Annotated in this window: 46 protein-coding genes, 1 tRNA gene and 1 riboswitch (1 of these 48 running past the window's edge); of the genes, 20 read left to right on the top strand and 27 right to left on the bottom strand. The window is 73.0% G+C overall.

All coding sequences use genetic code 11. The features are described 5' to 3' along the window. Positions 1-230 carry the 5' end (the start) of a CGNR zinc finger domain-containing protein gene (locus ACWCSV_RS09785; RefSeq protein WP_451140286.1) on the bottom strand. It extends 295 nt beyond the left edge of the window, so only the first 230 of its 525 coding nucleotides appear in the window; its start codon is at positions 228-230; its stop codon lies beyond the left edge, outside the window. Positions 231-546: 316 nt separating this feature from the next. On the opposite strand from ACWCSV_RS09785, the gene ACWCSV_RS09780 reads away from it, so the two are divergent. The 6 genes from ACWCSV_RS09780 (at position 547) to ACWCSV_RS09755 (ending at position 8,608) form a co-directional block, all read left to right on the top strand. After that, the gene (locus ACWCSV_RS09780; protein ID WP_451140284.1) at positions 547-1,086 is read left to right on the top strand and encodes an HPP family protein; all 540 of its coding nucleotides are present in this window, start codon (positions 547-549) and stop codon (positions 1,084-1,086) included. 161 nt (positions 1,087-1,247) lie between these two features. Further along, complete coding sequence (locus ACWCSV_RS09775) at positions 1,248-2,165, top strand: DUF2797 domain-containing protein (protein WP_451140511.1); 918 nt, start codon at positions 1,248-1,250, stop codon at positions 2,163-2,165. Between the two features lie 211 nt (positions 2,166-2,376). Beyond that, on the top strand, positions 2,377-3,126 hold the full coding sequence (locus ACWCSV_RS09770; protein ID WP_451140282.1) for a response regulator transcription factor: 750 nt from the start codon (positions 2,377-2,379) through the stop codon (positions 3,124-3,126). Between the two features lie 5 nt (positions 3,127-3,131). Next, a complete protein-coding gene (locus ACWCSV_RS09765; RefSeq protein WP_451140280.1) occupies positions 3,132-4,820 on the top strand; it encodes a HAMP domain-containing sensor histidine kinase in 1,689 nt (562 codons plus the stop codon). Between the two features lie 87 nt (positions 4,821-4,907). Then, entirely contained in the window at positions 4,908-6,380 is a 1,473-nt protein-coding gene (locus ACWCSV_RS09760; RefSeq protein ID WP_451140278.1) for a glycosyltransferase, read from the top strand. Further along, positions 6,377-8,608 carry a glycosyltransferase family 39 protein gene (locus tag ACWCSV_RS09755; RefSeq protein ID WP_451140276.1) on the top strand — a complete coding sequence of 744 codons (2,232 nt, stop codon included), beginning with the start codon at positions 6,377-6,379 and terminating at the stop codon, positions 8,606-8,608. The genes ACWCSV_RS09760 and ACWCSV_RS09755 overlap by 4 nt, the downstream gene beginning before the upstream one ends. 120 nt (positions 8,609-8,728) lie before the next feature. On the opposite strand, the gene ACWCSV_RS09750 is transcribed toward ACWCSV_RS09755, so the two are convergent. Then, positions 8,729-9,898 carry a serine hydrolase domain-containing protein gene (locus ACWCSV_RS09750; RefSeq protein WP_451140274.1) on the bottom strand — a complete coding sequence of 390 codons (1,170 nt, stop codon included), beginning with the start codon at positions 9,896-9,898 and terminating at the stop codon, positions 8,729-8,731. A 286-nt stretch (positions 9,899-10,184) separates the two neighbouring features. Between ACWCSV_RS09750 and ACWCSV_RS09745 the strand changes: the two genes are divergently transcribed. Together ACWCSV_RS09745 and ACWCSV_RS09740 are read left to right on the top strand one after the other, a co-directional pair. After that, a complete protein-coding gene (locus ACWCSV_RS09745) occupies positions 10,185-11,774 on the top strand; it encodes an MFS transporter (protein ID WP_451140272.1) in 1,590 nt (529 codons plus the stop codon). 78 nt (positions 11,775-11,852) lie between these two features. After that, on the top strand, positions 11,853-12,653 hold the full coding sequence (locus tag ACWCSV_RS09740; protein WP_451140270.1) for a TetR/AcrR family transcriptional regulator: 801 nt from the start codon (positions 11,853-11,855) through the stop codon (positions 12,651-12,653). Positions 12,654-12,668: 15 nt separating this feature from the next. Here ACWCSV_RS09740 and ACWCSV_RS09735 read toward each other — a convergent pair whose 3' ends face one another. The 5 genes from ACWCSV_RS09735 to ACWCSV_RS09715 form a co-directional block, all read right to left on the bottom strand. Continuing rightward, the gene (locus ACWCSV_RS09735; protein ID WP_451140509.1) at positions 12,669-13,646 is read right to left on the bottom strand and encodes an NAD(P)-dependent oxidoreductase; all 978 of its coding nucleotides are present in this window, start codon (positions 13,644-13,646) and stop codon (positions 12,669-12,671) included. Positions 13,647-13,706: 60 nt separating this feature from the next. Continuing rightward, positions 13,707-14,183, bottom strand: coding sequence for a PPOX class F420-dependent oxidoreductase (locus tag ACWCSV_RS09730; protein WP_451140268.1), 477 nt, complete (start codon positions 14,181-14,183; stop codon positions 13,707-13,709). A gap of 132 nt (positions 14,184-14,315) precedes the next feature. Continuing rightward, entirely contained in the window at positions 14,316-15,131 is an 816-nt protein-coding gene (locus tag ACWCSV_RS09725) for a YceI family protein (RefSeq protein WP_451140266.1), read from the bottom strand. A gap of 196 nt (positions 15,132-15,327) precedes the next feature. After that, a complete protein-coding gene (locus tag ACWCSV_RS09720) occupies positions 15,328-17,808 on the bottom strand; it encodes an MFS transporter (RefSeq protein WP_451140264.1) in 2,481 nt (826 codons plus the stop codon). 23 nt (positions 17,809-17,831) lie between these two features. Next, complete coding sequence (locus ACWCSV_RS09715; RefSeq protein ID WP_451140262.1) at positions 17,832-18,413, bottom strand: MarR family winged helix-turn-helix transcriptional regulator; 582 nt, start codon at positions 18,411-18,413, stop codon at positions 17,832-17,834. A 313-nt stretch (positions 18,414-18,726) separates the two neighbouring features. Here ACWCSV_RS09715 and ACWCSV_RS09710 point away from each other — a divergent pair, with 313 nt between their 5' ends. Next, positions 18,727-18,942 carry a hypothetical protein gene (locus ACWCSV_RS09710; RefSeq protein WP_266706397.1) on the top strand — a complete coding sequence of 72 codons (216 nt, stop codon included), beginning with the start codon at positions 18,727-18,729 and terminating at the stop codon, positions 18,940-18,942. 248 nt (positions 18,943-19,190) lie between these two features. Here ACWCSV_RS09710 and ACWCSV_RS09705 read toward each other — a convergent pair whose 3' ends face one another. The 8 genes from ACWCSV_RS09705 to ACWCSV_RS09670 all read right to left on the bottom strand — a co-directional run bounded on the left by ACWCSV_RS09705 (position 19,191) and on the right by ACWCSV_RS09670 (position 24,275). Then, a complete protein-coding gene (locus ACWCSV_RS09705; RefSeq protein WP_266706395.1) occupies positions 19,191-20,045 on the bottom strand; it encodes an RNA polymerase sigma factor SigF in 855 nt (284 codons plus the stop codon). A gap of 234 nt (positions 20,046-20,279) precedes the next feature. Further along, entirely contained in the window at positions 20,280-21,158 is an 879-nt protein-coding gene (locus tag ACWCSV_RS09700; protein ID WP_390963994.1) for an RNA polymerase sigma factor SigF, read from the bottom strand. A 369-nt stretch (positions 21,159-21,527) separates the two neighbouring features. Next, positions 21,528-21,821, bottom strand: a complete 294-nt coding sequence (locus ACWCSV_RS09695; protein ID WP_451140260.1) for a Dabb family protein — start codon at positions 21,819-21,821, stop codon at positions 21,528-21,530. Between the two features lie 12 nt (positions 21,822-21,833). Then, positions 21,834-21,998 carry a hypothetical protein gene (locus tag ACWCSV_RS09690; RefSeq protein ID WP_266706389.1) on the bottom strand — a complete coding sequence of 55 codons (165 nt, stop codon included), beginning with the start codon at positions 21,996-21,998 and terminating at the stop codon, positions 21,834-21,836. Positions 21,999-22,556: 558 nt separating this feature from the next. Further along, positions 22,557-22,641 (bottom strand) — tRNA-Ser (locus ACWCSV_RS09685). 45 nt (positions 22,642-22,686) lie between these two features. After that, on the bottom strand, positions 22,687-23,115 hold the full coding sequence (gene tadA, locus ACWCSV_RS09680) for a tRNA adenosine(34) deaminase TadA (RefSeq protein ID WP_451140507.1): 429 nt from the start codon (positions 23,113-23,115) through the stop codon (positions 22,687-22,689). Between the two features lie 111 nt (positions 23,116-23,226). Next, the gene (locus ACWCSV_RS09675; protein ID WP_451140258.1) at positions 23,227-23,802 is read right to left on the bottom strand and encodes a tRNA adenosine deaminase-associated protein; all 576 of its coding nucleotides are present in this window, start codon (positions 23,800-23,802) and stop codon (positions 23,227-23,229) included. A gap of 218 nt (positions 23,803-24,020) precedes the next feature. Continuing rightward, positions 24,021-24,275: a hypothetical protein gene (locus ACWCSV_RS09670; RefSeq protein WP_451140256.1), complete on the bottom strand. Its 255-nt coding sequence runs from the start codon at positions 24,273-24,275 to the stop codon at positions 24,021-24,023. Between the two features lie 150 nt (positions 24,276-24,425). Here ACWCSV_RS09670 and upp point away from each other — a divergent pair, with 150 nt between their 5' ends. After that, positions 24,426-25,061, top strand: a complete 636-nt coding sequence (gene upp, locus ACWCSV_RS09665) for a uracil phosphoribosyltransferase (protein ID WP_390963987.1) — start codon at positions 24,426-24,428, stop codon at positions 25,059-25,061. 96 nt (positions 25,062-25,157) lie between these two features. Here upp and ACWCSV_RS09660 read toward each other — a convergent pair whose 3' ends face one another. From ACWCSV_RS09660 to ACWCSV_RS09640, 5 genes are all read right to left on the bottom strand, one after another. Further along, positions 25,158-25,757, bottom strand: coding sequence for a LytR C-terminal domain-containing protein (locus tag ACWCSV_RS09660; RefSeq protein ID WP_451140505.1), 600 nt, complete (start codon positions 25,755-25,757; stop codon positions 25,158-25,160). Positions 25,758-25,935: 178 nt separating this feature from the next. Further along, the gene (locus tag ACWCSV_RS09655) at positions 25,936-26,232 is read right to left on the bottom strand and encodes a type II toxin-antitoxin system VapB family antitoxin (RefSeq protein WP_266706381.1); all 297 of its coding nucleotides are present in this window, start codon (positions 26,230-26,232) and stop codon (positions 25,936-25,938) included. Positions 26,233-26,563: 331 nt separating this feature from the next. Beyond that, complete coding sequence (locus ACWCSV_RS09650; protein ID WP_451140254.1) at positions 26,564-28,114, bottom strand: M20/M25/M40 family metallo-hydrolase; 1,551 nt, start codon at positions 28,112-28,114, stop codon at positions 26,564-26,566. After that, a complete protein-coding gene (locus tag ACWCSV_RS09645; protein ID WP_451140503.1) occupies positions 28,111-28,782 on the bottom strand; it encodes an HhH-GPD-type base excision DNA repair protein in 672 nt (223 codons plus the stop codon). Before ACWCSV_RS09645 ends, ACWCSV_RS09650 begins: the two co-directional genes overlap by 4 nt. A 108-nt stretch (positions 28,783-28,890) precedes the next feature. Next, a complete protein-coding gene (locus ACWCSV_RS09640) occupies positions 28,891-29,310 on the bottom strand; it encodes a YciI family protein (protein WP_451140252.1) in 420 nt (139 codons plus the stop codon). Between the two features lie 272 nt (positions 29,311-29,582). Between ACWCSV_RS09640 and cbiE the strand changes: the two genes are divergently transcribed. Together cbiE and cobM are read left to right on the top strand one after the other, a co-directional pair. Then, positions 29,583-30,806 (top strand): precorrin-6y C5,15-methyltransferase (decarboxylating) subunit CbiE, encoded by a 1,224-nt coding sequence (gene cbiE / locus ACWCSV_RS09635; protein WP_451140501.1) that lies wholly within the window; start codon positions 29,583-29,585, stop codon positions 30,804-30,806. Continuing rightward, positions 30,803-31,552, top strand: a complete 750-nt coding sequence (gene cobM, locus ACWCSV_RS09630; protein WP_451140250.1) for a precorrin-4 C(11)-methyltransferase — start codon at positions 30,803-30,805, stop codon at positions 31,550-31,552. Before cbiE ends, cobM begins: the two co-directional genes overlap by 4 nt. Positions 31,553-31,567: 15 nt before the next feature. Here the strand turns inward: cobM and ACWCSV_RS09625 are convergent, their stop codons facing one another. Then, positions 31,568-32,686, bottom strand: a complete 1,119-nt coding sequence (locus ACWCSV_RS09625) for a cobalt-precorrin-5B (C(1))-methyltransferase (protein WP_451140248.1) — start codon at positions 32,684-32,686, stop codon at positions 31,568-31,570. A 49-nt stretch (positions 32,687-32,735) separates the two neighbouring features. Here ACWCSV_RS09625 and ACWCSV_RS09620 point away from each other — a divergent pair, with 49 nt between their 5' ends. Continuing rightward, positions 32,736-33,548, top strand: a complete 813-nt coding sequence (locus ACWCSV_RS09620) for a cobalt-precorrin-6A reductase (RefSeq protein WP_451140246.1) — start codon at positions 32,736-32,738, stop codon at positions 33,546-33,548. 15 nt (positions 33,549-33,563) lie between these two features. Here the strand turns inward: ACWCSV_RS09620 and cobJ are convergent, their stop codons facing one another. The 3 genes from cobJ to cobG form a co-directional block, all read right to left on the bottom strand. After that, positions 33,564-35,009, bottom strand: a complete 1,446-nt coding sequence (gene cobJ / locus ACWCSV_RS09615; protein WP_451140499.1) for a precorrin-3B C(17)-methyltransferase — start codon at positions 35,007-35,009, stop codon at positions 33,564-33,566. A 119-nt stretch (positions 35,010-35,128) separates the two neighbouring features. Continuing rightward, positions 35,129-35,755 carry a precorrin-8X methylmutase gene (locus ACWCSV_RS09610; RefSeq protein WP_451140244.1) on the bottom strand — a complete coding sequence of 209 codons (627 nt, stop codon included), beginning with the start codon at positions 35,753-35,755 and terminating at the stop codon, positions 35,129-35,131. A 108-nt stretch (positions 35,756-35,863) separates the two neighbouring features. Then, complete coding sequence (gene cobG, locus ACWCSV_RS09605; protein WP_451140497.1) at positions 35,864-37,186, bottom strand: precorrin-3B synthase; 1,323 nt, start codon at positions 37,184-37,186, stop codon at positions 35,864-35,866. Between the two features lie 93 nt (positions 37,187-37,279). Then, positions 37,280-37,427, top strand: a riboswitch (cobalamin riboswitch). Positions 37,428-37,459: 32 nt separating this feature from the next. Between cobG and cobN the strand changes: the two genes are divergently transcribed. Continuing rightward, positions 37,460-41,068, top strand: coding sequence for a cobaltochelatase subunit CobN (cobN, locus tag ACWCSV_RS09600; RefSeq protein WP_451140242.1), 3,609 nt, complete (start codon positions 37,460-37,462; stop codon positions 41,066-41,068). A gap of 21 nt (positions 41,069-41,089) precedes the next feature. Here cobN and ACWCSV_RS09595 read toward each other — a convergent pair whose 3' ends face one another. Beyond that, positions 41,090-41,875, bottom strand: a complete 786-nt coding sequence (locus ACWCSV_RS09595) for a VOC family protein (protein WP_451140240.1) — start codon at positions 41,873-41,875, stop codon at positions 41,090-41,092. A 312-nt stretch (positions 41,876-42,187) separates the two neighbouring features. Between ACWCSV_RS09595 and ACWCSV_RS09590 the strand changes: the two genes are divergently transcribed. Both ACWCSV_RS09590 and ACWCSV_RS09585 read left to right on the top strand, forming a co-directional pair. Next, positions 42,188-43,300, top strand: coding sequence for a hypothetical protein (locus ACWCSV_RS09590; RefSeq protein ID WP_451140238.1), 1,113 nt, complete (start codon positions 42,188-42,190; stop codon positions 43,298-43,300). A gap of 241 nt (positions 43,301-43,541) precedes the next feature. Beyond that, positions 43,542-45,065: an alpha/beta hydrolase gene (locus ACWCSV_RS09585; RefSeq protein WP_451140236.1), complete on the top strand. Its 1,524-nt coding sequence runs from the start codon at positions 43,542-43,544 to the stop codon at positions 45,063-45,065. A gap of 18 nt (positions 45,066-45,083) precedes the next feature. On the opposite strand, the gene ACWCSV_RS09580 is transcribed toward ACWCSV_RS09585, so the two are convergent. Further along, positions 45,084-45,611, bottom strand: a complete 528-nt coding sequence (locus tag ACWCSV_RS09580; protein WP_451140234.1) for a peptidylprolyl isomerase — start codon at positions 45,609-45,611, stop codon at positions 45,084-45,086. A 230-nt stretch (positions 45,612-45,841) separates the two neighbouring features. Between ACWCSV_RS09580 and ACWCSV_RS09575 the strand changes: the two genes are divergently transcribed. After that, complete coding sequence (locus tag ACWCSV_RS09575) at positions 45,842-47,329, top strand: glycoside hydrolase family 76 protein (RefSeq protein WP_451140232.1); 1,488 nt, start codon at positions 45,842-45,844, stop codon at positions 47,327-47,329. A gap of 123 nt (positions 47,330-47,452) precedes the next feature. Then, positions 47,453-47,665: a DUF4287 domain-containing protein gene (locus ACWCSV_RS09570; protein ID WP_451140230.1), complete on the top strand. Its 213-nt coding sequence runs from the start codon at positions 47,453-47,455 to the stop codon at positions 47,663-47,665. Positions 47,666-47,781: 116 nt separating this feature from the next. Here the strand turns inward: ACWCSV_RS09570 and ACWCSV_RS09565 are convergent, their stop codons facing one another. Next, positions 47,782-48,519: a hypothetical protein gene (locus tag ACWCSV_RS09565; protein WP_451140228.1), complete on the bottom strand. Its 738-nt coding sequence runs from the start codon at positions 48,517-48,519 to the stop codon at positions 47,782-47,784. 472 nt (positions 48,520-48,991) lie between these two features. Between ACWCSV_RS09565 and ACWCSV_RS09560 the strand changes: the two genes are divergently transcribed. After that, the gene (locus ACWCSV_RS09560; protein ID WP_451140226.1) at positions 48,992-55,876 is read left to right on the top strand and encodes a glycoside hydrolase domain-containing protein; all 6,885 of its coding nucleotides are present in this window, start codon (positions 48,992-48,994) and stop codon (positions 55,874-55,876) included. A gap of 306 nt (positions 55,877-56,182) precedes the next feature. Next, positions 56,183-57,526, top strand: coding sequence for a ricin-type beta-trefoil lectin domain protein (locus tag ACWCSV_RS09555; protein WP_451140224.1), 1,344 nt, complete (start codon positions 56,183-56,185; stop codon positions 57,524-57,526). Positions 57,527-57,671: the final 145 nt, after the last annotated feature.

Here is a 57,671-nt window from a genome sequence, read left to right as displayed (position 1 = left end):
GGCGCCTGGGAGGGCGCGGTGCGGTCGATCAGTGCGTCGAGGAGGTCGCGGACCGCGCTCCGGGTGGTGAGGGCGGAGGTGACGTCGTCGGTTCCGATCCCGATCGGCTCGGCGGCGGACATGGCCAGTCGCGACCGGTGGACCGCGATCCAGTGGGCCAGCCCCTGGGGCGTGCTGACCTCGTCGACCAGGATGCCCGACTCGTAATGCCATGAACTGGTGAATTCCACCGCCAAAGGTTCACTCGGGCGGATTTCCAGCGTGTCCCTGCCGCGGGTGGTCATGTTCGATGCTCCCTCTCGTACGCCGCACCGGTTCATCTGGTCGACAACTGCTCTGTTCCTCATCGCCGTTCATCGTCGCCGAACGGCTGTCGGGCCATCGAGGGCGGTGGTGGGCGGCCGGGATGTACCGGACATTCTCCGGCTCTTCCGGGATCCGGTGAGCAGGCGGATGGCTCTGTGCGTCCAGGAGCTAATGGCATAGCCATTAGCATTGTCCCGCAGTGACGCGGCGACGCGACCACAGGGAAGGCCGGACCGAGCGATGACGCAGACGCAACCCCACGAGACGCGACCCCGCGAGACGCCCGGGCGTCGGCGCCGGCGCGCGACGGGGGCTCCTCCGCGCCCCGGACCGAAGGTGATCCTCGTCGCGACCGCCACCAGCGTCGCGGCGCTCGTCCTCCTGGTCGCCCTCGGGACCTGGACCCATCAGGTGCTCCTCATCCCGCCGCTCGCGGCGAGCATGGCGCTGATCGTCGGGGCGAGTTCGACCCCCCTGGGCCAGCCGCGCAGTGTCGTCGGCGGGCAACTGGTCTCCGCGGTGACGGGGTTCCTCGTGCTCGCCGCGCTCGGGCAGGGCGTCTGGTCCTCGGCGGTGGCGGGCGGGCTGGCGCTGGGGGCGATGATGCTCCTGCGGGTGGCGCATTCCCCGGCCGCCGCGACCGCCGTCATCGTCGCGTCGACAGGTCCCTCCTTCGGCCCGTTCCTCGGCCTGCTCGCCGCGGCGTCGGTGCTTCTCGTCCTGGTGGGCCTCGTCGGCAACTGGATCAACAAGCAGGCGTATCCCGTGTATTGGTGGTGACCGGGACGGCCCCGGCCCGGCCGTGCCGCGTGCCGCGCGCGGGGTGTCTCTCCGCCTCGCGATGCACCGCATCCGACGCCGTGCGCTGATCCACCAGGGAGTGCGGGACAGCCCTTAGGGTTGATCCCTCGCGGACGGTGACGGTCTCGGGGGTGTGCGACGTGGGTTGGCGGTGCACCGGGCTGCGGTGGCCCGGGGACGCCCCGGAGCTGGGCTGGGAGAACGGCCGGGACCGGCGCGGGAGCGTCCTCGCGTACGGGAGCGAGCTCGGGTTCCGGGCCCTCGGGGAGCGGAGCTGCGTGGGGGCCCGGGGGAACGTCTGCCCGCTGGGGGCGTCCGTGCCGGGCCGGAGTGCGGGGGCCCGGTGCGCGGAGTGCGCGCGGCTGGACCGGGCGCACTCGGTGGCGGCGGACACCATCGCGGACGACCCGCGTACGTACCGGGTCTACCTCGCCTGGTTCGGGCCCGGGATGGTCAAGGTCGGGATCACCGGCGAGGAGCGGGGCGCCGCACGGCTGCGGGAGCAGGGCGCCGTGGCCTTCAGCTGGCTGGGCCGGGGGCCGTTGATGGCGGCACGGCGGACCGAGGAGGTGCTGCGCGCCGCGCTCGGGGTGCCGGACCGGATTCCGTACGCACGTAAGCGGGCGGTGCGCGGAGTGCTGCCGGACGCCCGGGAGCGCGCCGGCGAGGTGGCCGAGCTGTACGGGCGGGCGGCAGCACTCGAAGGGCGCGGCTGGCCGGAGTCGCTGGAGCGGCTGCCGTACGGGGCGGTGGACCACGCCGCGCTGTTCGGGCTGCCGAACCTGGCGGGCGGCGCGGGCGTCGGGGCGGTACGGGAGCTGGTCGCGGGCGGCGGGGTGGCCGGGCGGCTGGTGGCGGCCGCGGGACCGGATCTGCACCTGGCGACCGGTGAAGGCGGTGCGGTGGTGGTGCTCGATACCCGGCTGATGACCGGCTGGGAGCTCGTCCGGGCAGCCGGGCCCACGACCAGCGAAGAGGACGGCGGCGGCCGGGGTCCGGCGGTGACCGTTCCGGTCGACGACCTGGGGCGCGGCGGGGTGCAGGACGGGCTTTTCTGAGCGTGCGGCTTTTCTGAGCGTGCGGCTTTTCTGAGCGTGCGGGACGGACGCCTTTTGAGGGTGCAGGACGGTCTGTTCCGACCGGTTCTGGCCCTGCGTGGTTCGGTCTTGGTGCGTCTTGGTGTCTTCATGACCAGAGCCTGACTCGTTTCTCAGGCTTTTCACAGAAACGGGCAAGCTCCCTCTCAGAGCCGTCTCACAGGGTGGGGGGATGACGACGACCTCGCCCCAGGGGCGTACCGAACTGCTCAGGGCCGACCGCACCTCCGGCAACCCCGTCCGCGTACTGGTCGTGGACGACGAGCCGCCGCTCGCCGAGCTGCTCTCGATGGCCCTGAGGTACGAGGGGTGGGACGTGCGCAGCGCCGGTGACGGTGCCGGTGCGCTGCGCACCGCCCGGGACTTCCGCCCCGACGCGGTGGTGCTCGACGTGATGCTGCCGGACATGGACGGGCTGGCGGTGCTCAGCAGGCTGCGCCGCGACCACGCCGACGTGCCGGTGCTCTTCCTGACCGCCCGGGACGCGGTGGAGGACCGGATCGCCGGGCTCACGGCGGGCGGCGACGACTACGTCACCAAGCCGTTCAGCCTGGAGGAGGTCGTGGCGCGGCTGCGCGGGCTGATCCGCCGCTCCGGTACGCACACCAGCGCCCGCAGCGAGTCCACACTGGTCGTCGGCGACCTGCTGCTCGACGAGGACAGCCACGAGGTGAGCCGGGGCGGGACCTCGATCCACCTCACCGCCACCGAGTTCGAGCTGTTGCGCTTCCTGATGCGCAACCCACGCCGGGTGCTCAGCAAGGCGCAGATCCTGGACCGGGTGTGGAACTACGACTTCGGCGGCCAGGCCAACGTCGTCGAGCTGTACATCTCCTACCTGCGCAAGAAGATCGACGCGGGCCGCACGCCGATGATCCACACCCGCCGGGGCGCGGGATATCTCATCAAGCCCGGCGAGTAGCGGGGATGCGCGGGCGCACGCGTCGGCAGCCGGGTACCCGGCGCGGTGCCGGCGGCGGTACCGGCCGCACCCGGACGGGCGGCCGGCCCTGGACGCTGCGGACCCGGCTGGTGGTCTCCGCCGTCTCGCTCATCGCCGTCGTCGCGGCGGTGATCGGTTCGGTGACCGCGATCGCCTTCCACAGCTACATGTACGGGAAGCTCGACGACCAGCTGGACTCCGTCGCGGTCCGGGCCGGGCTCGGCCCCGGGGCCGGTGAACCGGGGCCCGGCGGTGGCCCCGGCGGCGGCGGTCCGCTCGACTTCATCGGCAACGGCGGCCAGCCCATCGGTACGGTCGGCGCGGTCGTCGCGGAGGACGGAACGGTCCTCGACTCGAAAGTCCTCGCCGACCTCGGCAAGGACACCATGCCCAGCTCCACGCCGCTGACCGCTGCCCAGTCCAAGGCCCTGGAGTCCTCCGGGGCGGCAGGCGACTCAGCCACCCACGACGTCGAACTCCCCGGACTCGGCTCCTACCGCGTCGAGTCCGCCTCCGCGAAGGGCGGTGTCACCTTCCTCGTCGGCATCCCGAGCGAGGAGGTGAGCAACGACATCACCGCGCTCATCCTGGTGGAGGTGTGCGTCACCGGCGCGGGGCTCATCGCCGCCGGAATCGCGGGCGCCACCATGGTCGGGGTGGCGCTGCGCCCGCTGCGCCGGGTCGCGGCGACAGCGACCCGCGTCTCCGAACTCCCCTTGCACAGCGGTGAGGTGGCCCCGCTGGTACGGGTCCCCGAGGCGGAGGCCGATCCCCGCACCGAGGTCGGGCAGGTCGGCGCCGCGCTCAACAGGATGCTCGGGCACGTCGGTTCGGCCCTGGCCGTCCGGCAGGAGAGCGAGACGCGGGTCCGGCAGTTCGTCGCCGACGCCAGCCACGAGCTGCGCACCCCGCTCGCCTCGATCCGCGGGTACGCCGAACTGACCCGGCGCGGGCGCGAGTCCATCGGGCCCGACACCCAACACGCTCTGGGGCGGATCGAGTCCGAGGCCGAGCGGATGACCGGGATGGTGGAGGACCTGCTGCTGCTGGCCCGGCTCGACGCGGGCCGCCCGCTCGACCACCGGCCCACCGACCTCTCGCCGCTCGTGGTGGACGCGGTGAGCGACGCCCGTGCGGCGGACCGCGCCCGCTCGGCCGAGGGCGGTCACCTCTGGCGGCTGGAGCTGCCGGACGCCCCGGCGACGGTACGGGCCGACGCGACCCGTATCCATCAGGTGCTGGTCAACCTGCTCGGCAACGCGCGCACCCACACCCCGCCCGGCACCACCGTCACCGCCCGCGTGCGCGCCGCCGCGCCGGGTGTCCCCTGGGTGACGCTGGAGGTACGGGACGACGGGCCGGGGATCCCGGCCGCGCTGTTGCCGCACGTCTTCGAGCGGTTCGCCCGGGGTGACGCCTCGCGCTCGCGCCACGCGGGTTCCACCGGGCTGGGGCTCGCCATCGTGCAGGCGGTCACGGCCGCGCACGGAGGGGAGGTCGTGGTGCGCTCGGTGCCCGGCGAGACGGTGTTCTCCGTCCGGCTGCCGGCCTGTGCGGAACCGGGCGGGGAAGGCGGCTCGGGGCCAGGTGCGGAAGTCGGTGCGCAAGCCCTTTCGAAGAGCCCCCGGACACCCGCCGTTCATGTCAACTCCCGCACTGTGCAGGACACGTGACAAGATGTCAGGCCAGCTCGCGAACTCACAGCCTGGCCACAGCCGCAGCACATCGTCGTGACAGCGCGGCCCGCGAATGTCGTGACCATGCGAACCGACAACCCCTGGAGCGCCGGCACCAGTGCCCTGCCGGCCCGGCAGCATCTCCCGGCCGGGACGGTGGACGCGCACGGAGCGCCCGTACTCGTACTCGACGTGGTCGTGCCCGTGTACAACGAGGAGAAGGACCTCGAAACCTGTGTCCGGCGGCTGCACGAGCACCTGACCCGGACCTTCCCCTACCGCTTCCGCATCACGATCGCGGACAACGCGAGCACCGACACCACCCCGCAGGTGGCGTCCCGGCTCGAAGCGCTGCTGCCGGAGGTGGTCGCGTACCGGCTGGAGCAGAAGGGGCGCGGACGCGCCCTGCGCACGGTGTGGTCGCGGTCCGGTGCGCCGGTCCTCGCCTACATGGACGTCGACCTCTCGACCGACCTGAACGCGCTGCTGCCGCTGGTCGCGCCGCTGATCTCCGGCCACTCGGACCTGGCGATCGGGTCCCGGCTGGCGCGCAGCGCGCGGGTGGTGCGCGGGTCGAAGCGCGAGTTCGTGTCGCGCTCCTACAACCTGATCCTGCGCTCCTCGCTCTCCGCCCGGTTCAGTGACGCGCAGTGCGGGTTCAAGGCGATCCGGCGCGAGGTGGCCGAACGGCTGCTGCCGATGGTCGAGGACACCGGCTGGTTCTTCGACACCGAGATGCTGGTGCTCGCCGAGCGGGCCGGGCTGCGCATCCACGAGGTGCCGGTCGACTGGATCGACGATCCGGACTCCACGGTGCACATCGTGCGGACCGCCACCGATGACCTGAAGGGCGTCTGGCGGGTGGGGCGGGCCCTCGCCGTCGGCGCGCTGCCGCTCGACCGGCTGGCCCGGCCGTTCGGCGACGACCCCCGGGACCGCACGGTGCCCGGCGTACCGCGCGGCCTGGCCCGGCAGCTGGTCGGGTTCTGCGTGGTCGGGGCGCTCTCGACCGCCGTCTACCTCGCGCTCTACTCGCTCTTCCGGCTGGGCGTCGGCCCGCAACTCGCCAACGCCGGGGCCCTGCTGGTCTCCGCCGTCGCCAACACGGCGGCGAACCGGCGGCTCACCTTCGGGGTACGCGGCCGGGGCGGCGCGGTCCGCCACCAGGCGCAGGGGCTCGTGGTCTTCGCCATCGGCCTCGCGCTCACCAGTGGTTCCCTCGCGGCACTGGGCACCACGGCAACGTCCACCTCGCACTCCACGGAGGTCGCCGTGCTGATCGCGGCCAACCTGGCGGCGACCGTGCTGCGCTTCCTGCTCCTGCGCGCCTGGGTCTTTCCGGAGCGGCGCGGCGACAGGCCCGCCCCGGTGCCGGCCGCCGCCGACCCGTCCACCGCGCGCCCCGCCGGACACCCGGCCTCCGCCGGACACCCGGCATCCTTCGACGCCTTCGGTACCGCCCCGCACGCCGACCCGTTCGTGGGCGCCCGTACGGCTCCGATCACGGCTCCCGGCACCGACCCGTACGCCGACGACGAACTGAGGAACGCCCGATGACCGCCTCCCTCCACCCCGACGCGTACCCCGCGCCGCCGCCGCCGGTGCCGCCCGCCGTGCCGGGCGCAACCCACCGGGCTGCCCCCTCCGCCGGGACCGGCCGGGCCGGACGGATCTGGCGCGGCCGGCCCGAGGATCCGTCCTGGGCGCGGCCCGCCTTCCTCGGCCTGCTGCTGGTGGTCGCGCTCGCCTACCTCTGGAACCTGAGCGCCTCCGGGTACGCCAACTCCTTCTACTCCGCCGCCGTCCAGGCGGGCAGCGAGAGCTGGAAGGCGTTCTTCTTCGGCTCCTCGGACGCGGCCAACGCGATCACCGTGGACAAGCCGCCTGCCGCCCTCTGGCCGATGGCGCTCTCGGTGCGGATCCTCGGCCTCGGCTCCTGGGCGATCCTGCTGCCCGAGGTGCTGATGGGCGTCGCCACCGCCGGGGTGCTGTACGCGGCGGTGCGCCGCCGCTTCAGCGCGGTGGCGGGTCTCCTCACGGTGGGCGCGTTCGCGCTGACCCCGGTCGCCGCGCTGATGTTCCGCTTCAACAACCCGGACGCGCTCCTCGCACTGCTGATGACCGTCACCGTGTACTGCGTGCTCCGCGCGGTGGAGAACGGCCGCACCAGGTGGCTGGTGTGGGCGGGCGTGGCGGTCGGCCTCGCCTTCCTGGCGAAGACCCTCCAGGCGTTCCTGATCCTGCCGCCGCTCGCCGTGCTCTACGCGGTTGTCGCGCCCGTCCCCGTACGGAAGCGGTTCGGTCAACTCGCCCTCTCCGCCGTGACGATGGTCGTCGCGGGCGGCTGGTGGGTGGCGATCGTCGAGCTCTGGCCCGCCGCCTCCCGCCCGTACATCGGCGGCTCGCAGAACAACTCCTTCCTGGAACTGACCTTCGGCTACAACGGACTCGGCCGCATCAGCGGCGACGAGACCGGCAGCGTCGGTGGCGGCGGCGGACAGGGCGGCGGCTGGGGCGAGACCGGCATCGGCCGCATGTTCAACTCCGAGATCGGCAGCCAGATCTCGTGGCTGCTGCCCGCCGCGCTGATCCTCCTCGTGGCCGGGCTCCGGCTCACCCGCAGGGCGCCGCGCACCGACACGCGCCGGGCCGCGTTCCTCGCGTGGGGCGGCTCGCTGCTGATGACCGCGGTGGTCTTCAGCTTCATGGCCGGCATCTTCCACCAGTACTACACGGTGGCCCTCGCCCCCTACCTCGCGGCGCTCGTCGGCATCGGTGCCGTCGCGCTCTGGGAGGAGCGGGCCGCCTGGTGGGCGAGCGCGGTGCTCGGCGGCACCGTCGCGACCACGGCGGTCTGGGCGTACGTGCTCCTCGGCCGCACCCCGGACTACCTGCCGTGGCTGCGCTGGGCGGTGCTGCTCCTCGGCCTGATCAGCGCCGTGTGGCTGGTGTTCGCGGGGCGGGTGGGCCGGCCGCTCGGGCTCGTGGTGGCGGTGGTCGCGATCGTCGCGTCGCTGGCCGGCCCGGCCGCGTACACGGTGAGCACGCTGAACACCGGACACCAGGGCTCCATCGTGACGGCCGGCCCCGCCGGCGCCGGCACGATGGGTGGTGGCGGCGGCCCCCGCGGTGGCGGTGGCGGCATGCGGCCTCCGGGCGGCATGACCGGCGGCCAGGGCAACGGCGGTCAGGCCAACGGTCAGAGCCAGAACGGTCGGAGCCAGAACGGCCAGGGCCCCGGCGGTGGCACTCCTCCCACCGGCACCCCTCCCACCGGTACGGCTCCGAACGGCACGGCCCCGAACGGTACGGCGGGCCAGATGCCCGGCCCGGGCACCAACGGCCGGACCGGCACCAACGGCCAGAACTTCGGCGGGATGCCGGGCGGCGGCATGGGCGAAGGGGGCGGCGGCTCCATGGGCGGACTGCTCAACGGCGCCACGGTCTCCGACGCGGCGAGGAAGCTCCTGGAGAAGAACGCCGACGACTACACCTGGGTCGCCGCGGCCATCGGCTCGCAGAACTCCGCCAGTTACCAGCTCGCCACCGAGGACCCGGTGATGGCGGTCGGCGGCTTCAACGGGAGCGACCCGTCCCCGACCCTGGCCCAGTTCAAGAAGTACGTGGCCGACGGGAAGATCCACTACTTCATCGGCGGCGGGATGGGCATGGGCGGCGGTGACAGCGGCACGTCCTCGAAGATCTCGTCCTGGGTCGAGTCCACCTACAAGGAGGTGACCGTCGGGAGCGCCACCTTCTACGATCTGACGCAGCCCAAGAGCTGACGTCGGTCCACGGCAACGGCACCACCTCATGACCACCCGTCCCCACGGGCAGGCGGGCCCGGCAGCCCCACGGCTGTCCGGGCCCGCCTCGGTCGTGTCCGGGGTGCGCGCGGCCCCCGCTCAGTCCTCCGCCGCGCCGAGCCCCGCCGCGTACGTCCAGAAGTCCCGCATCAGCTCCGGCGGCTTCGGCCCGCCCAGTTCGACCTGGGTCAGCAGCACGGTGACCAGCCCGGTGGAGGGGACGAGGTGCCCGGCGGTGCCCGTGCCGCCGACCCAGCCGTACCGCCCGCGTACGTTCCACGGGTCCCGGGTCTCCACGTCGACCGACCCGCCGAAGCCCCAGCCCTGCCCCTCCGTGAAGAGCCCGCTCGCCTCGCGCTGGGCCGGGGTGAGGTGGTCGGTCAGCATCTGCCGCACCGAACCGGCCGACAGCAGCCGCCGGCCGTCGCCGGCCAGCCCGCCCGCGAGGAGCATCCGGGCGAAGGCGAGCCAGTCGTCCGCGGTGGAGACCAGGCCGCCCGCCCCCGAGGGGAACGCGGGCAGCGTGCTCCACTGCCCGTCCGCCGCGTCGACCAGGTCGAACCCGCCGTCCGGGTGCGCCCGGTAATAGCCGGTGAACCGGCCGAGGTCCGCCGCCGGAACGGCGAACCCGGTGTCCTTCATCCCGAGCGGTCCGAACACCCGCTCCGCCAGGAACTCCGGCAGCGACCGCCCCGAGACCCGGGCGATGAGCACCCCGAGGATGTCCGAGCAGGTGTTGTAGAGCCACGCCTCACCGGGCTGGCGGAGCAACGGGATGCGGGACAGGGTCCGCATCCAGGTGTCCGGCTCCGCCACCGCCTGCGGCTGCGGCGGGCCCTGGTGCAGCTCGGAGAAGAGCGGCGCGACGGCCGGGAGCGCGAAGTCGGAGGGGAAGCCGTACCCGGCGCGGAAGGTGAGCAGGTCGAACACGGTGATCGGCCGCCGGGCCGGTACGACGTCCCCGACCGGACCGTCCGGGGTGCGTACGACCTTGGGGGAGGCCAGCTCCGGCAGCCAGGTCCCGACCGGCTGGCCGGGGGTGAGCCGGCCCTCGTCGACCAGCACCATCGTGGCGGCGGCGACGACCGGTTTGGTGAGTGAGGCGATCCGGAAGAGGGTGTCGCGGGCCATCGGCGTGGTGCCGCCGGTGTCCGTCGCGCCGGACGCGGCCACGTCCACCCGGTCGCCGCGGGCCACGAGCGCCACGGCACCGGGGACGGCGCCCCGCTCGACGTAGGGGTCCAGGAATGCGCGCAAGTCCGTCGTCATGGGTCCCACCTTCTCGGTCCACCCGCCGGAAGGGAGACTCCCGCGCCGACCGGGACGCGCGGGGGACGCCCGTCCGGCCCGCCCGGTCGTCTGCACGTTCGTTCGATCGGGGCGTGCGGCCGTTCACCCGTTCGGGCGAGTGCCGGAAAGTTGCTTGTACACCGTAAAGCAATCGCCTTACGGTGTATGGCGTTCGGCTTCTCCCGCCCTGCCCCGCCCCGTCGCTCGCCCCGCCCCCGCCCCTCACCGCCGGGACCGTTCGGTGCGAGAGGCCCAAGGAGACCGCATGACGGCGAACACCTCCACCCCCTCCACCGGCCCGTCCGGGCACCCCCAGCGCTGGCTGATCCTCGGCGTGATCTGCCTCGCCCAGCTCACCGTGCTGCTCGACAACACCGTCCTCAACGTCGCGATCCCTTCCCTCACCGAGGAGTTGGGAGCGTCCGGCGCCGAGGTGCAGTGGATGATCAACGCCTACTCGCTCGTCCAGTCCGGCCTGCTCCTCACCGCCGGCAGCGCCTCCGACCGCTACGGCCGCAAGAAGCTGCTGCTCGCGGGGCTCACCGTGTTCGGCCTCGGATCCCTGGCGGCGGGCCTCGCCGAAAGCCCCGGCCAACTCATCGCCGCACGTGCGGAGATGGGCGTCGGCGGCGCGCTCCTGCTGACCAGCACGCTCGCCGTGGTGGTCCAGGTCTTCGACGCGACCGAGCGGGTCCGCGCGATCGGGCTCTGGGCCACGGTCAACTCCCTCGGGTTCGCGGCCGGTCCGCTCCTCGGCGGGGTGCTGCTCGGCCACTTCCGGTGGGGCGCGATCTTCCTCGTCAACCTCCCCGTCGCCGTCCTCGCCCTGATCGCGGTGGCCCTGCTCGTGCCGGAGTTCAAGAACCCCGCGAGCGAACGGCCCGACCTGATGGGCGCGTTGCTCTCCACTCTCGGCATGAGCGCCGTGGTGTACGCGATCATCTCCGGCCCGGAACATGGCTGGAGCTCCTCCCGGGTGCTGCTCACCGCGTTCGCCGGGTTCGCCGTGCTGACCGGGTTCGCGCTCTGGGAGCTGCGGGTGCCGTACCCGATGCTCGACCCGAGGTTCTTCCGGAACCGCTCGTTCACCGGTGCGGTGGCGGGCACGGTGCTGGTGGCGTTCGGGATGGGCGGCTCGCTCTTCCTGCTCACCCAGCACCTCCAGTTCGTGCTCGGTTACGGCCCGTTGGAGGCGGGGCTGCGTACCGCCCCGCTGGCGCTCACCGTGGTAGCGCTCAATCTCACCGGCTTCGGCGCCCGGCTGGTCCCCCGGCTGGGCACGCCCGCCACGGTCGCCGCCGGGATGTCCCTGCTGGCGGCCGGTCTCGTCGCCGTGGCGCTGCTCGCCGGGCACGGGTACGAGGGCATGCTGCTCGGCCTGGTCGTGATGGGGGTGGGGATCGCCCTGGCGGCTCCCGCGATGGCCGCCGCGATCATGGGAGCCATCCCGCCGGAGCGTGCGGGGGTGGGCGCGGGCGTCAACGGAACCCTCGCCGAGTCCGGCAGCGGCCTCGGGGTCGCCGTCCTCGGCGCGGTCCTCACCTCCCGCTTCACCGCCCTGCTTCCCCTCGCCGCCGCCGGTGCCGCCTCCCTGCCCGCCGCACTGGCGGCAGCCGGGGACGGCCCGGGGCGCGCCGCCGTCACGGACGCCTTCGCGGCGGGGCTGGAGCGGGGCCAGCTCGCGGGCGCGGCAGCGGTGCTGGCCGGCGGGCTGCTCGCGGCCCTCCTGCTGCGGAGGGCCGAACGCGCGGAAGACCCGGACCCGGAGCCGGAGCCGGACCCGGAGCCGGACCCGGAGCCGGAGCCGGAAGCGGAGGCGAACGCGGCGGAGGAGCCCACCGGTTCGGCGGCATAGCATCGTTCCGGGCATCCAGGGCATCCGTGACGGTGCCCCGCCCGGTCCGTCCCCCGGGTACACGAGGAGAGTGCGTTCATGGTGTCCGCGGCCGACCCCGCGCCGGAGCCCGCAGCGGAGGCGGCCGGTGCCTCCCCGCCGGCCGTACGGACCAGCGTGTGGCTGGTCCGCCGCCCGTCCTCCCGTACCCGCAGGTCGGAGGGGTCCCCCGCCGGTCTCGACCGCGACCGGATCACCGCCGCGACGGTCCGGCTGCTGGACGCGGAGGGCCTCGCGAAGTTCTCCATGCGCCGCCTGGCCGCCGAACTCGACGTCACCGCGATGTCCCTCTACTGGTACGTCGACACCAAGGACGACCTGCTGGAGCTCGCCCTCGACGCCGTCCACGGAGAGATCACGCCGCCCCCCGAGGACGCCCCCTGGGCCGACCGCCTGCGCGAACTCGCGCGTGAGTACCGGGCGTTGCTGGTGCGCCACGTATGGGCGTCGTCGCTCGCCGGGAGCTTCCTCAACATCGGCCCGCACTCCCTGCTCTTCACCCGTGCCGTGCAGGAGGTGATCCGGGCGACCGGCCTCCGGCTGCACCAGCGGACCGGAGCGCTGTCCGCGGTGTTCCAGTTCGTGTACGGGTTCGGCACCATCGAGGGCGACCTCCGCAGGCGCTCCGCCGCCGCCGGGGTCAGCCAGGACGAGTACTTCCAGCAGGCGATGGCCGCGTACCGCTCCGAGCCGAGCCTCAAGCAGGTCGTCGAGGTCTCGCAGGACCTGATGGACGCGCGCGGCGGCGACACCGTCGAAGAGATGCGCGAGCGGGACTTCGCCTTCGCGCTCGACCTGCTGATCGCGGGCATCGAGGTGATGCGGGACCGCACCGCCTAGGACAGCCCTTGGCTTTCAGTAGCCGCGACCCACGTCCACGGTCAGCTCCGGCCGCCGCCCCGCGCGCAACTGCGCCCAGCAGGCCGCGAAGTCGGTGAGGACGTCCTCGTCCGCCGTGATCCCCGCCGAGTGCGAGGTGACGACCGTACGCGGCAGCCGCCAGCACGGGTCACCGGGCGCGGCCGGTTCGGACGGCAGCACGTCCAGCACCGCACGCCGTACGGTCCCGGCCCGCAGCGCCTCGCCCAGCGCCGCCAGGTCCACCGTCGCCCCGCGCCCCACGTTGACGAACGACGCCCCTCGTACGTACCCGAGGCGCTCCGCCCCGAAGTAGTTCTCCGTGGCGGGGGTGAGCGGCAGCGCCGCGACGACCCAGCGCGCCTCGCCGAGCGCCTCCCGCTCCCCTTCCCCGCCGGCCGGCACCACCCGGTCGAAGCCGGGCGGCGGGACGGCGGGCACGGACCGGGCCACCCCGACCGTACGCAGCCCGCAGGCGCGCAGGCGCGAGGCCACCGCCGAGCCGATCCGGCCGGTGCCGTGGACCAGGGCGGTCTGCCCGGCGGCGAGTTCGGACGGCATGCGCCGCCACTCCTCGCGCGCGTGCATCTCGGCGAACTCCGGTACGGACTGGCACTCGGCGAGCACCCAGGCGAGGACGTACTGCGCGATCCGCGCGCCCATCCGGCCGACCGTCCGGGTCAGCAGCGCCCCGGCGGGCCAGGGGCCGGGGGCGAGAAGCGCGTCCGTACCGGCGAGGACGCTGTGGAACCAGAGCAGCTCGCCCTCCGGCAGGCCCGCCGGTCGCGTTGCCCCGACGTAGACCACCGGCCCAGGCCCCCCGTCCGGCCCGCCGGAGTCCACCGGCTCCGGGTACGCCGCCCAGGGGCGGCCGGTGATCTCCGCCAGCCCGTCGCGCACCGCCGGTGCGAGGTCGGGGGCGGTGAGCAGCCGGGCGCGGGCGAGGAGGGCGGGGTCGGGCAGGGCGGCGGTCACGGGAAGCACTCCGGGTGGTCCTCAGGCGTCGGTGGCGGTGGAGGTCACGGGGCGGGCGGATCAGGCGTCGGTGCCGGTGACGAGCCGGGCGGGGAAGCCGCCGGTGGCGATCGGGCCCCAGCGCTCCGGGGTGATCCGGATGATCGACTTGCCCTGTTTGACCATGGCGGCCCGGTACTCGTCCCAGTCCGGGTGCTCGCCGGAGATGTTGCGGAAGTACTCCACGAGCGGCTCGACCGAATCGGGGGTGTCGATCACCTCGGCGGTGCCGTCGATCTGCACCCAGGGGCCGTTCCAGTCGTCGGAGAGGACGACCACGCTGACCTGGTCGTTCCGCTTGGCGTTGCGGGTCTTGGCGCGCTCCGGATAGGTGGAGACGACGATCCGGCCGGAGTCGTCGACCCCGCAGGTCAGCGGGGAGGCCTGGGGCCGGCCGTCGGACCGGGCGGTGATCAGCAGCGCCCGGTGGCGGGGCCGGACGAACTCGAGCAACTCGTCGCGGTCGGCGGTGGTGTTGGTCGCGATGTGGGGAGCCATGCGGCCAGCCTAAGCGGCGTCCCTCCGCCGGGCCGCCCCGGACGCACGGAGGGCCGGTCACCGGCGGAAGGCGTACCTTCCGCGGTGACCGGCCCGTCGCGTACGGCCCGAGGGGCCGCACCCGCGCACGGCTCAGGAGGGCAGCGAGTCCCCCTGCACCGCCTGGATGTCCAGCTCCACGCGGAGCGTCGTGCCGATGGCGGAGATGCCCGCCTTCACGACCTGGTTGTAGTTCATCGCGAAGTCGTCGCGGCGCAGCTCGGCCGTGGCGCGGAACGCCGCCCGGACGCCGCCCCACGGGTCGGGGCCGGTGCCGAGGTAGCTGAGGTCGAGGTCGACGGGGCGGGCGATGCCCCGCATCGTCAGCTCGCCGTGCACGGTCCAGCGGTCCGGTCCTGCCGGGGTCAGCCCGCTGGAGTTGTACGCGAGCTCGGGGAACCGGTCCACGTCGAGGAAGTCCGCCGAGCGCAGGTGCTTGTCGCGCATGCCGTTGCCGGTGTCGATGCTGGCCGCGTCGATGACGGCGTCCACCCGGGAGCGGGCGATGTCCTCGGCGATCACGATCCGGCCGCTGAACTCGGTGAACCGGCCGCGCACGCTGGAGATGCCCAGGTGCTGGGCGGAGGCGGCCACCGAGCTGTGCGCGGGGTCCAGCGACCAGTCGCCGGGCGGCGGGAGTTCCACGCCGCCCTGGCGGGCCAGGACCACGGTGCCGGCCTCGATCCGGCCGCTGGCCGTGACGAGGGCGGTGGAGGCGGCGGGCGCGTAACCGACGGCGGTCACGATCACCGTGTACGCGCCGGCGGGCAGCGGTTCGTCCGTGCGGGTCGCTCCGTCCTCGTCGGCGGTGGCGCGCAGTATCTGGTTGCCGGTCATGTCGGTGACCGTGACGATCGCGTGCTGGACCGCCCAGCCGTCCCGCGTCCGTACCTGTGCGCGAAGTCCCATACCGTTCTCTCTCCTTGTTCACTGACTCGCTGACTCGCTGACTCGCTGACTCGCTGACTCATGGAACGAGTCGGGCCCCGGCGGCGGGGCGGCAGGCCGTCCCCTGCCTGCCGCACGCGCCACCGGGGCCCATTTCCACCGGCCGGGACAGACTCTCCGCTGAAAGTGCTGTCCCGGCAGGGGGCTTATCGCCCGGTCACTCGCCGGGGTGGACGAGTTCGATGTCGTGTCCGTCGATCCCGTGACCGGCGACGGTCACGGTGCTCGCGACCGGCGGGTAGCCGGTGGCGACGACGGAGTACTCACCGGCGTCCAGATCGGTGAAGGCGTACGCGCCGTCCGCACCGGTCGTGGAGGTGGCGACGACATTGCCCGCCGCGTCGATCAGGGTGACGCGGGCGTCCGGGAGGGCGTTGCCCGCGGAACCGGCGCGCACCGTGCCCTGGACCAGAGCGCCTGCCTGGAGGGCGGCCTCGACCCGGGTGACACCCGTGCCGGCGATCTCCACCGGGAGGGCCAGCGGGCGGTAACCCGCCGCGTTCACCGCGAGCGTCACCGGTCCGGGGACCAGCTCGCCGAAGGTGAAGTCGCCGGTCTCGCCGGAGATGCCGGTGGCGAGCACGTCGCCGCGCACGTCGGTCACGATGACCATGGCGCCCTGGATCGGGGTGCCGGCCTCGGCGGCGCGGACCGTACCGGCCAGTCCGCTGGTGCCGGAGAGCAGGATGTCGAACGCGAGCGGCTCGTCGCCGACGACGATCGTGGACGCCTGCGGCTGGCAGCCGTCGGCGGACGCGATCAGCACGTAGCTGCCGTTGCCGGGGGCGTCGAGGACGTACGAACCGTCCTCCTGGGCCACCGAACGGCCCAGCTGACGGCCGCCGAGCGAGATCAGCGTGACCGCGGCCCGGGCGACCGGGGCGTTGTCCGCGCCGCGCACCACACCGCGCACCGGGGTGCCCTCGATGACGGGCGTCACGGTCGTGGTGACCGCCGGAGCGGAGGCCACCGGAGCGGCGACGGTCTCGGCCGGGGCGGCCGGGGCGGCGTCCGCGGGAGCGGCGACGGCTGCGGCCGGGATGGCGTCGGCCGGAGCCGCGGCGGCATCGCTGCCGGTGTTCGTCCGCAGCGCGACCTCCTTGATGAAGATCGCGAAGAGGAAGGCGAGCAGCGCGCACGGGGCGGCGAACAGGAAGACGTCACCGACGCCGTGGCCGTACGCGGACTCGACGACCGCGCGCATCGGAGCCGGCAGCGTCGCCAGGTCCGGGATGCCGCCGCCGGTACCGCCGGTGCTCTTGACACCGAGGTCCGAGAGGCCGTCCGTCACGTAGTGGGTGACGCGGTTGGCCATGACGGCACCGAGCGCCGAGACGCCGATGGCGCCACCGAGCGAACGGAAGAACGTGACCACGGAGCTGGCCGCACCGAGGTCCTGGGGAGCGACCTGGTTCTGCGCGGCGAGGACCAGGTTCTGCATCATCATGCCGACACCGGCACCGACGAGGAACATGAAGATCGCGACGTGCCAGTACGTCGTGTCGTACCGGATCGTGCCCAGCAGGCCGAGACCCGCGGTGACCAGGACGCCACCGGAGACGAGCCAGTACTTCCAGCGGCCGGTGCGGGTGATGACCTGGCCGGAGATGGTCGAGGAGAGGAAGAGACCCGCGATCATCGGGATCGTCATGACGCCGGACATCGTCGGCGACTTGCCGCGCGCCAGCTGGAAGTACTGGCTGAAGAAGACGGTGCCCGCGAACATCGCGACACCGACGAAGAGCGAGGCCACCGAGGCGAGGGTGATCGTCCGGTTGCGGAAGAGCCGCAGCGGGATGATCGGCTCGCGGGCCTTCGACTCGGTGAAGACGAACGCGGCGATGAGGACCACGACGCCCAGCAGCATCACGACGGTCTGCCAGGAACCCCAGGCGTACTTGTCGCCGGCGAAGGTCACCCAGAGCAGCAGCAGCGAGACGCCCGCGCTGATGAAGAACGCGCCGGTCCAGTCGACCTTGACGTCACGCTTGACGACCGGGAGCTTCAGGGTCTTCTGGAGCACGAAGAGGGCGATGATCGCGAACGGCACACCCACGTAGAAGCACCAGCGCCAGCCCATCCAGCTGGTGTCGGTGATGACACCGCCGAGCAGCGGACCGCCCACGGTGGCGACGGCGAAGACGGCGCCGAGGTAACCGCTGTACCGGCCGCGCTCACGCGGGGAGATCATCGCGGCGAGCACGACCTGGGCGAGGGCGGAGAGACCGCCGACGCCGATGCCCTGCACCACACGGAAGACGATGAGCATCCCGGAGCTGGTCGAGAGACCGGCCGCACACGAGCCCAGCACGTAGATGATCAGGGCTATCTGGACGAGCAGCTTCTTGGAGAAGAGGTCCGAGAGCTTGCCCCAGATCGGGGTGGTCGCGGTCATCGCCAGCAGGGAGGCCGTGACCACCCAGGTGTAGGCGCTCTGGCCGCCGCCGAGGTCGGAGATGATGTGGGGAAGGGCGTTCGAGACGACCGTCGACGACAGGATCGCGACGAACATGCCGAGCAGGAGCCCGGTCAGGGCCTCCATGATCTGCCGGTGAGTCATCGGCGTGCCGGCGGGAGCTTCTGCGCCCCCGTGCTTGGCGTGGCCGCCCCGCACACCGGTTGGTGTGGTCGTAGCCATGAATGTCCTTTGCTTTGCTTCTGTTACAGAGGTGTACGGGTGTCCGTCGGGTCGTCGGCGACCGGAGCGAGCCCTTCCGCGGGCTTCTCGTCCGGGTCGGAACCCTTCGGGACGCTGGGTCCGGTGAGCCGCGCGCGACAGTCGTCGGTGTGCCGTCCGGGGGTGCACGCACTGGGCGTGCGGGCGGCGAAGCTGCCGCAGAGCCGTGCCAGCAACGTGACGAGTTGTCCGACTTCGTCGTCGGACCAGTCCGCGAGGTTGTGTGCGAACACTTCCGTGCTCCGACGACTGAGGTCGACGAGCACGTCATGTCCGGAGGAGGTCAGCCGCAAGATGCGGGAGCGCTTGTCCGCAGGGTCGGGAAACCGCTCTATCCAGCCGCGTTCCGCCACGTGGGCGACGTGCCGGCTGGTCACGGACATGTCCACGGAGAGCAGCTCGGCGAGCCGGCTGATACGCATCTCGCCGTGCTGGCCGAGAAGCGCGAGCACCGCGGCCGAGCCGCCGGGGCAGTCGGCCGGCAGAGCGCGGGAGAGACCGCGTTTCACGACCCCTATGGCGCTGAGGTGCCGGGCCAGTTCCTCGTACTGACTCCGTGCGGCCACGGGGCACCCCCAGACTTCTGCTCTGCATCTTGTTGCTTAGGGCAACCATAGAAGCCGTTGGTTGCTGCAGGCAAACGAAATGAGGCTTGCATAAGTAAAGGAACCCAAAAGGCTCCGTAGGCTCCCGGTCAAAGCCGCAGCGTGTGGCTCCAGTGGGTCAACTGTGTGTCTCACACCACAGGGTGAGTCCCTCTATGTGCTCATGTTGACGGCGTGCGGTGTTGTGGAGATGAGGGGAATGTCCGTACGAACCGGCGCCCGCCCGTCCCCCGGGGGTTGGGCGGAAGGCCCGAGTTCGCTAGGGTCCTGGCCCATGGCACACAACCCCCACGCCCCTCAGCAGGGCCCCGCGGGCAATGACGACCCGGCAGGCAGCACGCAGATGTTCCGCGCCTTCGTCGACGACGGAGAGCCGCAGCGCCGGCCGCAGCAGGCCGCCCCGTCCGGTGGTCCGAAGACCGGGGTGATCGTGGCCGTCGTCGCGGTCGTCGTCGTCCTCGCCGCGGTCGCCTGGCTCGCCCTCGGCTGACCCGCGGCACCGTCCGGCCACGCGGCGGCCTCCGTCCTGCGGGGGCCGCCGACGCGTTTCCGGGCGCCGGAGCACGGCACGCGGCACACGGGGAACGGCACACGGCACACCGCACAGGTGTGTCACGGCGCTGGGAACCGGACCGGCCGGACGTACCGGGGCGCGACCCGGGGACGTCCGGGCGCGGCCCGGGCTCTGGGGATACCGCCGGGGGCGTGTGAACGCGTCTCCCCGGCGGCCGCGACCCGTCAGTCCGTGATGAGCCCCTCGCGCAGCTGCGCGAGCGTACGGGTCAGCAGGCGGGAGACGTGCATCTGCGAGATGCCGACCTCCTCGCCGATCTGCGACTGGGTCATGTTGGCGAAGAACCGCAGCATGATGATCTGCCGCTCGCGGGGCGCGAGCTTGGCCAGCAGCGGCTTCAGGGACTCGCGGTACTCGACCCCCTCCAGCGCGGTGTCCTCGTACCCCAGGCGGTCCGCGAGGGAGCCCTCGCCGCCGTCGTCCTCGGGGGACGGGGAGTCGAGCGAGGAGGCGGTGTAGGCGTTGCCGACGGCGAGCCCGTCGACGACGTCCTCCTCGGAGACACCGAGCGCCTTGGCCAGCTCGGGGACGGTCGGCGAGCGGTCGAGCCGCTGCGCCAGTTCGTCGCTGGTCTTGGTGAGCGCCAGGCGCAGCTCCTGGAGCCGGCGGGGGACCCGCACGGACCACGAGGTGTCACGGAAGAACCGCTTGATCTCGCCCACGACGGTCGGCATGGCGAACGTCGGGAACTCCACCCCCCGTTCGCAGTCGAACCGGTCGATCGCCTTGATCAGGCCGATGGTGCCGACCTGGACGATGTCCTCCATCGGTTCGTTGCGGCTGCGGAACCGCGCCGCCGCGTACCGCACCAGCGGGAGGTTGAGCTCGATGAGTGTGTCGCGTACGTAGGCCCGCTCCGGGCTGTCCGTTCCCTCGGGACCGAGTGCGGCGAGCCGCAGGAACAGGGAGCGGGACAGCGTACGGGTGTCGATGGCTTCCGACGAGCTGGTGAGCACGGCAGGCGCGGGCGCGCTCTTCGTGAGCGTGAGCACCTTCGAGCTGCCCTGGTCTACGGACATGCCACCCCCTTGAGGTCGCGGACGGTCGCGGTGGCCGCGACCATCGGAGGAACGCAGCCTCCACCTGAATACCGGAGGGGAGGCTGCGGCAAACGCGGTTCCAGCAGAATGTCACATGTCGGCAACACGCTGTAGTGACATGTCGATAAGTCAGCGCCGCGTATGCGCAGGAAGCAAGGGGTGCGGGTGTGGAGGGCGCCGGAAAACCGCTCGGAGACGGTCTACCCGTTCTGACTATGCCTCGATCCTGTTTGCGGATCGCAGTCGGGCGAAACTTCTGGCCAGAAGTCTTGACACGTGCATCTGGGAGACGCCCAGTTCGGCACTGATCTGGGACTGTGTCAGGTTGCTGTAGTAGCGCAGCAGCAGGATCCGCTGCTCGCGCTCGGGCAGCTGGACGAGCAGGTGCCGTACGAGGTCGCGGTGTTCGACCCCGGCGAGCGCCGGGTCCTCGTACCCGAGGCGGTCGAGCAGGCCGGGCAGCCCGTCGCCCTCCTGGGCCGCTTCCAGTGAGGTCGCGTGGTACGACCGGCCGGCCTCGATGCAGGCGAGCACCTCGTCCTCGGAGATCCGCAGCCGCTCGGCGATCTCGGCGGTGGTCGGGGAGCGTCCGTGAGCGGTCGTCAGGTCCTCGGTCGCCCCGGTGACCTGCACCCAGAGTTCGTGGAGCCGGCGGGGCACGTGGACGGTGCGGACGTTGTCCCGGAAGTAGCGCTTGATCTCGCCCACCACGGTCGGCATGGCGAACGTGGGGAACTGGACGCCCCGTTCGGGGTCGAACCGGTCGATCGCGTTGATCAGGCCGATGGTGCCGACCTGGACGACGTCCTCCATCGGCTCGTTGCGGCTGCGGAACCGCGCCGCCGCGTACCGCACCAGCGGCAGGTTCGCCTCGATCAGCGCGGCCCGCACTCTGCGGTGTTCGGCGGTGCCCGGCGCGAGGTCCTTGAGCTGCCCGAAGAGCAGCTGGGTGAGCGCCCTGGTGTCGGCACCCCGGGTTCTGGCGGGGGGCGCGGAGGGGTCGGGCGTCTCCGTCTGGATGTCGTCGGACGGCTCGGTCCGGTCCTTCTGGACGGTCTGGGGAGGCACTTGAGGCGCTGCACTGGCCGGCACGGTGACGCCACCCCTTCACGGTCGACTTCGCGGTCACGCTTCATGGTCGAACTGCACGGTCGACTGACAGCCAACGTGACGGACAACTGCGGTCAATTCATCCATCAAAAGCGGTCATAGCATCACAAGACATGTCCACTGTGTGCAAGCACCGTATATAGCCGTGTTGGAGTCAAACGGGTTTAAAAACCAGCAAAAGCCCCTCACCTGAGAGGTGAGGGGCTCCGGCCGCCGACCGGCGGGCCGTGGCCGCACCCTGCGGGACCTACCGCACGAGGGCGGCGCGACGGGGGCGCGTGGGGGACGTGAAGGCGAGCCGCGACCGGGCGCGCGCCCGGTGAACGGGCCGCGCGCCGGGGCGCGTACGGCTCAGAAGGGGTAGTCGGCGATGATCCAGGTGGCGAACTCGCGCCACTGGCCGGCCGCCGCCTGGTGCGCCGGGTGCTCGATGTACCGCACGAGCGCCTCCTGGTCGGCGACGGCGGAGTTGATGGCGAAGTCGTACGCGATGGGCCGGTCGGTGATGTTCCAGGCGCACTCCCAGAACTCCAGCTCGGGGACGAGCCCGCCGAGTTCGCGGAACGCCCTCTCGCCGGCCACGACCCGCGGGTCGTCCCGCTCGACGCCGTCGTTCAGCTTGAACAGGACCAGGTGGCGGATCATCGGCGGTTGCTCCTACTTCACCAGCTCGGACATGAAGTCCCCGACGCCCTGGGCGGCGCTGGAGATGCCTTCGAACCCTACCTGGACGAGGTCCGCGGCCCTCGCGGGCGACGTGATGATCGTGTAGAGCACGAAGACCACCACGATGTAGAGCGCGATCTTCCTCGCTTGCGCCACAGCCCCTGCCTCCCCCTCGGTCCCGTGCGTGGTCGGCAGATTCTATCCGTACACCTGGTCGGATTCGGGGGTCGTCGGCGATCGTTGTTCGAACCCGGTGCGGGGAGCCGCGGGCCCGCTCGGGACCAAGGGCCCTGCGACAGGGGCCTTTCACCGGCCCGTCCGGGCGGCGCCGGCGGGCACGATGGAAGCACGGCCCGGCGGACCAGGCAGGAATCCGCAGGGCACGGGACTGGCCCTCTCTGTGGGGTCCGGCCGCGGCGCTCCCCCCGACCGCGGCGGGACCAGTAGGGACTGTTCCCCCCGGGGGAGGCGGCTCGTCCCCCCGGTGCCGCCTCCCCCGCCCAAGGTCCCCCGCCTTGGCTCCGGCCCCGGCCACCTCTTCCGTGAGGGCCGGGGCCGTCGTAGTGCGGGCAATGCTGTCGCTTCCGCGGCATGGCCGAAGGCCGCGTTCGGTCCTCCGCCCGTTCCCGCAGCCGGCTGCCCGCGTATCAAGGTGTGCATGGCACGCAAAACACCCCCCTGATCGCGTTTCCGCAGATCAGAGGGGTGTAAGAGCGGTAGCGGAGGGATTTGAACCCTCGGTGAGTTTCCCCACACTCGCTTTCGAGGCGAGCTCCTTCGGCCGCTCGGACACGCTACCGAGAGAGAGCTTAGACCATCACGGCCCGGGATCAGAAATCGGTTCTCAGAGCGCCCGGAAAAAGGCCGTGAGCTGCGCCGAACACTCGTCCTCCAGGACCCCGTGGATCACCTCGGGCCGGTGGTTGAGGCGCCGGTCGCGCACCACGTCGAAGAGCGAGCCGGCAGCCCCGGCCTTGTCGTCGCGCGCACCGTAGACGACCCGGTCCACGCGGGACTGCACGAGCGCGCCCGCGCACATCGTGCAGGGCTCCAGGGTGACCACGAGCGTGCAGCCGTGGAGCCGCCACTGCCCGAGGGCGGCGGCGGCTCCCCGTACGGCGAGGATCTCGGCGTGCGCGGTCGGGTCGCCGGTCGCCTCGCGCTCGTTGCGGCCCGTGGCGATCGTCGATCCGTCCGGTCCCAGGACGACGGCACCGACCGGAACATCACCGGCCAGCGCCGCCTGCGCCGCCTCGTCCAGGGCGTGGCGCATCGGGGCCCGCCACGGGTCCCGTACGGGATCGGTGGCGTAGGACGCGAGAAGGGGAGTGGGGGAAGGCGGGGGCGGGGGTTCTTCGGGGGGTCGCGCGGTCACCCGCGGACCTTAGCGGACGCTCTCCAGCACTTCGTCCGCTCCCAGCGCGTCGGCGATCTCCGCCAGCGCGTCGGTTCGCAGGGTCAGCAGCGCCTGCTCGGAGAGGCCGAGGTCGGCGAGGATCGAGGCGTCCCCGATCGGTCCCGCCGGTACGGCCTCGGGGTCGTCGTCCGTTTCGACGGCTCCGGCCCTGCGGCCGGTGGTGCCGTCGTCGTCTCCGGGGCCGAACTCCGGATCCTCGGTCTCGTCGCCGTCGAGGCCGACGAGTTCCTCCAGAGCGGCGATCTCGTCCTCGGCCCCCGGTTCGCGGCCGAGCAGTTCGTCGGTGAGCAGGATCTCCCCGTACGAGGAACGGGCGGCGGCGGCGGCGTCCGAGACGTAGATCCGGGGGTCCTCCTCACCGTCCACACGGACGACGCCGAACCACGCGTCCTCCTGCTCGATGTAGACGAGGACCGTGTCCTCGTCCACCGAGGCGTCCCGGGCCAGATCCGTCAGGTCGGACAGGGCCTCCACATCGTCGAGCTCCGTATCGCTCGCTTCCCACCCGTCTTCGGTGCGCGCGAGCAGTGCGGCGAAGTACACCGTGACACTCCCACTGGTCAGAGGTGATATCGGTCCGACGGGAGGGCAGACGATTGTCCGACTGCGCCGAGCCCCGCCCAATCGGCATCGTGGCAGAAACATCGGCCGAGCGAGACCTCTTCGGACGTTGCGTCGGCCATCAGTTCCGCGAGGGCCCGGTCGGCGGAAGCCGCTCCGGAGCACTCCGGCAGCGGCGAACGCGCCCGTCGGAGCCCCCGTCACCAGCGGAAGGTGCGCATCCGCATCTGTTGGCGCATACGGGCCGCGCGGGCCCGGCGGGGCTGGACGCGGTCCCGCAGCTGCTTCGCCTCGTGCAGCTCGCGGAGGAACTGCGCCCGGCGACGGCGGCGGGCCGCGTCACTCTCCTGCGTGTGCTCCGTACTGGTCGGCGCGTCGCGTTCGTCGCGCACGTCGCGTGCTTCGAGTCGTCCCCGCGTCGCGGGCTCGTCCCGCTCCGGCTCCCGGTCAGTCATCCGCACACCACCCCAAGGCTGGTCCGTATGCCTCACCTTCCCCCCGAACGGGTGGATGATGCCAGCGCTGGTGTCCGGGGCGCTCGGGCGGGCCCCGGCTCCGCCGGGGAGGAAGCTCGCGGCGCGCGGGAGGCCGTTAGTGTTGACGGCATGCGGATCCATGTCGTCGACCACCCACTGGTGGCGCACAAACTCACCACCCTGCGCGACAAGCGCACCGACTCCCCGACCTTCCGCCGGCTCGCCGACGAGCTGGTCACCCTGCTCGCCTACGAGGCGACCCGGGACGTGCGGACCGAACTGGTCGACATCGAGACCCCGGTCGCGCGGACGGCGGGCGTGAAGCTGTCGTACCCCCGCCCCCTCGTCGTGCCGATCCTGCGCGCCGGCCTCGGCATGCTGGACGGCATGGTCCGGCTGCTGCCGACCGCGGAGGTCGGTTTCCTCGGCATGATCCGCAACGAGGAGACGCTCCAGGCGGAGACGTACGCGACCCGGATGCCGGAGGACCTCTCCGGCCGCCAGGTCTACGTCCTCGACCCGATGCTGGCGACCGGCGGCACGCTCGTCGCGGCGATCCGCGAGCTCATCAAGCGGGGCGCCGACGACGTCACCGCCGTCGTGCTGCTGGCGGCGCCGGAGGGCGTCGAGATCATGGAGCGCGAGCTGGCGGACGCCCCGGTCACCGTGGTCACCGCCTCGGTGGACGAGCGGCTCAACGAGAACGGCTACATCGTTCCCGGGCTGGGCGACGCGGGCGACCGGATGTACGGCACGGCCGACTAGCTTCTTCCGCTCGGGCCCTGGCGCCCCTGCACACGACGACGGCCGGTCACAGGTGGGGTGACCGGCCGTCGTCGTGTCCGCGCGGGCTCGCGGCTCTCAGCAGGCGGAGGGGGCGGGGGCGGGCTTCGTCAGCGCCGTCAGCGCGGCGGCCGCCGCCTGCGGGGTGCTGAACGCCGTGAATCGCGTGCCGAGGATCAGGTCCACCTCGGCGTTCTCGCGGGCCTCGGTCTTCCGGGCGATGCCCGGCAGCTGGGTCTCCAGGACCGGGAACGCGCTGTCGGCGGCGGTCGGCGGACCGAGCAGCAGACCGGTGCCGGGGACCTTCTTGTCGTACGCGGCGGGGGCGTTGCCCACCTCGCCGATCTTGAAGCCGCGCTTCTTCAGTTCGTCGGCGGCGGACTTGGCGAGACCGCTGCGCGGGGTCGCGTTGTAGACGTTCACCGTGATCCGGTTCGGCGCGGGCAGCGTCTTCACGGCCACCGCCTGCTTCGGGACGGTCGCGCACTCCCGCTTGTGGTCGGCCGCCTGCGCCGTGGTGTCGCCGCCCGAGTAGACGTCGATGAGCTGCAGCGTGCCCCAGCCGGCCAGCCCGAGGGCCACGAGGGAGGCGACGACGGCGAGGACGAGCCGGCGGCGGTGGCGGGGACGGCGCATCCGGGGATAGGCGTTGCCCGTGATGCGGTACTTTCCGCCCATGCCGGGGGGAGTGAGCATGCTCATGTGCGCAGCGTAGTGCGGGCCGCCGATGATGCGTACTAAATGATCAACCGATGGCACCCGCATGCGCCGGAAAACACCCGAAAGGGCCCGACAGCGCGGAGTCCGGGACGCGGCGGTGGTAGAGGGGCGGCCGGAGCCGCACCGGGTGGCGCCGTCAGCCGAGTTCGAGCACGCGGGCGTGGAGCACCTGGCGCTGCTGGAGCGCGGCGCGGACCGCGCGGTGCAGCCCGTCCTCCAGGTAGAGGTCGCCCTGCCACTTCACGACGTGCGCGAAGAGGTCGCCGTAGAAGGTGGAGTCCTCGGCGAGAAGCGTTTCCAGGTCCAGCTCGCCCTTCGTGGTCACGAGCTGGTCGAGGCGGACCGGGCGCGGCGCGACGTCGGCCCACTGGCGGGTGCTTTCCCGGCCGTGGTCGGGGTATGGCCGCCCATTTCCGATGCGCTTGAAGATCACACGGAAAGCCTACCGGGGAACAACCACCGTGCGCAGCCGGGGAAGGGGGTCATGATGCCGGTCGAAAGCGAGTGAACCCCCTGAAAACGGAAGGGCGATCTCCTGTCAGGGCGGTGACGGAGGGGTGTACATCACGCCGATGTCCCTGGAACGAGGGGGAGTTCGCCCGCCTCGGGCAACCGGCGGAGCGACGGCGGGTGGTGTCGGGGTGAACGGGAGCGGTCCGCGGCCCCCGGCGCGGGCAGGGGCGTGCGGAGCGCCCTTGCGCCCCTGCCCGTGCGGCGCGCGAGGACGGTCCGGGGGCTGTTCCGCGGACCTTTCTCACACGGTGTCACGCCCTGTCACGACCATGGCCGGTACGGAGCCCGCCGCCTCCGTGACGGTCCGTGTGTGCCGCTGCGGGCGCCGGGTCGGTGAGCGGCCGCAGGTCCTGCGCGTAGGTGCCGACCGCGTCCGCGATCACGTCGATGTTGGTCTCGAAGGCCGCCGGGTCGATGTTGTCGAGGGTGTCGCAGGCCGCGTGGTAGCAGGGGTCGTACGCGGTTCCCTCCGTTCCGCCGAACTTCCCCGCCTGTGCGGCCGACTTGATGCCCTCGGCCCCGGTGTCCGTACCGCCCGAAGGGATGCCGGCCTCGATGAACGGTCCGTAGTCGGATCGCCCGGTGAAGTCGGAGCTCTCGTACGGGGACTTCCGCCGGTCGAGGAACTCCGTGATCCCGCGCTCCAGTTGGGCGGAGCCGGCCGGGCCGGGGCCTGAGCCGGAGGCCTCGGAGTCGTCGCCGTCGAAGACGAACTGGACGCCGTTGGGGGAGGCGATTATGTCGAAGTTGAGGTAGAGGGAGATCTGTTGGCGCTGGGCGGCGGTCAGCCCGGCGACGTACGCGTCCGAGCCGACGAGTCCGCTCTCCTCCGCCGACCACCAGGCGAACCGGACGGCGTTCGCCGGCGTGCGGTGCGTCGCCGCGAGCCGCAGGGCGACCTCGAGGAGCCCGGCCGAGCCGGAGCCGTTGTCGTTGATGCCCGGGCCGTCGGAGACGGAGTCCAGGTGCGCGCCGAGCATGACGGTGTGCGCGGGGTCGCCGCCCGGGGTCTGGGCGACGACGTTGCGGGTGGTGCGCTTCTCCTGGCGTTCGAGGAGTTCGAGGGTCACGGTGACCTTTCCGTCCCCGTCCAGCGCGGCGGCCAGCGCGTCGCCCTCGGCACGGCTGATGCCCCCGGTGGGGATGCGGACGGCCTCGGGGTCGCCGAGGGTGCCGGTGAGCCTGCCGTCCAGGTTGTTGGAGATCAGCGCCCCGGCCGCGCCCGCCCCGGCCGCGGCCGACTGCTTCTGCAGGAAGGAGCAGCCGCCCCGCGCGATCAGCGCGATCCGCCCGGTGACCTCGGTCCCGGCGTAGTCGGACGCCTCGCAGCCGGTGGTCCCGTCCACCGGGATCCGGACCAGCTCGGCGGTGAGCCCGCCCTCCTCGGTCGACGCGGTGTACGTCATCGCCTCCACCTCGGCGTCCCGGGGCTCCGGGGCGACCACGGCCAGCTTCTCGGCGAGGGTCTCGGTCCAGGTGAAGGGGAAGGACGCGTAGCGGGCGTCGTAGCCGGCCCGCCGGAGCTGCTGGAGGACGTAGGCGGCCGAGGCGTCGTGGCCCGCCGATCCGGCGGCCCGGTTTCCGCCCGCCGCGTCGGCCGCCTCCTGGAAGCGGCGCAGGTGCCGGTACGCGCCCGTGGCGGAGGAGGCCTCGACGAGTTCCCGGGAGAGCCGGGCGGCCTCCCGCGCCGGGTCCGGTTCCGCGGCGGGCGGCGGGGCCGCCGTGCCCAGCAGCAGCGGGGGGAGCAGCGCGGCGGCGAGGAGCGGCAGGGCGCGGCGCCGGGTCCGCGCGGGGGCGCTCACCGGCCGGCCTTCCTGGCGGGGGCGGGCGCCGCCTTGGCCGGCTTCTTCGCCGAGGCCGCCGCCTTGGCTTCTGCCTTCGCCCGCTGCTTGAACGCGCGGACCTCGGCGAGCGACTCGGGGCCGGTGATGTCGGCGACCGAGCGGTGGCCGCCCTGCTCCCCGTACGCCCCTGCCGCCTCCCGCCAGCCGGGCGGACGCACGCCGAACTGCTTGCCCAGCAGCGCCAGGAAGATCTGCGCCTTCTGGGTGCCGAAGCCGGGCAGCGCCTTCAGCCGGGCCAGCAGCTCCGTGCCGGTGGCGGCGTCGGACCAGACCGCGCTCGCGTCGCCGTCGTACTCCGCCACGAGGTACTGGCACAGCTGCTGCACCCGCTTGGCCATGGAGCCGGGGTAGCGGTGCAGGGCCGGTTTGGCGGTGAAGAGCGCGGTGAACGCCTCGGGGGAGTACCCGGCGATCTCCCGGGCGTCCAGGTCGTCCGATTCCATCCGCAGGGCCAGCGAGTGCGGTCCGGTGAAGGCCCACTCCATGGGTACCTGCTGGTCGAGCAGCATGCCGACCAGGGCGGCCAGCGGGCTGCGGGCCAGCAGCCCGTCCGCCTCCGGCTGCTGGGCGATCCGAAGGGTGGGGACGGCGTTCCCGCCGGACGTGCCGCCGTTCCCGCCGGACATGCCGTTCTCACCGGACTTCCCGGCGCTCTTCCCGCTCGTCGTCATACTGCCGATGGTGGCGGCGGACGCGTCGGTCGGCGACTCCTGCTGCTGCCGAAGGGGACGGCTTCAGTCCCCTTCGGGGGCCTCGCCGATCGGACGGATGGCCACCGCGCGGTACGGGGCGCCCGCGGGCTGCGGGCAGGCGACGACCCTGGTGGCGATCTCGGTGACCCGCTCCAGGTCCGGGCACTCCAGCACCCAGTACCCGGCGATCAGCACCTGCGTCCGGTCGTAGGGGGCGTCGGCGACGACCGGGGGGCCGCCGTTCGCCCCCGCCGTGACGAACCGGGTTTCGTCCGGGGCGGTGAGGCCGTCGCAGTAGAGCATCTCGCCGGAGGCCTCCAGGTCCTTGTTGAGGGCCTCCATGTGCGCGAACATCGCCTGCCGGTCCTGTTCGCCCCACGCCGGACCGCCCTCGGTGGACCCGTGGCCGGACATCGCGTCGTAGTCGGCCTGCGAGCCCTGGACCATCACCAGGTACTTCATACGCCTGCACCTCCGCCGTCGTCGTCCCCCCTGCCCTTCACTCCATCGGACACCGCACGGGCCGCCCGCGCGAGCGGTCCCGGCGGGCCCGGCCGGTCGTCGCCCGGGGGCCGGACAGTAGAGTGCGGCAGCGTCTCCCCCTCCCCGTCCCGCCGAAAATCGCCCCCGAACGCCCCGAACACCGAGGTCCGGCCGTGTCCACCGCCCCGCCCGCATCCCCCGGCTCCGCCGACGCCCCCACGCCCCCGACCGCCGTACCCCCGGCGCTCCCGGTGACCGTGGTGGGCATCGGCGCGGACGGCTGGGCGGGTCTGGCGGAACCGGCCCGCACCGCGCTGCTGGAGGCCGAGGTGCTGATCGGCGGCGGGCGCCAGCTGGGGCTGCTGCCCGCCGCCTGCGCGGGCCTGCGGGTGGCGTGGCCCTCGCCGCTGCGCCCCGCCGTCGCGGGCCTGCTCGCCGCCCACCGGGGCAGCCGGATCGCGGTGCTGGCCAGCGGGGACCCGATGTTCTACGGGATCGGCCGCGCGCTCACCGAGGAGCTGGGGGCCGGGGCGCTGCGGGTGCTGCCGCATCCGTCCTCGGTGGCGTACGCCTGCGCCCGGCTCGGCTGGCCCGCCGAGGAGACCGAGACCGTCACCCTGGTGGGCCGCCCCGCCGCCCGGCTGCTCGCCGCCCTGTACGACGGCCGCCGGCTGCTGGTGCTGAGCGCCGACGCGGCCACCCCCGCGACGGTGGCCGCGCTGCTCACCGCGCACGGCTTCGGCCCGAGCCGGCTCACCGTCCTCGAACAGCTCGGCTCCGCCGCCGAGGCCCGTCACGAGGGAACCGCCGAGGGCTGGGACCGTCCGGCGGGCGACCCGCTGAACCTCGTCGCCGTGGAGTGCCGCACCACCCCCGAGGCGCTCCGCCTCGGGCTCGTACCCGGGCTGCCCGACACCGCGTACGAGCACGACGGGCAGCTCACCAAGCGCCATGTCCGGGCCGCGACGCTCGCCGCACTGGCGCCCGCGCCCGGCGAACTGCTCTGGGACATCGGCGGCGGCTCCGGCTCGATCGCCGTCGAGTGGATGCGCGCCCACCCGTCCTGCCGCGCGGTCACCGTCGAACGCGACGAGGTGCGGGCCGCCCGGATCGGCCGCAACGCCGACCGGCTCGGCGTGCCCGGGCTGCGCGTGGTCCCCGGCCGCGCCCCGCAGGCGCTCGCCGGACTTCCGGTGCCTGACGCCGTCTTCATCGGCGGCGGGCTGACCGCCCCCGGGCTGATCGACGCCTGCTGGGACGCGCTGCCCGCCGGGGGCCGGCTGGTCGCCAACACCGTCACGCTGGAATCGGAGGCGCTGCTCACCGACCGCTACCGGCGCCACGGCGGCGAACTCGTCCGGCTCGCGGTGGCCCAGGCCGTGCCGGTGGGCGGGTTCACCGGCTGGCGCCAGGCGATGCCCGTCACCCAGTGGTCCGTACGCAAGCCCCACGACTCCTCGGGAGAGACCTCATGACCGTGTACTTCATCGGCGCAGGGCCCGGTGCGGCCGACCTGATCACGGTGCGCGGTGCCCGGCTCCTCGCCGCCAGCCCGGTCTGCCTCTACGCGGGCAGCCTGGTGCCGCGCGAGCTGCTCGCCGACTGCCCGCCGGGGGCCAGGCTGATCGACACCCAGGGCCTGGACATCGAGCAGATCACCGCCGAACTGGTCCGCGCCCACACCGAGGGCCACGACGTCGCCCGGCTGCACTCCGGAGACCCGTCCGTCTTCAGCGCGGTCAACGAGCAGATGAAGCGGCTCGACGACGCCGGGGTTCGTTACGAAGTGGTGCCCGGGGTCCCCGCGTTCGCCGCCGCCGCCGCGGCGCTCAAGCGGGAGCTGACCGTGCCGACGGTCGGTCAGACGGTCATCCTGACCCGGATCGCCCAGCGGGCCACCGCCATGCCGGAGGGCGAGGACCTGGCCACGCTCGGTCGCAGTGGTGCCCTGCTGGTGCTCCACCTCGCCGCCCGGTACGCGGACCGGGTGGTGGAGGAGCTGCTGCCGCACTACGGGGCCGACTGCCCGGCCGCCGTGGTGGCGATGGCCTCCCGCCCCGACGAGATCGTGCTGCGCGGCACCCTGGAGACCATCGCGGGGCAGGTGAAGGACGCCGGGGTGGTCCGTACGGCGGTCATCCTGGTCGGGCGCACCCTGGGCGCGGAGCAGTTCCGCGACAGCCACCTCTACTCACCGGAGCGCGACCGCCACACCTGCTGAGACACGGGCCCCCGCTCAGCGGACCGAGCTGCGGCCGACCACCGTCCCGGCCCGGTCGACGCAGATCACGTCCACCGCGACCGGTGCCCCGCGCAGCACCTCCAGGGCCTGGTCCCGGGCGCCCGCCGCCACCAGGTCGCCGAGCGGCACCCCGGCCGCCGCGCACAACTGGAGAGCGGCGAGCCCGGTGTTGGCGCCCGCCACCGCCTCGGCCAGCGCCTCGTCCGCACCGCCCGCCCGGGCCAGCCGGGCGAGGAACCCCTTGTCCACCTGGGACCGCGCCGAGTGCAGGTCCATGTGCCCGGCGGCGAGCTTCGACAGCTTGGCGAAGCCGCCGCAGACGGTGAGCCGGGGCACCGGATGGCGGCGTACGTACTTGAGCACGGCCCCCGCGAAGTCGCCCATGTCCAGCAGGGCGATCTGGGGCAGGCCGTACTCCGCGACGACCGTCTTCTCCGAGGTCGAGCCGGTGCACCCGGCCACATGGGTCTGCCCGGCGGCCAGCGCCACGTCGACCCCGCGCCGGATCGAGTCGATCCACGCCGAGCAGGAGTACGGCACGACCACCCCGGTGGTGCCGAGGATGGAGAGCCCGCCGAGGATGCCGAGGCGACCGTTCCACGTGAAACGTGCGATCTCCTCGCCGTCGTCCACGGAGATCGTGACCTCCACGTCCCCGGTGCCGCCGTGCTCCGCCGCGACCCGGGCCACGTGCTCGCGCATCAGCTGCCGGGGCACCGGGTTGATGGCCGGTTCGCCGACGTCCAGCGGCAGCCCGGGCAGGGTCACCGTGCCGACCCCCGGTCCCGCCCGGAACACCACGCCGGAGCCCGGCGGCAGCGGCCGTACCGTCGACCTGACCAGCGCCCCGTGGGTCACGTCCGGATCGTCGCCCGCGTCCTTGACCACCCCGGCGGTCGCGGTACCGTCCACCAGCGATTCGACGGCGAGCGCGAACGCGGGGGTCCGGCCCTTCGGCAGGGTGATGGTCACCGGGTCGGGGAACTCGCCGGTCAGCAGCGCGGTGTACGCGGCGGTGGTCGCAGCCGTGGCGCAGGCGCCGGTGGTCCAACCGGGGCGCAGGCCGGTGTGTTTGAGTTGGGCTTCGCGCCCGCCCTTCGCCTCACTGCTCATGGCAGGTCCCCTCGACGGTGGCCTCACTGCTCACGGAAGGTCCCCCTCGATGGTGCCGATACCGCTGCCCGACATGCCGGACGATCCCGAGTCCCCGGAGCACGTCCTCGTGCTCGGCGGCACGACCGAGGCCCGCCGGCTGGCGGAGGCGCTGGACGCGGAGATACCGGCCGGGGGGCGCAGGCCCCTGCGGGTGACGAGCTCGCTCGCCGGGCGGGTGGCCCGGCCGGTGCTGCCGCCGGGCGAGGTCCGCGTCGGCGGCTTCGGCGGTACGGAGGGGCTCGCCGCGTGGCTGCGGGAGCACCGGGTGGATGCGCTCATCGACGCCACCCATCCTTTCGCCGGAACGATCAGTTTTCACGCGGCCCGTGCCGCCGCCTCGGCCCATGTTCCCCTGCTGGCGCTCCGCCGCCCCGGCTGGGTGGCCGGCCCGGCCGACGACTGGCACCCGGCCGGCTCCCTGGAGGAGGCCGCGGCGCTGCTGCCGTCGCTGGGCGGGCGGGTCTTCCTCACCACCGGCCGGATGGGGCTGGCCGCCTTCGCGGGGCTGGACGAACTCTGGTTCCTGATGCGGTCGGTGGACGCGCCGGAGCCGCCGTACCCGGCGCGGATGGAGGTGCTCCTCGACCGGGGGCCGTTCACCCTGGCGGGTGAGCGGGAGCTGATCCGCCGGTACGGCATCGAGGTGCTGGTCACCAAGGACAGCGGGGGCACGGCCACCGCGCCGAAGCTGGCGGCGGCCCGGGAGGCCGGGATTCCGGTGGTGGTCGTGCGGCGGCCACCGGTCCCGGAGGGGGTACCGGTGGCCGCGACCCCGGCCGAGGCCCTGGCCTGGCTGAACGCCCGCCTGGGCCGGGGGTGAGCCGCCCGGAGGGCTCTACGCCTCCGGGTAGCGGCGAGGGGTCCAGACGAGGTGCCCGCCGTCCGGCCGGTCCACCCGCCGGGTCTGCGAGGACCCGATGATCAGGAGGGTGCGCATGTCCACCTCGGCCGGGTCGAGATCGGCGAGGCGTACCGTGCGCACGCTCTCCCCGGGGCCGCCGACGTCCCGGCCGAGCACCACCGGGGTGTCCGGGGAGCGGTGTTCGAGGAGCAGGTCGCGGGCCTTGCCGACCTGCCAGGTGCGGCTCTTCGAGCCCGGGTTGTAGAGCGCGATCACCAGGTCGGCCGAGGCCGCGGCGCGCAGCCGTCCGGCGATGACCTCCCAGGGCTTGAGCCGGTCGGAGAGGGAGATCGTCGCGTAGTCGTGGCCGAGCGGGGCCCCCGCCCGGGCGGCGGCGGCGTTCGCCGCGGTGACCCCGGGCAGGACCCGTACGGGGATGTCTCCGTACTCCGGCTGCGAGGCGGCCTCCAGGACGGCGGTGGCCATGGCGAAGACGCCCGGGTCGCCGCCGGAGACCACGGCCACCCGCTGCCCGCGCCGGGCCAGGTCGAGGGCGAACTCGGCGCGCTCCGCCTCCACCTTGTTGTCCGAGCCGTGGCGGGCCTGGCCGGGCCGGACCGGTACCCGGTCGAGGTAGGTGGTGTAGCCGACCACCGCGTCGGCGGCGGCCAGCGCCCCGCGCGTCTCGGGCGTCAGCCAGAGCGGTCCGGCGGGTCCGGTGCCGACCACCACGACCTCGCCGGAGCCGGGCTCCGGCCCGGGGCGGGGGGCGTCGATCCGGCTGGGCACCACGGCGACCGCGAAGTACGGCACCGAGCCGGGCTCCACCTCCGCGAGTGCGCCGGTGCGCTCCCCGGCCATCGTGGCGCGTTCGACGTACTGTGCCTCGGGCAGCCGCCCGGACGCCTCGAACGCGCGGCGCACCGCCGGGAAGGTCCGGCCGAGCTTCATCACCACGGCGGAGTCGGTCGACGCGAGACGGGCCGTCAGCTCCTCCTCCGGCAGGGTGCCGGGGAGGATGGTGAGGATCTCCTCACCCTCCACGAGCGGGGTGCCGAGCCGTGCGGCGGCGGCGTTCACCGAGGTCACCCCGGGGATGACTTCGGCGGGGTAACGGTCCGCCAGCCGCTTGTGCATGTGCATGTACGAGCCGTAGAAGAGCGGGTCGCCCTCGGCCAGGACGGCCACCGTGCGGCCCGCGTCGAGGTGGACGGCGAGCCGGGCCGCGGCCTCGGTGTAGAAGTCCTCCAGCGCACCCCGGTAGCCGCCCGGGTGGTCGGTGGTCTCCGTCGTGACCGGATAGACCAGCGGTTCCTCGATGTGGTCGGGCCGGATGTGCGCGGCGGCGATGGACCGGGCGATCGAGCGGCCGTGCCGGGCGCTGTGGAAGGCGATCACGTCCGCCTCGGCGATGGCCCGCACCGCGCGGACGGTCATCAGCTCCGGGTCGCCGGGGCCGAGGCCGACCCCGTAGAGCCGGCCCGTGCCGCCGGTCGTCGTGTCGTCGGGCGCGGGGGTGGAGGCGTGTGCGGCGTTCTCGTTCGCCGCGACGGTCCCGGTCACTCCTCCTCGCTCGCGAGGGCGTTGACGGCGGCCGCCGCCAGGGCGCTGCCGCCGCGACGGCCGCGCACCACGAGGTGCTGGACCCCGGAGACGTGCGCCGCGAGGGCCTCCTTGGACTCGGCCGCGCCGATGAAGCCGACCGGGACACCGATGACGGCGGCGGGCAGCGGGGCGCCCTCCTCGAGCATCTCCAGCAGCCGGAAGAGCGCGGTGGGCGCGTTGCCGATGGCGACGACCGAGCCCTCCAGCCGGTCCCGCCACAGCTCAAGGGCGGCGGCGCTGCGCGTGGTGCCCAGCTCGCGGGCCAGCCCGGGAACCGAGGGGTCGGAGAGGGTGCAGACGACCTCGTTCTCCGCGGGCAGCCGTTTGCGGGTGACTCCGCTGGCGACCATCGCCACGTCGCAGAGGATCGGGGCCCCGGCGCGGAGCGCGGCGCGGGCGTCGGCCACGGCGGTCGGGGAGAAGGCGAGGTCGCGTACGAGGTCGACCATGCCGCACGCGTGGATCATCCGGACCGCGACCTGGCTGACGTCGGCGGGCAGACCGGCGAGATCCGCCTCCGCGCGGATGGTGGCGAAGGACTGGCGGTAGATCGCCGGTCCGTCCTTCTCGTACTGATGCACAGTGCTGTCGCTTTCTTCGGTCGGGCACGGGCGGTCCTGTGCCGGGGCGTGGTCGGTTCGGTGGGTCGGGTGGGGCAGGTGGGACGCGTGTTCAGGGGCGCGGGCGGGTCAGGTACGGGTGTCCCGGGCCGCCGCCACCGCTGCGGCGAGCGCGGCCGGATCGTCCGGGACGGCCACCGGGGCGTCCCGCGACTCCCCCCGCACCCGCGCGATCCGGTGTCCCGCCGGGGTGGCGACGACGTCGATCCACTCCCCGTGGGGGTGGCCGCAGCGGCGTTCGCACCCGGACCAGTACACGGGCAGCCGCGCGCGTGGGGCGCGCGGTCCGAGCGCGGCCTCCGCCTCGGCCCGCACGTCGGCCAGCGACTTCGCGCAGCCGGGGCGCCCGACGCACGCGCCGACCCCGGCCCACGGAGATTCCGGCCCGGTCACCAGGCCGGCTTCGGCGAGTACGGCCAGGGCCTCCCGGGCGGCTTCGGCGGCCAGGTCCGGCACGACGACCCCGCGCCACGGGGTGCAGCGCAGCTCGCCGGAACCGAGGCGTTCCGCGGCCTCCACGAGCGTCCGCCACCGCGCGCCGGTCAGCCGCCCCATCGGTACCCCGGCGTGCAGCGCGACCGCGCCCCCGGGTCCGGTCACGGCCCCGGGCTCGGGGACCGCGGGGGTGGCAGGGCCGGGCGGTCCGTCGACGGTCAGTGGTACGAGCCCCGCGCGGCGGGCGGCCTCGGCGGGGAGGGCGGCGCGGGCGGCGTCGGGGAGGGCGGAGATCCGCCAGACGCCGGGGTCGGCCGCCAGGTCGAGGAAGGCCTCGGCGGCGAGCAGCGCGGCGCGCGGGGCCTCGTCGAAGGGGACGGGGAGGAGGGGGCCGCCGGGGCCGGTCCGGAGCAGCGCCCGGCCGCCGCCGACCGCGATCAGGGTGAGGTCGGCGCCCAGCGCGTCCACGTCACCCCGGCCGTCGTCGAGGGCGAAGAGGAAGCGGCCGGAGAGCGCGGCCGCCCGCTCGCTCCCGCAGAGCAAGGTGTCCAACCCGGTGAGCCAGGGGCGTATTTCGGGGCGTTTGGAGGTGTCGAGACCGGAGAGCGGGGAGGCGACGACGTTCCTGACGCGCTCGTGCCGCTCGGACGGCAACAGCCCCGCACGGCTCAGCAGTTCGGCGAGTTCGCCGCCGCACTCGGCTCCCAGCCCACGGAGTTGGAGGTTGCCGCGCGAGGTGAGGTGCAGTTCGCCGTCGCCGAGCCGCTCGGCCGCGGCCAGCAGGGTGCGTGCCTGAGCGGCGGTCAGCACCCCGCCGGGTATCCGTACGCGCGCCAGCGCACCGTCGTCCGCCCGGTGCAGCCGCAGCGTTCCCGGACAGGCGTCGCCGCCGGTCCGGGCGGTACCGGCGGCCGGGGAACCGGGCGAATCGGCGGTTGCGGACATGGCGGCGAGCATACCCACGTCCCCAGGAAGGTCACCGGAGCGCACATGTGACCTGTGCCGCCCCCCGGAGGCCCTCTGCCGTGGCGGAGACGCACACCCTAGGATGCTCACGGTGGACCATTCGGTCCGCCGACGCCAGACGGCGCCATGGGAGGAAGCCCGGTGAGATTCCGGCGCGGTCCCGCCACTGTGAGTACGTCCCGCTGACGCGGCCGTACGAGTCAGGAACTCCCGCCGTCCGACACCGCCCGGGGCGTGGACACCCCGAGGAAGGGCTGACTCGGCATGATCCTGCTCCTGTCGACCTCCGACACCGACCTGCTGAGCGCCCGCGCCTGCGAGGGCCCGGTCCGCTACCGCTACGCCAACCCCTCCCGGCTCCCGCTCGACCGGCTCCCGGCACTGCTCGACGGCGCCGGGCTCGTGGTGGTCCGCCTCCTCGGCGGGGTGCGTGCCTGGGAGGAGGGGCTCGACCAGGTCAGGGCCGCCGGCCTCCCGGTCGTCGTCCTCACCGGCGAGCAGGCTCCCGACGCCCAGCTGATGGCCGCGTCCACCGTCCCGATCGGCATCGCGGCCGAGGCCCACGCCTACCTCGCGCACGGCGGCCCGGAGAACCTCGGCCAGCTGGCCCGGTTCCTCTCCGACACCGTGCTGCTCACCGGCCACGGCTTCGAGCCGCCCGCCCCGGCCCCCGCCTGGGGCCCGCTGGAGCGGACCGCCCGCGAGCTTCCCGGGACCGCGCCCACGGTGGCGGTGCTCTACTACCGCGCCCACCACATGAGTGGCAACACCGCGTTCGTGGACGCGCTCTGCACTGCCGTGGAGGACGCCGGGGCCCGCGCGCTCCCGCTGTACGTGGCCTCGCTCCGTACCCCCGAACCCGGGCTGATCGACGCCCTGCGCGCGGCCGACGCGATCGTGACCACCGTCCTCGCGGCGGGCGGCACCCGTCCCGCCGAGGCGTCGGCGGGCGGCGACGACGAGTCCTGGGACGCGGGCGCCCTGACCGGGCTGGACGTACCGATCCTCCAGGCGCTCTGCCTGACCGGGTCGCGCGCCGCGTGGGAGGAGAACGACGAGGGCGTCTCCCCGCTGGACGCGGCCACCCAGATCGCGGTGCCGGAGTTCGACGGGCGCCTGATCACGGTGCCGTTCTCCTTCAAGGAGATCGACGCGGACGGCCTGCCCGCGTACGTCCCCGACCCCGAGCGCGCCGCCCGGGTCGCCGGGATCGCCGTCCGCCACGCCCGCCTGCGGCACATCCCGAACGCGGAGAAGCGGATCGCCCTGGTGCTCTCCGCGTACCCGACCAAGCACTCCCGCATCGGCAACGCGGTCGGCCTGGACACCCCCGCGAGCGCCGTCGCCCTGCTGCGCCGGCTGCGCGCCGAGGGGTACGACTTCGGGCCCGCGGACGGGATCCCGGGCCTGGTCTCCGGCGACGGCGACGAGCTGATCCACGCGCTGATCGAGGCGGGCGGCCACGACCAGGAGTGGCTGACCGAGGAGCAGCTGGCCGCCAACCCGGTCCGTATCCCGGCGGCCGACTACCGCCGCTGGTTCGCCACCCTCCCCGCCGAGCTGCGCACGGCGGTCGAGGAGCACTGGGGTCCGGCGCCCGGCGAGATGTTCGTGGACCGTTCGGCGAACCCGGAGGGCGACATCGTCCTCGCGGCGCTGCGGCGCGGCAATCTGCTGATCCTCATCCAGCCGCCGCGCGGCTTCGGTGAGAACCCGATCGCGATCTACCACGACCCCGACCTGCCGCCCTCGCACCACTACCTGGCCGCCTACCGCTGGATCGCCGCCACCGCCGAGGACGGCGGCTTCGGCGCCGACGCGATGATCCACCTCGGCAAGCACGGCAACCTGGAGTGGCTGCCCGGCAAGAACGCCGGGCTGTCCGCCGCCTGCGGACCGGACGCGGCCCTCGGCGACCTGCCGCTGGTCTACCCGTTCCTCGTCAACGACCCGGGCGAGGGCACCCAGGCCAAGCGCCGGGTGCACGCCACGCTCGTCGACCACCTGGTGCCGCCGATGGCCCGCGCCGACAGCTACGGCGACATCGCGCGCCTGGAACAACTCCTCGACGAGCACGCCCAGATCGCCGCGATGGACCCGGCGAAGCTGCCCGCGATCCGCGCCCAGATCTGGACGCTCATCCAGGCCGCGAAGCTCGACCACGACCTCGGGCTCGAAGACCGGCCCGAGGACGAGGGCTTCGACGAGTTCATCATGCATCTCGACGGCTGGCTCTGCGAGATCAAGGACGTCCAGATCCGCGACGGCCTGCACGTGCTGGGCAGTCCCCCGGCCGGGAACGACCGGGTCAACCTGGTCCTCGCGGTGCTTCGCGCCCGCCAGATCTGGGGCGGCACCGCGTCGCTCCCCGGGCTGCGCGAGGCGCTCGGCCTGGACGAGTCCGCCGCCACCCGCACCGCCGCCGACGAGATCGAGGAGCAGGCCCGCGCCCTGGTCCAGGCGATGGAGGACGCCGGATGGGACCCGTCCGCCGTCGCGGCCGTCGCCGCCGGCCTGGCGCCCGCCGTCGCCGACATCCTCGCCTTCGCCGCCACCGAGGTGGTGCCGCGCCTCGCCGCCACCACCGACGAACTCACCCACACCGTTCACGCGTTGAACGGTGGCTTCGTCCCTGCCGGGCCCTCCGGCTCGCCGCTGCGCGGGCTCGTCAACGTACTGCCGACCGGCCGGAACTTCTACTCCGTCGACCCGAAGGCCGTCCCCTCCAAGCTCGCCTGGGAGACCGGGCAGGCCCTCGCCGACTCGCTGCTGACCCGCTACCGCACCGACAACGGCGACTGGCCCTCCTCCGTCGGCCTCTCGCTCTGGGGCACCAGCGCGATGCGCACGGCGGGCGACGACATCGCCGAGGCGTTCGCGCTGCTCGGCATCCGCCCCGTATGGGACGACGCCTCGCGCCGCGTCACCGGACTGGAGCCCATCGCGTACGAGGAGTTGGGCCGCCCCCGCATCGATGTGACGCTCCGCATCTCCGGCTTCTTCCGGGACGCCTTCCCGCACACGGTGGGCCTGCTGGACGACGCCGTACGGCTCGCCGCCTCGCTCGACGAACCGGCCGAGCAGAACTACGTACGCGCCCACGCCCAGGCCGACCTCGCCGAGCACGGCGACGAACGCCGGGCCACCACCCGGATCTTCGGCTCGCGCCCGGGCACGTACGGCGCCGGGCTCCTCCAGCTCATCGACTCCCGCGACTGGCGCACCGATGCCGACCTCGCCGAGGTCTACACCGTGTGGGGCGGCTACGCCTACGGCCGCGAGCTCGACGGGCGCCCGGCGCGCGAGGAGATGGAGACCGCGTACCGGCGCATCGAGGTCGCCGCGAAGAACACCGACACCCGCGAGCACGACATCGCGGACTCGGACGACTACTTCCAGTACCACGGCGGCATGGTGGCGGCCGTGCGGGCGCTGAAGGGCACCGCGCCCGAGGCGTACATCGGCGACTCCACCCGCCCCGAGACGGTCCGCACCCGCACCCTGGTCGAGGAGACCTCGCGCGTCTTCCGCGCCCGCGTGGTCAACCCCCGCTGGATCGAGGCGATGCGCCGCCACGGCTACAAGGGTGCCTTCGAACTCGCCGCCACCGTGGACTACTTGTTCGGCTACGACGCCACGACCGGGGTCGTCGCCGACTGGATGTACGACAAGCTCACCCAGACGTACGTACTCGACCCGGAGAACCGGGAGTTCCTCCAGCAGGCCAACCCCTGGGCGCTGCACGGGATCGCCGAACGCCTCCTGGAGGCCGAGTCGCGCGGGATGTGGGCGAAGCCCGACCCGGCCGTCCTCGAAGCGCTGCGCCAGGTCTTCCTGGAGACGGAGGGCGAGCTGGAGGGCGGGGACGACTGAGCCGGGCGGCCCGCCGGGGTTCTACATCCGGGGGTCGGGCTTCAGCAGCGCGAACACCGCGCCGAAGGGGTCCGCGAGCCAGGCCATCCGGCCGACGTCGGACATGTCGGCGGCCGGCATCAGCACGGTCCCGCCGTGCGACCGGGTCGCCTCGACGGTGGCGTCGACGTCCACCACGTGGAAGTAGGGCACCCAGCGGGACTGTTCGCCGCCACTGCTGTCGTCCGCCGGAGCCGCCCCGCCGAAGGTGGTGTCCTGGAGATCGCCGTCCTCGGTGCTCAGCACCCGGTACGTCATCCCGGGCACCGGCATGTCCTGGGTCCGCCAGCCGAACAGGCCCTGGTAGAAGGCGATGTCCGCGACCGGGTCCGGAACGTGCAGCTCCACCCAGATCAGGCTGTTCGGCGCCGAGGCGAGCTCCAGCCCGGCCGTCCTGCCGGGCTGCCAGAGCGCGAAGTCGGCGCCCTGCGCGTCGGTGACCTGGGCCAGTGTCCCCTCGCCCATGACGTCCATGGGCTCCATCCGGACGCTCCCGCCGCCGTCCCTGACCGCCTGGACGGTCGCGTGGATGTCGTCGGTCCTGAAGTGGACCGTCCAGGCGGACGATGCCCCCTCCTCGGTGAGCGGGCCGAGGGCCGCGACGGTCTTCCCGTCGGTCCGGAAGAACCCGTACCCGCCGGTCTCGGGCCCGGCGGAGACGAACTCCCAGCCGAGGACGGCGTGGTAGAACGCGGCGGCGGCCCGGGTGTCGGGGCTGCCGAGGTCGAGCCAGTTGGGCGATCCGGTACGGAAGTCGGTGCCGAGCATGAGTTCTCCTGGGGGACGGGGCGGAAGGGACGGGCGGGACGGGGCGGAGGGGACGGGCGGGACGGGGCGGGACGGGGCGGACGGGACGGGCGGGGCGGGACGCGATGGGCGGGGAGGGGCGGAGCGAGCCGGGCTGAGGCCACGATGCCGATCCGGCCCGCCCGCGCCCGCGTCCGGCACCGGGGATCCGCCGGTTTCACCCGGACGCCGGAACCGCCCGCCCCACGCGCGCGCGTGCCCGCCCCCGTTCTCCCCGGCAGGGTTCCGCCGTTCGTCTTCCCGGCGTCACCCGGGCCGTGGACAATCGCGGCCATGGTGACGACGGGGGATACGTCCGCACGCCCGGGGCGCTCGATGGCCCGGCAGTTCCTCTCGGTGTCGGCGGTGCTCGTGCTGGGCGCCCTGGTCGGCGGCGCGCTGACCGCGCTGACCGTCGGCGTGATGCTGAAGGACGTGGCGCTCTTCTGCTTCGGCCTCGGTGGCCTGGTGGCAGGGGTGCTGCTGGTGGCCGTGCCCGCACGGGTACGGCGGTCGCGGACGCCCGTACCGGCGCCACGGGTCGCGCTCGCCCGGATCGAGCACCGGCGGGCCACCCACGGGGAGTTCGCCGACGTGCCGGTGCGGTTCGACCTCACGGTGGCGCCCGACGACGCCCCCGCGTACCGGGTGCACGTCCACGAGCAGATCAACCTGGCCGACCTGTCGGACTATCCCGAGGGCCGGGTCGTCGTGGTGACGTACGCGGCGGCGCAGCCCTGGGGGGTTGAGCTGGACCGGAGGCCCACGGAGGAGTGGGCGCGCCGGGCGGCGGACGCCCGTATCGACACCGCGCCCGAGCACACCCGGGTGAAGTCCGACGGGGCCGGCTGGTCCGGGTGCGTGGTGCTCCCGCTGGGCGTGCTCGCCGGGGCTGCCCTGGCCCTCCTCCCCTACTGGGGCGAGCTGGGAGAGCGCTTCGACGACCCGCCGTCCGCGCCTTCCGCCACCTCCACGGTGGTCCCGGGGGCGAGCGGCACGACCACCACCGTCACCACGGTCACCGGCTCCGCCTCCTCCGCGTCGACCCTGCGCCCCGGCGAGATGCGCCGCCTCGCGGACATCCTGGTCACGGGCATGGGCACCGAGCTGGGCACCCGGATCACCATCGAGGAGAAGGCGATGTCGGCCGTGGGCAGCAAGGGCCCGTCCACCGGCGGCGGTCTCCCGATGAGCTTGCGCGCCCTCCCGTACGAACTGCTCCCCGGGCTCGTGGACACCGCGCGTGCGGAGCTCGGTATCGACCACCCCGAGACCTGGCGGATCGACATCACGCCCGACGGCGGCAGCCCGGCCCCGGTCGTCCGGGTGACGGTCTCCGGGCGCGGGCGGAGCGCGTACCTGCTGGCCGACGCGGTGGGGCGGATCACCGAGCGGCACCCGGGCTGAACCGGGTGGCGCGGGGCTGTACCGGCCGTAGGCCTGGACCGGCCGCGCGGGGGATGTCCGGCCACGGTGGCTGAACCGGCCGCAGGGCTGTACCGGCCGTCCGGGGGATGTCCTGCCCCGGTCGGGTGATCCCGTGCGGGTGCGGGAACTCGGCCTCGTGTCACCGGAGTTGAGGAGGCAGGGGGCGCGCTCGGTGCGTGCGTGCTCCGGTCCGTGCGGTAGAAGGAGGCGGAGGCGGCCGATGACGGCTTTCCTGTTGGTGCCCGGCACGTTCACCGGGGGCTGGATCTGGGACCACGTGGCACAGGCGCTGGGCGAGGCGGGTGACACGGCTGTCCCGGTCACCCTCACCGGGCTGGGCGAGGGCGATGCGGCGGCCGGGTCCGGGACGAGCCTCGCCACCCACATCGACGATCTGGTGCGGATCGTCGACGCGATGCCCGCCGAGGAGACCGAGGTGGTTCTCGTCGGCCACGACTACGGCATCCTCCCCGTCCTCGGTGCGGCGGCCCTGCGCCCGGAGCGGGTCGCCCGGATCGTCAACGTGGACGCCGGACTGCCCCAGGACGGTGAACCGGCCCTCGTCATCGAACTGGACCCGGCGGTGCGCGAGCGGGCGGTGGCGGCGGTGACCGCTCCGCCCGAGGGGCCGGGCTCCGGCCTGGCAGCCCCGCCCTCCGCCGAGGAGTGGCGCGGCCGGCCGGGCGCCGCCGACCTGTCCGACGAGGCGGTGGAGCTGCTGGCGCGGCGGGCGGTCCCGCACCCGGCGGCCACGCTCGTCCAGCCACTGCCGCCGACCGGGGCCGCCGCCGCCCTCCCGTACACGGGCCTTCTCAGCACGAGGAACGGATCGACCATCGAACTGGTCGAATCCCTGGTCAAGATCGGTGAACCACGCGTCCAGGCGCTCACCCGGCCCGGCGTCACCCTCATCGAACTCCCCACCGGGCACTGGCCGATGCTCTCCGCCCCCGACGAACTCGCCGACGTGCTCCGGCGTGCGGCGGCCGGTGAGGGCCACCGTGTCGAGGCACCGGCGGCCGGACCGCCCCAGCACCTCGGGCCGTTCCTGCTGGACCTGCCCGAACGCGCGCGGGAGCGGCACGGCCGCGTCGACCTCTATCTCCCCGACGCCGAGGGCCCCCGCCCCGCGATCGTGTTCGTCCACGGCGGCCCGGTCGCGGCCGACGCCCGGCCCACGCCCCGCGACTGGCCCTCGTACGTCGGCTACGGCAGGTACGCCGCGGACCTGGGCCTGGTCGGCGCCGTGCTGGACCACCGCATGCACGGCCTCGGCGCCCTCGCCACCGCCGCCGGTGACCTCGCCGAGGTGGTCGAGCAGGTCCGCGCCGATCCGCGTGTCGACGCGGACCGGGTCGCCCTCTGGTTCTTCTCCGGGGGTGCGCTGCTCTCCGCCGAGTGGCTGGTCGCGCCCCCGGCCTGGCTGCGCTGCGTCGCGGCGACCTACCCGGTGCTCGCCCCGCTGCCGAGCTGGCCCCGGACGGCGGGGCGGTTCAACCCCGTGGAGGCCGTACGCGCCGCCGGGACGCTGCCCTTCGTGCTGAGCCGGGTGGAGAAGGAGCGGCCGGAGATCGACGCCACGGTCGAGGAGTTCCTCCTCGCGGCCAAGGGGACGGACCTCCGGCTGGAGGTGATCCCCGTCCCCGGCGCGCGCCACGGCTTCGAGGCGGTCGACCACACCGACCCGGCCCGCCGCGCGGTGGAGCGTGCCGCCCGCACGGTGCTGGGACACCTGGAGGGGTAGGCCGCGGACGTCAGGAGGTCAGCGGGTCTCGACGACGACCTGCTCGATGACCACGTCCTGCACCGGGCGGTCGTTGCGCGGGTTGGTCGACGCGGTTCCGATGGCGTCGACGACCTTCTTGCTCGCGTCGTTCGTGACCTCGCCGAAGATGGTGTGCTTGCCGGTGAGCCAGGTCGTCGGGGCGAGGGTGATGAAGAACTGCGATCCGTTGGTGCCCGGACCGGCGTTCGCCATGGCCAGCAGGTAGGGCTTGGTGAACGCCAGGTCGGGGTGGAACTCGTCGGCGAACTTGTAGCCCGGGCCGCCCGAGCCGTTGCCCAGGGGATCGCCGCCCTGGATCATGAAGCCCTCGATGACCCGGTGGAACACCGTCCCGTCGTACAGCGGGGCGTTGCTCGGCTGCGAGGTGTTCGGGTCGATCCACTCGCGCTCGCCCGTCGCGAGGTCCACGAAGTTGCGCACCGTCTTGGGCGCGTGGTTCGGCAGCAGCCGGACCTCGATGTCACCCTGGTTGGTCTTCAACGTCGCGTACAGCTCTTCCGCCATGACGATCCTTCGGTGTGCGTTTACGGGCCCGGCCAGTCTCGCGGCCCGGCGGGCGGGGCGCGGGCGGGGACGCGGCATGTCACCCGCACGAGTGGTCGGCACACACCAGTCCCACGCTCCTCCCGGGCGCCGGTCGTGCACGTGTATTGACATGGACCTGATAGTCCGGTCGGCTGATCGGGTCGGCCGACCGCCGGCGTGTCCCCCCACCACCCGCAAGGAGTTGTCGCATGCCTTACCCCCGCAGAGGCCGGCGCCCGGCCGTCCTCGCCCTCTTCGCGAGCCTGCTTCTCACCGCCCTCCCGGCAGCGACCGCACGGGCCGCCGAGTCCGCCTCCGGCGCCGAATCCTCGGCCGCCGCAGCCGAGGCGGCCATCTGCAACAAGCAGTGCGACGCCCGCGATCCCGCCACCGCGACCTCCGACCGGACGCCGGTGAGCAGCGCGCTGTACGGACGCAGCATCCGGCTGCACTTGTCCGACAACGATGTCATGGGCTGGGCCTCGATCGAGAACGGTTCGGCCGGGGACGAGGTCTGGATCGACCGCTCCTTCGACGGCGGCCGGAGCTGGGCCTCCGGGAGCAGGCTGGGCGCGACGGCCGTCCCCGCCGGATCGAGCGGCTGGCGCACCCAGATGTACAACGTCGACGACTGGAGCACCGCCGGCGTCGGAGCCCTGCGCGCCTGCGGCAAGGCCGGGGACCGTCCCGAGATCACCTGCACCGGCTGGGCGCGGGTGAACTGGAACGCCTGGAGCCGCTCCACCGCCGCCGCGACCGGGCTGATGATGTCGTACGACCGGGGCACCGGCCTGTTCGGCGGCAACGGCTGGTGGACCGCCGCCAACGCGCTCACCGCCGTGCTCGACAACGCGCGCCTCAGCGGCATGCCGAGCTACCGGTACGCCATCGCCTCCACCTACGACAAGAACATCAACGCCCAGGGCGGCAGCTTCCGCAACGACTACCTCGACGACACCGGCTGGTGGGGCCTGGCCTGGGTCGCCGCGTACGACGCGACGGGCGACAGCCGGTACCTCAACACGGCCCGTGCCGACGCCGATCACATGCAGGCGTACTGGAACGGAACCTGCGGCGGCGGGGTGTTGTGGAACCGGACGACGACGTACAAGAACGCCATCACCAACGAGCTCTTCCTCCAGCTCAACGCGGCACTGCACAACCGCATTTCCGGCGACACGGTCTACCTGGGCCGGGCGAAGGCCGAGTGGTCGTGGTTCCAGGGGAGCGGGATGATCAACGGCGACCACATGATCAACGACGGGCTCACCGACGCCTGCGCCAACAACGGCCAGCCCACCTGGACGTACAACCAGGGCGTGGTGCTCGGCGGTCTCACCGAGCTGTACCGGGCCACCGGTGACTCCGCGCTGCTCACCACCGCCCGCACCCTCGCCGGTGCGTCCACCGTCCGGCTCCAGACCGACGGCGTGCTGCGGGAGCCCGGCGAGGGTGACGACTGCACCGGCGACGGCCCGTCCTTCAAGGGGGCGTACGTACGCGGCCTCGGCAGGCTCGACACCCAGCTGAGCGACCACCCGTACGCGGCGACCCTCGACCGCTGGGCCGAAGCGGCCTACGCCAAGGACCGCAACGCGCTCGACCAGTACGGGCCGCACTGGAACGGAGGCTCGGGCAGCAGCGACTACGGCTGTCAGCAGAGCGTCCTCGATCTGCTCAACGCGGCCGGACAGTAAGGAGAAGCGCCCGCGCGGGTGTGCGGTACGGGGGCTCGCCCGTACCGCACATCCCAGGCAGCTGTGAGGCGGGTCACTCTCGCCGGCCGATGGTTTCCGGGCGGCCGAGGGGTCTGCCCCGGCATGACGAACTCCTCGAAGGGCCCCGCCAGTTACTTTCCCTCGATCGAGAAGACGTACGGCCGTCCGGTGGCGGAATGGAAGGAACTGATCCGCGCGTCCCCCCTGACCAAGCACATGGAGCTGGTCGCCTGGCTCAAGACCACCCACGGCCTCGGCCACGGCCACGCCAACGCACTGGTCGCCCACACCCGCGCGGAAGACGCCGTCAGCTGACGCTTCGCAGCGCGGGTGCGATGACCGGACCACGCCGATGCGCCGGATCCCCTCGGCGAGGACTCCCACGCAGAGCACCGCCGAGACCACCGAGGGCCCGGTCGCCGGGTGCCGGCCTACTCCTCGTCGGAGGGCGCGGGGGTGTCCCAGACGATGTAGTGGAACCGCATCCCGTCGGTCCCCCGGCCCAGCCACGCGACGGCCGCCAGATGGTTCGCGCTGGTTGGCATGCAGAACCACGTCCCCTCCAGGCCGGAGTTCATCTCCCCCGTGGGCTGCGGAAAGGCGCGGAGTACGTGGTCGCATACCTTCGGAGTGGCGCCCTCGGAAGGTTCGGCCACCCGACCGTTCAGAGCCGAGAACGAGCCGCCGCCGCTCCACGCCATGTCCGGGCTCTCCACCGAGGCTCCGACCGTGCCGTGTTCGAGGTCGGCGCTGTTCCCCTCGGCGAGCGTGAACTCCCCCGTCCTGAGGATCTTCGCCGAGCCCTGCGAGGGCGACGGCGAAGGGGGCGCCGTGGTGACGACGTCGCCGGCGGGCGTCTCGGCCGGGCCGGGGGTCTCCGACGTCCCGGGGGAGGCCGGCGATTCGGGCTCCGCCGAGTCCTGGGCCGCTGCCGACGGCGGCGCGAGCGGGTCGCGTGAGGCGTTGTTCCCCGCCTGGACGACCAGCGTGACGATCAGGCCGAGTACCGGCACCAGGATGCCGACGACCCACCAGGACCACTTGGGCGGCCCGTGATCGGGCCGCGGAGGCTCCGGCGGTGCGGGCCGCGGAGTCTCCTGCGGTGCGGGCCTCGGTGGCTGTGCGGGCATCGGCGGATGCGGGTGCGCCCCGCCCGGCTCGTGCGTCATGACGCCAAGTCCCCCGTATCCACTCGCGCGTCGGCGTCCGAAGAGGCTCACCGTACACAGCTGATCGCGTGCATGCCACGAATTCCTCCCGCGCGCGGTCCGGCCCCGGTTTCCCTGCCGCCCCCTGCCTCCCCCTGCTGTGCCACGTCCGGCCCCGCCCGTCCCCGCCCGTCCCCGCCCGTCCCCGCCCGTCCCCCGTCCGTCCCCGCGCGGGACCGGATGCTCCGGGTGCGCGCGCCGGGCGCGGTCACCTCCCCGGCGGGAATTGTTTGCCCCTCGTACGTTTTCTCCGTGTCTGATGGTGGACGGTCGTGAACACGGCAGAGATGATCGCGGTGTTCACTTCCGTCCTGCTGTTTCTGGGTTGCACGCCCGGTGTCGTGGGCTGACAACGTTGTCTTCTGGTGAGGCCGAACCGTGCGACGCAGTGCGACGCCTGAGAGGTTCCGTGTCCATCAGATCCCATCCCCCCTTGCCTCCCGCGATACGCGCGGGAGCGGCCCCCGCCGGTCGCCGGCCCCTGCGCGCGGCGGTCGCCGTCCTGCTCACCGGGGCGCTCGGCGCCGCCGCGCTGGCGGGTGGCGGCGTGGCCTTCGCCGCGCCCGGTGCGAGCACGTCCGCCGGTACGTCCGGCACCTCCGGAACGGACTGGACCGCGCTCGTCGACCCCTTCGTGTCGACCGCCGGTGACGACGGCAACGACCTGCCCGGCGCGCAGGCGCCGCACGGCCTGGCCAAGGTCAACCCGCTGACCACGCCGAACCGGAACCACCCCGGGTACGACTACAACGAGGACCACATCGCCGGGTTCACCGCGACCGACCTCGACGGCGTCGGCGGCTCGGGCGGCGGTGGCGACCTGCTCGTCGTGCCGACCTCGGTGCGGTACGACAGCCGCCCCGCGACGAGCACGTACGCCCACGGGTACAGCCACGACGACGAGTCCGCGAGCCCCGGCTCGTACAAGGTGGGGCTCGGGGCCCTCTCCGGTACGGCCTCCTCCGTGCAGCAGGGGCCGGGCACCATCGAGGCCGAGATGGCCGCGACCACGCGCACGGCGCTGGAGCGGTACAGCTTCCCTGCGGGTTCGCAGCCCGAGCTCGTCCTCGACCTGGCGAACAACTTCACCAGCCGTACCCGTTCGACCCTGAAGGCGACGGAGCTCCCGGACGGGACCACGTCGATCACCGGGCTCATCGCGGGTTCGTTCAACGGCGCCTCGTACCAGATGTATTACGCCGCCACCACGAACGTCCCCGTGACCTCGCTGAAGAGCTGGGGCGGTGACGGCAAGCTGAGCGACGCGACCGAGCGGGACGGGACGGACACCGGCGCGGTGCTCGGCTTCGACGCGTCCCACGGGGACGACATCGAACTGCGCGTCACGCTCTCGCCGATCAGCGCCGAACAGGCCGTGACCGACCAGGCGGCCGAGGTCGGCGGCCTCACCTTCGACCAGGCGCGCGAGCGGACCAAGGCGGCCTGGAACAGCGCCCTCGGCGCGGTCGCCGTGAAGGCCTCCGCCACGTCCGACCCCGGGTCGACGCTGACCAGGGAGTTCTACACCCACCTGTACCGGATGTACGCGCTGCCGGTGAACGCCACCAGCACCAGCGGTACGTACCGCGGCGCCGACGGGGCGGTGCACAAGGCCAACGGCTTCACGTACTACGACGGTTGGTCCACCTGGGACGACTTCCGCAAGTACTCCGTCGAGGCGTACATCGACCCGGCCACCTACCGGGACATGGTGCAGTCGCTGATCGAGCTCTTCGCCGACACCCGCACCACCGGCAAGAGCCTCGGCAGCCTCACCCACTCGGTGCCGACCGTGCGCTGGGAGCGCTCGGCGGTGCTGGTCGCCGACGCGCTGTCGAAGGGGTTCAAGAACTTCGACCGGCTCGACGAGGCGTACCCGGCGCTGATGGCGTACGCCGGGTACTACACGGGCGCGCAGCTGCGGCAGGGGTACGTCGCCGGTGACCCCGGTACGACCGTGCAGCGCGGCTACGACCAGTGGGCGCTCTCCGTCATCGCCGGCGCGCTCGGCAGGACCGACGACGCGGTGAAGCTGCGCGAGCAGTCGACCATGGCGATCGACAACCTGGTGAAGTCCGGTGTCTGGAAGGCGCCCGACGGCACCCAGGTCGGCCTGCTCACCCCGCGCGCGGCGAGCGGTGACTGGCAGGCGGCCGACTACGAGAAGTTCGAGGAGGCCGGTCTCTACCAGGGCACGCTCTGGCAGTACCACTGGTACGACGCGTACGACATGGGCGGCCTCATCGAGGCCATGGGCGGCGACAAGGCCGGCAAGGCCGCCGTCGAGCACATGTTCGGCGAGGACTCCTCCGCCGACGACGGCTCGACCATGCTGCACTCCAACGCCAACGAGATCGACCTGCAGGCCCCGTACCTCTTCAACTACGTCGGCGAGCCCAGCCTGACGCAGAAGTGGGTGCGCTCCATCTACACCGGCACCACCTGGAACCGGTACATCGCGACCGGCTCCACCAACGAAGCCCCCAGCGGTGGCGGCCAGTTCACCCCGCCGGTGAAGACGCAGGTCTACAAGCTCTCCCCGAACGGCTTCCTGCCGACCATGGACAACGACGCGGGCACCATGTCGACCATGTTCGTCGGTGCCGCCCTGGGCCTGTTCCCGGTGACCGCCGGGTCCAGCCAGTTCCAGATCGGCAGCCCGTTCTTCGACTCGACGACGATCACCTACGCCAACGGCGCCACGTTCACCGTGAAGGCGAACGGCGTCTCGCCGAGCGACTACTACGTGCAGAGCGCCAAGCTCAACGGCAAGAAGTTCGACAACACCTGGCTGGACTACGCGCAGATCATCGCCGGCGGCACCCTCGACTTCACCATGGGCGCCAAGCCCTCCACGTGGGGCGCCGCCACGAAGCCCGCGTACTCGCTGAACACCGACACCGGTGACACCGGTTCCGGCACGGCCCCGGGCAAGGGTGACACCGTCGTCTCCGCCAAGCCGGCCACCCTCGCCACCAAGGCCGACGGCACCGTCGACGGCAGCGTGCGGCTCACCCTCTCCGGACCGGCCACCTTCGCCGCCCGCAAGGGCACCAGCCTGACCACGTCCGGGGCGGCCACCGTCACCGGACTGCCCGGCGGGGTCACCGCCGACCTCCGGGTCGTGGACGCGCACACCGCGACCGTCTCCCTCAAGGGCAGCACCGAGGTCGACGCGCACTTCGGCATCACCTTCCAGGACGCGGCGTTCGCCCACGGCGGGGAGGCGTCCACGGTGCGCGGTACCGGGATCTCCCCGACCGACCCGCTCACCGTCTCCGCCGCCGCGGTGCACCGTACGACCCTGGGCGCACTCGTCGCCCAGGCGTCCCCGGTGCGCGCCGGCAACTACTCGGACGGCTCCTGGAGCCTCTTCCGGTCGGCGCTGGAGCGCGCGCGGACCGTCCTCGCGGACTCCGCGTCCACGACCGGCACGCTCATGGCCGCCGAGGACGCGCTGCGGTCCGCCGTCGCCACCCTCACCATCGACGAGGGCGGCTACGCGGTCCTCCAGGCCGAGTCCCCCGACGAGAAGGAGGGCCCGAGCCTCGTCAGCGAGCGCAACAACTCGGACGGCAACCTCGGCGGCGTCTCCGAGGGCTCGTGGGAGCGCTACTCCAAGCTGGACTTCGGCGGTGTCGCCCCGCGCGGCATCTCGGTGCGCTACGCCAACTCCCAGGCCACCAGCGCCAAGCCGAGCAGCGTCGACGTCCACGCGGGCGGAGCCGACGGCCCGGTCGTCGCCACCGCCCAGCTTCCCGGAACCGGCGGCTGGCAGTACTGGACCACGGTCCAGGCGACCGTCACCGACCCGGATGCCCTGCTGACCGCGGAGAGCGCGACCTTCGTGTTCCACGCCCCGGCCGGACAGCAGTGGGTGTCGAACTTCGACTGGTACCAGTTCTCACCGTACCCGGCCGCCGCGTCCTCCTCGACCACCCTGGCCACGCTGACCGCGGCCAACGCCACGTCGACCGGCGGTGGTTCGCTTCCCCTCAAGACGTCCGGGGGCATCTTCGAGAACACGACGAACGGCGCCTGGGCCGCGTGGAAGGCCACCGGCCTCGGCACCGGCGCGGACACCGTCGCCGTCAGTTACGACAAACCGCAGACGCGCGCCGCGTCCGACTCGCACATCGAGCTGCACCTCGGCTCGGCGGACGGCCCGAAGGCCGCCGACATCCCGCTCGCCTACACCGGTTCGGGCTGGGGCACCCTCGCCACCACCACCGTCCGCCTCGACCCGGCCGTCTTCAAGGGCGTCCAGGACGTCTACGCGGTCTTCGCCTCCAGCACCCAGACGTCCGCCCAGCCCTACGTCGCCAACGTCTACGCGATGACCCTGGCGCAGGACGCCGCCGCCCCCGTGGCGGTCGACGCCACCGCCTTCCGCTCGAACAGCGGCGGCGGCCTCAAGAGCGAGCCGGTCTCCTGGAGCGGCGCGGGGTCCACCACGGACCTCGGCGGCACCTACGACGGAGCCTGGCTCGACTACGGGGACATCACGTTCGGCGCCTCGGCGAAGAACACCGTCACCGTCACCTACGCCAACAACTCCGCCCGCTGCGGCACCGGTTCGGCCATCCAGATCCATCTGGACGCCTTCGACCCGGCCGCCCCCGGGACCCCGTACGCCACCGTCCCGCTGCCCGTCACCGGGAGCGCCTGGTCGTCCGGCGGTACGACGAGCCTCACGCTGCCCGAGGGCATCACCGGCACCCACGACCTCCACCTGCGCCTGGTGACCACCGCGGACTCCGCGCACCCGTACGTGGCGAACCTGGGCCGGATCACCTTCGACCACGTCGACGCCCCCGCCGCGACGGATCCGTCCGCGCTGCGCGAGGCGATCGAGCGGTACGAGGGCCTCGCGGAGCACTCCGACCGGTACGACGCGATCGACTTCGGGGTGTACACGCGTGAACTCGACGCCGCACGCGCCCTGCTGGACGCCGGCGACGCGACCCAGCTCGAAGTCGACACCCGCACCCGCAGCCTCACCCTCGCCGCGAGCCAGCTGATCCCGCTCGCGCGGCTCACCCTGGAGGAGCTGGTCGAGACCGCCTCGGCCCTGGAGAACACCCGCTACACCGAATCCTCCTGGAAGGCGTTCACCACCGCACTCACCGCCGCGAAGACGGCCGCGGCCGACGGCACGGCCACGGACGCGACGCTCACCGCCCGGTACGACGCCCTCCGGCACGCCGTCTCGGCGCTCACCACCAAGCCCAGGTCGGCGCCGCTCGCGCCCGACGCGGTCTCGGCGAGCCCGTCCGGCACCAGCGTCACCGTCGCCTGGTCCGCCCCCGCGGACGACGGTGGCTCGCCGGTCACCGGCTGGACCGTCACGCTCGACGACGGCCACCAGGTCCGGATCGCCGACCCGGACAGCCGGAGCACCACCTTCACCGGGCTGCGGTCCGGCCGCTCGTTCACCGCGCGGGTCCGCGCGGTGAACGCGTACGGCACCTCGCGCGCCGGCGCCGCCACGGCGCCCGTGGTGACCGCGGGCGGCAAGCCGCAGCAGCCCACCGTGACCGGCGTGGTCACCCGCGGCAAGCACACCCGGGTGACCTGGAGCCCCGCCGCCGACGGCGGATTCCCGGTCGTCGGTTACACCGTCCGCCTGGGCGACGGCACCACCGCGCACGTCTCCGCCACGGCGGACACCGCGCTGCTCACCACCGGCGGCAAGGCGAAGGCGCAGACCGCCACGGTGACCGCGGTGACCCTGGCCGGCACCTCCGCCGACCAGGCCGCGGTTCCGCCCGCTCCGGCGACCGCCGCGTACGAGCCGTCCGCCTTCCCGGCGGCCACGCTCGACGCGAGCTATCCCTCGGACGAGTGGCCGACGACCGGCGACGGAAGCGATTACTTCCGCGACCTGCTCGACGGCTTCGCCGACCTCTCCACCGACATCCGCGGCGCCAACGCCAAGGTGCCCGCCGGCACCCCGCTCACCGCCGAGAACGACACGATCGCCGTCTCCATCAACAACGCGGCGACCCAGAAGGAGGTGGACCGCGCCGAGGTCGACGCGACGCACAGCGCCACCGTCACCATGGCCGACGGCCTCGGCTCCCGGCTCGGCACGATCTACGCCGACGCCCTGAACGACGGCCGACTGCCCAAGACCAGCGCCCTGTTCTCCCGCGTCTCCTCGCAACTCGACCGGGTGGACGCGACGAAGAACTACTACGCCTACCAACGCCCGTACGTCCGGCTCGGGTTCGTCGGCGACGGTGGCCGGGTCTACGAGTCGCAGGACGGCTCGTACAGCGGCCTCTCCACCAGCGGTTCGTACCCCAGCGGCCACACCTACGGCGGCTACGAAGCCGGGACCGTTCTCGCCACCCTCCTGCCGGAGCTGGCGCCGTCGATCCTCGCCCGCACCTCGGAGTACGGCAACAACCGGGTCATCCTCGGGTTCCACTACCCGCTGGACGTCATGGGCGGCCGGATGAGCGCCCAGGCCACAGTCGCCCACCGCTGGGCGGACCCCGCCTTCGAGGAGCTGCTCGCCCAGGCCCACACCGAGATCGAGAACGTGCTGCTCGCCCGTTGCGAGGAGGAGGGATACGGCAGCACCCTCGCGGCCTGCGAGGGCGACGCGTACGCCGGTCTGAGCACCGGCCAGCAGGTCGACGTGTACACGCGCCGCCTGAGCTACGGCTTCTCCCAGGTCGGCGAGTCCGGCCAGGCGCTCCACGCACCCGCCGACGCGGCGGCCCTGCTGATCACGGCCTTCCCGGACCTCACCGCCGAGCAGCGCACGCAGATCATCGAGCAGACCGCCACGGACTCCGGCTACCCGCTCGACCTCACCGGGAGCGGCGGGGAGAGCTGGGAGCGGATCAACCTGGCCGCCGCGATGGCCGCGCGGGTGGTCGTCGGCGCGGACGGTTCGGTCACCGTGACCAACTTCGCCGACGCCACCAAGGCGGCGATCGCCGACGCGAGCGCGATCACGGTCGGCGGGGTGGCGATCGACGGGTTCGACCCGGCGGTCTCCACCTACGTGGTGGACGTGGAGAAGAACGCGAAGACCCCCGCCGTCACCGCCGTACCGGCCCAGCCCGGTGCGAAGGTGAAGGTCACCGAGGGCAGCAGGATCCTCTCGTCCTCCGGCTCCGGCTCCAGGTTCACCACCCGCACCATCAAGGTGACCTCGGCCGACGGAGCGGTCACCCGGACCTACACGGTCGGGCTGCGGTCCACCGACCGCGACCCGGACCGATCCGGGTCCTCCGGCTCGCACGGCGGCTGGTCGCCGTCCACGGACTGGTCGGAGCCGCTGCGCCTGCCCGGTCTGCGGTAGCCGGCCGAACGTCTCCGTCGAACCGTTGGCGGGGGCACGCGGTCCCTTCGTACGGCCCTTCCGGAGAACCTCCGCGGTTCTCCGGAAGGGCCGATCGCTTTCCCGGGACGGTAGCCGTGCGATCGGGGTCTCCCTTCAACCTGTGAAGGCGAATGCACCCGAAGGAGAACGTGTCAGGTGTCTTGTCGAATGCAGGACCCACCGACAAGCTGTGTTCATGACATCTCAGGTCTATACCTGGTGATGCCCCGTCAGGGTTGCCCGAGCGGCCATGCGAAGGCACGCTTCTCCCCGGAGGTCGGACATATGCGCTTGAACTGGGCAAAATCGCGACGCGGCGGGTGGGCCAAAGCGCTCAGGCTGCTCCCCGTCGTCGCGGTCACGGCGGCGTTCACCGTCGGCGGCACGGCGACCGCGGAGGCGTCCGTACCGGCGCCGCCGTCGGGCTTCACCCTCACCTGGAGCGACGACTTCAACGGCGCGTCCGGCACCGGCATCGACCAGGGCCTGTGGAAGTACGACACCGGGCCGGGCAGCAGCTTCGGCACCGGTGAGATCGAGACCATGACCAACAGCACGTCGAACGTCTACTACGACGGCCAGAGCCACCTGGTCCTCCAGGCACTGCACTCCGGCTCCGACCCGAGGGCCGGATGGACCTCCGGCCGTGTGGAGACCCAGGCCGCCACCTTCGGCGCCCCGGCAGGCGGAGTCGTACGCATGGAGTCCGTCCTCCAGCAGCCCAACGTGACCACCGCCAACGGGGCGGGCTACTGGCCGGCGTTCTGGATGCTCGGCGCCCCGCTGCGCTCCGGTGTCACCTGGCCGAAGTCCGGCGAGGTCGACATCATGGAGGACATCAACGGCCGCAGCTCCGACTTCTCCACCATCCACTGCGGCGTCAACCCCGGTGGCCCGTGCGGCGAGTCGACCGGCATCGGCTCCGGCGAGCGCGCCTGTTCCGGCTGCCAGACCGGCTTCCACGACTACGCGGTGGAGATCGACCGCTCGGTCTCGCCCGAGCAGGTCCGCTTCTACCTCGACGGGAACAACTTCTTCACCGTCAAGGCCAACCAGGTCGACGCGACGACCTGGGCCGACGCGATCGACCACCCCTTCTTCATCATCTACGACCTGGCGATCGGCGGCGGCTTCCCGGACGCCTTCGGAGGCGGCCCCAACGCGGCCACGGTCTCGGGCGGCAAGCTGATCATCGACTCGGTGGCCGTGTACAACAAGGCGCCCGGTTCGGGCGGCGGCACCACGGGCGGTTCGACGATCGTCGGCCCTGGCGGCAAGTGCGTGGACGTCGCCGGCGACGACACGGGCGGCGACGGCACCGCGGTCCAGCTCTGGGACTGCCAGGCGGCGGCCAAGGACCAGCACTGGACCTGGAGCGGCCAGACCCTCCAGACCCTCGGAAGGTGCCTCGACATCGCCGGCGGCAACAGCGCGGCCGGCACGAAGCTCCAGCTCGCCACCTGCAACACCGGCGGCTACCAGTCCTGGGTGAAGCAGTCCGACGGCTCCCTGAAGAACCCGACCAGCGGCCGCTGCATCGACTCCCCGAGCGGCGCCACCGCCAACGGCACCCGGCTCCAGATCTGGGACTGCAACAGCTCCGCCGCGCAGAAGTTCGCGGTGGGGTAGCACGGCCCGGTAGTACGGACCGGTACGGCGATGGGCCCCGCAGCAAGCGCGCTGCCCACCCTGGCCCGTACCGGCGTCGGCGAGATCGTCGTCGCCAACCGGACCCGGGCCCGCGCCGACCGCCTGGTGGAGATCCTCGGCCAGG

It is taken from the genome of Streptomyces sp. NPDC001770, from assembly GCF_053596135.1.
Note: the sequence above shows the minus strand (reverse complement) of the source record. Positions and strands in the feature narration are given on the sequence as shown.

Bases quoted from the DNA above. Each gene is read 5' to 3' on its own strand.
- ACWCSV_RS09780 (WP_451140284.1), top strand. From the start codon at position 547: ATGACGCAGACGCAACCCCACGAGACGCGACCCCGCGAGACGCCCGGG.
- ACWCSV_RS09770 (WP_451140282.1), top strand. From the start codon at position 2,377: ATGACGACGACCTCGCCCCAGGGGCGTACCGAACTGCTCAGGGCCGAC.
- ACWCSV_RS09765 (WP_451140280.1), top strand. From the start codon at position 3,132: ATGCGCGGGCGCACGCGTCGGCAGCCGGGTACCCGGCGCGGTGCCGGC.
- ACWCSV_RS09760 (WP_451140278.1), top strand. From the start codon at position 4,908: ATGCGAACCGACAACCCCTGGAGCGCCGGCACCAGTGCCCTGCCGGCC.
- ACWCSV_RS09755 (WP_451140276.1), top strand. From the start codon at position 6,377: ATGACCGCCTCCCTCCACCCCGACGCGTACCCCGCGCCGCCGCCGCCG.
- ACWCSV_RS09750 (WP_451140274.1), bottom strand. From the start codon at position 9,898: ATGACGACGGACTTGCGCGCATTCCTGGACCCCTACGTCGAGCGGGGC.
- ACWCSV_RS09745 (WP_451140272.1), top strand. From the start codon at position 10,185: ATGACGGCGAACACCTCCACCCCCTCCACCGGCCCGTCCGGGCACCCC.
- ACWCSV_RS09740 (WP_451140270.1), top strand. From the start codon at position 11,853: ATGGTGTCCGCGGCCGACCCCGCGCCGGAGCCCGCAGCGGAGGCGGCC.
- ACWCSV_RS09730 (WP_451140268.1), bottom strand. From the start codon at position 14,183: ATGGCTCCCCACATCGCGACCAACACCACCGCCGACCGCGACGAGTTG.
- ACWCSV_RS09725 (WP_451140266.1), bottom strand. From the start codon at position 15,131: ATGGGACTTCGCGCACAGGTACGGACGCGGGACGGCTGGGCGGTCCAG.
- ACWCSV_RS09720 (WP_451140264.1), bottom strand. From the start codon at position 17,808: ATGGCTACGACCACACCAACCGGTGTGCGGGGCGGCCACGCCAAGCAC.
- ACWCSV_RS09710 (WP_266706397.1), top strand. From the start codon at position 18,727: ATGGCACACAACCCCCACGCCCCTCAGCAGGGCCCCGCGGGCAATGAC.
- ACWCSV_RS09705 (WP_266706395.1), bottom strand. From the start codon at position 20,045: ATGTCCGTAGACCAGGGCAGCTCGAAGGTGCTCACGCTCACGAAGAGC.
- ACWCSV_RS09695 (WP_451140260.1), bottom strand. From the start codon at position 21,821: ATGATCCGCCACCTGGTCCTGTTCAAGCTGAACGACGGCGTCGAGCGG.
- tadA (WP_451140507.1), bottom strand. From the start codon at position 23,115: ATGCGCCACGCCCTGGACGAGGCGGCGCAGGCGGCGCTGGCCGGTGAT.
- ACWCSV_RS09670 (WP_451140256.1), bottom strand. From the start codon at position 24,275: ATGACTGACCGGGAGCCGGAGCGGGACGAGCCCGCGACGCGGGGACGA.
- upp (WP_390963987.1), top strand. From the start codon at position 24,426: ATGCGGATCCATGTCGTCGACCACCCACTGGTGGCGCACAAACTCACC.
- ACWCSV_RS09660 (WP_451140505.1), bottom strand. From the start codon at position 25,757: ATGGGCGGAAAGTACCGCATCACGGGCAACGCCTATCCCCGGATGCGC.
- ACWCSV_RS09645 (WP_451140503.1), bottom strand. From the start codon at position 28,782: ATGTCCGGCGGGAACGGCGGCACGTCCGGCGGGAACGCCGTCCCCACC.
- ACWCSV_RS09640 (WP_451140252.1), bottom strand. From the start codon at position 29,310: ATGAAGTACCTGGTGATGGTCCAGGGCTCGCAGGCCGACTACGACGCG.
- cobM (WP_451140250.1), top strand. From the start codon at position 30,803: ATGACCGTGTACTTCATCGGCGCAGGGCCCGGTGCGGCCGACCTGATC.
- ACWCSV_RS09625 (WP_451140248.1), bottom strand. From the start codon at position 32,686: ATGAGCAGTGAGGCGAAGGGCGGGCGCGAAGCCCAACTCAAACACACC.
- ACWCSV_RS09620 (WP_451140246.1), top strand. From the start codon at position 32,736: ATGGTGCCGATACCGCTGCCCGACATGCCGGACGATCCCGAGTCCCCG.
- cobG (WP_451140497.1), bottom strand. From the start codon at position 37,186: ATGCTCGCCGCCATGTCCGCAACCGCCGATTCGCCCGGTTCCCCGGCC.
- cobN (WP_451140242.1), top strand. From the start codon at position 37,460: ATGATCCTGCTCCTGTCGACCTCCGACACCGACCTGCTGAGCGCCCGC.
- ACWCSV_RS09595 (WP_451140240.1), bottom strand. From the start codon at position 41,875: ATGCTCGGCACCGACTTCCGTACCGGATCGCCCAACTGGCTCGACCTC.
- ACWCSV_RS09590 (WP_451140238.1), top strand. From the start codon at position 42,188: ATGGTGACGACGGGGGATACGTCCGCACGCCCGGGGCGCTCGATGGCC.
- ACWCSV_RS09585 (WP_451140236.1), top strand. From the start codon at position 43,542: ATGACGGCTTTCCTGTTGGTGCCCGGCACGTTCACCGGGGGCTGGATC.
- ACWCSV_RS09580 (WP_451140234.1), bottom strand. From the start codon at position 45,611: ATGGCGGAAGAGCTGTACGCGACGTTGAAGACCAACCAGGGTGACATC.
- ACWCSV_RS09575 (WP_451140232.1), top strand. From the start codon at position 45,842: ATGCCTTACCCCCGCAGAGGCCGGCGCCCGGCCGTCCTCGCCCTCTTC.
- ACWCSV_RS09570 (WP_451140230.1), top strand. From the start codon at position 47,453: ATGACGAACTCCTCGAAGGGCCCCGCCAGTTACTTTCCCTCGATCGAG.
- ACWCSV_RS09565 (WP_451140228.1), bottom strand. From the start codon at position 48,519: ATGACGCACGAGCCGGGCGGGGCGCACCCGCATCCGCCGATGCCCGCA.
- ACWCSV_RS09555 (WP_451140224.1), top strand. From the start codon at position 56,183: ATGCGCTTGAACTGGGCAAAATCGCGACGCGGCGGGTGGGCCAAAGCG.